Here is a 54668-nt window from a genome sequence, read left to right as displayed (position 1 = left end):
GCCGACAAGGGCTATGACGCCGACCATTTGCTTGAAAAGATCGCAGAAATAGGCGCCGACGTCGTCATCCCGCCCAAGCGCAATCGAAAACATCAGCGTCCCTACGACGCTGATCTCTACAAGGAGCGCAACATCATCGAGCGTTTCTTCAACAAACTNAAANAGTTCCGNCGCGTCGCAACACGATACGACAAGTTGCTNGCCAACTTCATNGGCTTTGTCAAACTTGCCGCTATCGCTATCTGGCTCAGGTAGTTAAATCGTCACTACGCCCTAGTGAACAGGACTTGCCTCGGAATGCGATGCATCACGCCCTCTCGTAGGTGCCGACAAGTTCGGCCTGTGCGATCACATGTGGCTTTGCCCGATCCAATATGTCGGCGACCTTGGCTTTCTCGCCACAATGCAGCGTTTCGACATCGAGGGCCGCGAGGCGGAAATGATAGTGATGGACACCGTGGCCCTCGGGTGGCTGCGGTCCATCGTAGCGCGGGTTGCCAAAATCATTGACGCCATGGCCAAAGCTTTCGGTCTTGGCGCCGGCCGTCGTACCCTCCGGCAAGCGGTCGCGTTCCGCAGGGATGTCGTAGATGCCCCAATGGCGGAAGATCCCGGTGGGAGCGTCGGGATCCTCCACGACCAAGAGGAAGCTTCGGGTGCCCTGAGGCGCTTCCTTCCAGGTCAGCGGGGGCGACAGGTTCTTCCCGTCACGCACATATTCATCCGGAATCCTGTCGCCGTCCCGGAAGGCCGGACTTTCAATCGAAAATGCCATGACGTTCACCTTAGTCGTGGTGATTTTTGAGCGTTCGCGTCGTCCTTGGATTTACTCGGAACGTCGGGGCCTGGAGCGAGTTCCAGTAGGTCGACAAAAGCTCCAGGCGGTGGCCTCTCGCGGCCAGCTTGGGATTGCCTCGAAGTCGGTCGAGGCGGAAACCACGCATTTTGGACTGAAGCTCATGACCGTTCGTCGAATTCACGAACATGATTGATCCTCCTGGTCAGAACCGCACATCCGCGTGGGAAGCTCCGCCAGTGCTCCCGCTGCCGACCCGTCCTCATTCCGGACATAAGAACTACCGCTCAGACAATTGTTTCATTGCTCCCGAAAATAGCGCGCCTAGAGACCAGTTTTGATGCTCCGCATAACCGCTTCTGCCGATCCGCGAGCACCTTTCCGCCGGCGAGACAGGCGCGCTCAGCGGCGGAACAATCTGGATTCTGCGGTGTTCGGTTCCCGCAAAAGCCGGAAGTGGGTGCACCGAATTGGGTGAACGATACAAATGGACTGGATCGATGAGGGTTGCCCAAGTCGCACCCTTAACAGAAAGCGTTCCCCCAAAACTCTATGGTGGTACCGAGCGGATCGTGTCGTACCTTGCCGAGGAGCTTGTCCGTCGTGGTCATGAGGTCACGCTTTTCGCAAGTGGGGATTCGCACACCTCGGCGCGGCTGGTAAAATGCTGCGACCGGGCCTTGAGGCTTGATCCGACCGTTTTGGATCCCATTCCTCATCACATTGTCATGCTCGATCGCGTTCGGCGGGTTGCCGACGAGTTTGATGTTATTCATTTTCACACTGATCTGTTGCAGTTCCCTCTGCTCAATACCCTCCAAACTCCTGCGCTCACGACCCTGCATGGACGTCTTGATCTTCCTGACCTGCATCCGTTCTATCAAAGCTTTCCCGACGTGCCGCTGGTATCGATATCTGAAGAACAACGTCGCCCGATGCCGCCCGTCAACTGGGCCGGAACAGTCTATAATGGACTACCGCGCGATCTACTGCCGATGACGATGCATCCCTCGGGCGATTATCTGGCGTTTCTCGGCCGTATTTCTCCGGAAAAAGGTCCAGAGACAGCGATCGAGATCGCCACGCGTGCTGGCATGACATTGAAGATCGCGGCCAAAATCGACAAGCAGGACAGGTTATTTTGGGAGAACGTAATCTCGCCCATGATCGCCACACATCCCAATGTGGAATTCCTCGGCGAAATAGATGAACACCACAAGGCTGATTTCCTTGGCAACGCCCAGGCACTGCTTTTTCCTATAAACTGGCCCGAGCCCTTTGGGTTGGTGATGATCGAAGCCATGGCATGCGGAACCCCCGTAATCGCGTTTGATCGAGGCGCGGTATCCGAGGTGATTGACCATGGGGTCTCGGGGTTTGTCGTAAGAACTGTCGACGAGGGAATTGAGGCGATAAGGTCGGCCGCCAATTTGGATCGGCGACGGATCCGCGCTGTTTTCGAAGAACGGTTCTCGGCCGAGCGTATGGCATTCGACTATGTGTCGATTTATGATCGCCTTGTCGCGCTATCATCAGGCGCTGCGATGGCTCGCGCCAGGGGCGCTCAAGTGTCAGCTGAAGTTAGAGGTCTCAGCGATGCAATCCGTGAGTGCTGAAGCGATCTCCCATGCACCTTTTCCCGGGGGATCTGGCGTTACGCATCTTGCCCAGCTTTTCGTTCCCTCACTGCAGGAGCGCCGGCCCCGAACACTCAAGCATGACGACATTTTCGGCGTCTTCGACCGTAACGGCGACGTCCTCTCAGGACCTGGTAGCCCGGACGGGATTTATTATCGCGACACACGCTATCTCTCGCATCTTGGTCTGACAATCAATGGCGCCAGGCCTATGCTGCTCAGTTCGACATTGCGCGACGACAATGCGACCTTGACTTGCGATTTAACCAATCCAGACATTTTCGATGCTGAAGGCGTTCGCGTGCTGAAGCACGACTTAATTCATCTCCGCCGGTCACGATTACTGTGGGGCGCCCGATGCTTCGAGCGGCTGGCTGTGCGCAATTTCGATGAAGTTCGGCATCGTCTCCAGCTTGAGCTGGTTTTCGCATCCGATTTCGCGGACCTGTTCGAAGTCCGGGGCACGCCGCGGCCCCAGCGCGGAGAGGATTGTCAACCGGACGTGGCCGGTAACCGGGTCGCACTTGCTTACGTGGGCTTGGATGGCGTGCGACGCGCTACCATTTTGTCCTTCGATCCCGTGCCGGCGACGCTCACCGGCGAACAGGCCACGTTTGTGATAGAACTCGCACCTCACGAGACACGTTCACTTTTCGTGGATGTCGGCTGTGACAAGGAGGAAATTGGCGACGAGTCGCCTCGCCGCACCTTTTTCATTGCGCTTCGCGATGCGCGGCGGGCGCTGCGTTATTCCACGTCGAAGGCCGCCGTCATAACGACCTCCAACGAAATCTTTGATGAGGCGGTGCACCGAAGTGTGTCGGACCTCTACATGCTGATCACACAAACACCCGAGGGACCCTATCCCTATGCTGGCATTCCATGGTTCAGCACCGTGTTCGGGCGTGACGCTCTCATCACTGCCATGGAGATGCTTTGGCTGGACCCCTCGATAGCACGCGGCGTGCTCCTCTATCTCGCAGCCAATCAGGCAACCGAGCTGGATCATGTGTCGGATGCGGAACCTGGCAAAATCCTCCACGAGTTGCGGCACGGCGAAATGGCGGTGCTTCGGGAGGTGCCGTTCCGTCGATACTATGGCAGCGTCGACTCGACGCCCCTCTTCATCATGTTGGCAGGTGCCTATTTGGAGAGGACAAGCGATCTCGACACATTGCAGCGTCTGATGCCCAATATCGAAGCTGCTCTCGCTTGGATCGACGATTACGGTGACCGCGACAAAGACGGCTTCGTTGAGTACCAGCGGTTGACGCCCGATGGTTTGGCAAACCAGGGTTGGAAGGACAGCAGCGATTCTGTTTTTCACGCGGACGGAATGCTTGCGAAGGGATCGATCGCACTCGCCGAGGTGCAGGCATACGTCTACGGAGCGTGGTGCGCGGCGGCCGCGATCTCTCGTCGGCTCGGCAATTTGGCGCGAGCCAACAAGCTCGAAGCCAAGGCATCGGACCTGCGCGATCGCTTCGACGTCTGCTTTTTCGACGAGCAACTCGGCACATATGTGCTTGCGCTCGACGGCGACAAGCGCCCCTGCAGGGTACGTTCGTCGAATGCCGGTCATACACTTTTCACCGGTCTCGCGCGTGCCGAGCGAGCAAAGGCTGTGGTGCAGAATCTCACGGAGCGCGCCTTTTTTACGGGCTGGGGTATCAGAACCATCGCAGCGACAGAGGCCCGCTACAATCCAATGAGCTATCACAATGGCTCAGTCTGGCCCCACGACAACGCGCTGATCGCCGCCGGTTTCGCTCGCTATGGCTTCCGACATGAAGCTGCAAAGATATTCGAAGGTCTGTTCGCCGCCTCGACATATCTCGATCTGCGCCGGTTGCCAGAACTATTCTGCGGCTTCCCGCGCCAAAGTGCCCAAGCACCGACCTTCTATCCGGTCGCATGCAATCCCCAGGCGTGGGCGGCAGCTGCGCCATTGCTTTTCGTGCAAGCCTGCCTCGGCCTCGAATTCGATCCGAAATCGCAGTTTGTCATTTTTGACGCCCCTGTCTTGCCGAACTTCCTGGACCAAATCGTCCTGAGGCGGCTTTCTCTGGGTACCGGATCGGTGGACGTGGCGCTCCGTCGTACCGGCTCTCAGGTAGTCGTTGACGTCCTTGGCCGCACTGGATCGACTAGAGTCGTGACGAAGAGCTGACCAACGGCCTCTCACCAGGCCCCTCTCGCTCAACTCACGATGTCGGAGGCTTCGGGAACTAGCCGTCTGGAGCGGCGGCGGTTTTGTTCATTTCTGAACGGGCCCGGCAAGAATTCCGGACCCGCCTTCATTACCGCCTCAGCTTGTCAGTTTCTCTGTCCAATCAGCTCTTGATTTCGATGCGCTTGACCTGCGATTGCGCCTTCTCCGTCTTGGGCAAGGCCACGGTCAGCACGCCGTTCTTGAAGCGGGCTTCGACCTGGTCTCCGCGGACTTCATACCCGAGCGGAATGCGGCGCTCGAAGCGGCCGTAGTAGCGCTCCGAGAACTGCCTGTCCTTGTCTTCGGTTTCGGATTGCTTTTCGCCCTTGAGCGTCAGCACACCGTCTTCGAGCAGTACCTCGATGTCCTTCTCCTCCAACCCAGGCACCTCGGCGGTGACCTTTATCTGTTTCTCGCTGTCTGAGATCTCGACGCTCGGCCAATTTCGGCCGAACGCGGTCCTGCCGAACGGCGGCATGCCTGTGCCGAAGCCGCGGAAAACATCGTCGAACAGCCTGTTCACTTCTCGATGCAGCGACAGGAACGGGTCGCGCTCACCGTCGCGGAAAAGGCTGGGGGCCCGGTCGCCATTGCCGCGGCCCCAAGGAATCAGATCACGGACACTCATGATTTTCTCCTTTCGGTCGTTCGGTGACAAAGTCATCCCGACGGTGCCGGGCATTGCCCGGCACCGTGCGGAGATTTCAGGCGACCTTCTTCTCGGCCTCGATCTGCTTCGTCGCGCCCTTGGGCAGCGTCGTGTCGGCTGCGATCTCGATCTTGCGCGGCTTCATCTCTTCAGGAATCTCGCGCTTGAGATCGATCGTCAGCAGACCATTGACCAGGGCAGCCCCGACGACCTTGACGTGGTCGGCCAGTTCGAAGCGACGCTGGAAGGCACGCCCGGCGATGCCGCGATGCAGGTACTGGCTGTTGTCGCCGCCCTTATCGTCGCCAGTCTTCTGACCAGACACCACGAGCATGTTCTGCTCCTGGGTGAGGGTCAGTTCGTCCTGCGAGAAGCCGGCCACCGCCATCGTAATGCGGTAATCGTCCTCGCTTGTCTTGGCGATGTCATAGGGAGGCCAGTTGTCGATCGTTTCGATGCGGCTGGCGGCATCCAGAGCGTTCAACATCCGGTCGAAGCCGATGCTCGATCGGAACAGGGGAGAAAAGTCGAAAGCGGTTCTCATAACTATATCCTCCATTGAGCAACATAGGAGGAGCGCCAAGGAAGCGGCGCCCCTTGACTTGCCGACCCGTTGGGCGTCGGCGAAATCGATTTGGTAATTCGCCTTTTTTCCGTCAAGAGCTGTTCGTTAAAATTTGTTCCCTCGGAACGGCAGATGGTTCGCGGGCGTTGATCCTGAATCACCCCGGAGGAAATCGTACATGCGCACGGCTTTGACAAAGGACGACGTGACTTCAGTGCTCGGTCCAATCGAGGAGGCTACCGTCGCGGAAATCATTGCAACCGGCGCCTCCGCCGAGGAGCTTCGCGAAGCCTGGGCGTGGCTCAATGAAGACGAGGCGTTGATGAGCGAAGGACGGCCGCTGCCCGGGACCCGCGTGGCCGCCTTGATCGGCCTGCTGGAGCCGGATGACGAGGAATAAGGGATCCGAAGCGTGCGATGAAGCCATCGATGGTGGATCAGGAGCGCCCGGTACAGGTTGTAGCGGGACGAAACGGCACAATGCGGGAGCATTCACGTTTCCGGCCTACGAAAAAATTCCGCCGGCCGAAATCGGAGATTGGCAATCGATCGGATCCGCGCATTGTCAGCGATCAATTTCGCCGAAGACGATATCGAGGGATCCGATGATTGCGGCGACATCGGCGATCATGTGACCCCTGGATAGGAAATCCATCGCCTGCAGGTGGGCAAAGGACGGCGCACGTATCTTGCATCGATAGGGAACATTGCTTCCGTTCGAAACCAGATAGACGCCAAATTCCCCTTTCGGCGCTTCGACGGCGGCGTATACTTCTCCTGCCGGCACACGAAGGCCTTCGGTATAAAGTTTGAAATGGTGGATGGTCGCTTCCATCGATCGCTTCATCTTGGCGCGCGGTGGCGGTGTGATCTTCTGGTTCGGAATCGCCACAGGCCCTTGGCCTTCGGGTGCGCGCAGCTTTTCCAGGCATTGCTTCATGATCCGGACCGACTGGCGCATTTCCTCCATGCGAACCAGGTAACGATCGTAACAGTCTCCGTTCTTGCCGACGGGAATATCGAAATCCATCTCGGGATAGCATTCGTATGGCTGTGCCTTGCGCAGGTCCCATGGCGCCCCGGATCCGCGTACCATCACGCCGGAGAAGCCCCAGGCCCAGGCGTCATCGAGGCCAATCGCGCCGACATCGACATTGCGTTGCTTGAAAATACGATTGTTGGTGAGCAGGCCGTCAAGATTGTCGCAGACCTTGAGGAACGGGTCGCAAAAATCCCAGATGTCGTCAAGAAGCGCGGCAGGCAGGTCCTGGTGCACGCCTCCAATCCTGAAATAATTCGCATGCATACGGGCGCCGGAGGCGCGCTCGTAGAAGACCATCAACTTCTCACGCTCCGCGAAACCCCAGAGCGGCGGCGTCAGGGCGCCTATGTCCATGGCCTGGGTCGTGACGTTGAGGAGATGCGACAGAAGCCGGCCGATTTCGCAAAACAGGACGCGGAGAAGTTGCCCACGCCTTGGCACCGATATTTGGAGCAATTTCTCGGCGGCGAGGCAGAAGGCATGCTCCTGATTCATCGGCGCGACGTAATCCAACCGGTCGAAATAAGGCAGGGCCTGCAGATAGTTCTTGTACTCTATGAGCTTTTCAGTGCCGCGATGGAGCAGGCCGATATGTGGATCGGCACGGTCGACGATCTCGCCGTCCAGTTCCAGCACCAACCGCAGAACCCCGTGGGCCGACGGATGCTGCGGTCCGAAATTGATGGTGAAGTTGCGAACAGCGGCTTCGGCCATGGCGGCCCTCGGCGATATCTGCGTTTCATTGCTTCACGGCGCGACCGCATCGTTCGGGGTGCCGATCAGGTTGTGGTCTGGATGATCAGGGTCAGCGTGCCATCGCCATCGATGTTGGCGGCCACGACCTGTGAAGAGTTGAGTCCGTTCGCCCTCAGCGCCGTTGTTGCCTGAGGCGATGCATCGATGGAGTTCTGCAGCCGCAGGAGATCTTCCGCAGTGGTCTGGGTAATCACGGCTTCCGCCTGCGCTTTGATTTCCGCAGGCAGATCCTCGACGGCGACAACGGCAATATTGGTGAAATTCTGGTCAGCAGCCCCTTGCCCGGGCTGCGGTATCTGGTCCGGCTGGGGCTCCAAGGGTGTCATCTGAGGAACAGGCGTTATCCGGGGAACCTGCGGGTTGATGGCTTGCCCGTAGAGGGACTGCGTGACGGCCGCTCCGGAAAGCGCGGCAACTATCATCAACATCCGCATCGTCGTTCCCTGGATTATTTCGAAACGTCGAAGACAACCCGTGTGCCGGGCGATGGTTCCGTACGCATGACGGCCGCTGGGCAATTTCAGTCGTTTCCAAGTGTTCAATCGTTTCCGCTTGCTGCCAATTTGGCCTTGCTCGGGCGCCAAGCCGCTCCAGTTAAATCCAGCGAACCGAGGCTGGAGACTGGGTGATGGACAACAAGACCGCCGCAACGACGCAGGTGATCAGCCTCGAACGGATCGACCTCATGAACCGCTACTGGCGCGCCGCGAATTACATCTCGGTTGGCCAGATCTATCTGCTCGACAATCCGCTGCTGCGCCAACCCTTGAAGGCCGAGCATGTGAAGCCGCGACTGCTTGGCCATTGGGGCACGACGCCGGGGCTCAATTTCGTCTACCTGCATCTCAACCGGATTATCCGCGAGCGTGATCTCGATGTGCTGTTTATCTGCGGCCCAGGGCATGGCGGTCCGGCAATGGTCGCCAACACCTGGCTCGAGGGCACCTATAGCGAGATCTACCCCGATATTGGCCAAGGCGAAGACGGCCTGAGAAAACTGTTCCGGCAGTTTTCCTTTCCAGGTGGAGTGCCAAGTCACGTGGCGCCAGAAACACCCGGCTCCATTCATGAGGGTGGAGAGCTCGGATATGCGCTGGTCCATGCTTTCGGCGCCGCATTCGACAATCCGGATCTGACAGTCGCCTGCATCGTCGGCGACGGCGAAGCCGAGACCGGTCCACTCGCCGCGGCGTGGCATTCAAACAAGTTCCTGAACCCGGCGTCGGACGGCGCCGTCCTGCCGATCCTGCACCTCAACGGCTACAAGATCGCCAGCCCGACGATCCTCGGCCGCATGGACGACGAGGAGCTGCGCGACCTCTTCACCGGCTACGGCTACGAACCGTTCTTTGTCGAAGGCCATGAGCCGGTTGCCATGCACCAGGCGATGGCCGGGACGCTCGACACGGTGCTCGATCGGATCCATTCCATTCAAGAGCAGGCCCGACGTTCAGGATGGCATGGCGAACGCCCACGATGGCCGATGATCGTCCTGCGCAGCCCCAAGGGCTGGACTGGGCCGAAAGAGGTCGATGGCGAAAAAGTCGAGGGTTTCTGGCGCTCGCACCAAGTTCCGGTATCGAACGCCCGCGGCAATGACGAGCACCGCAAGATCCTCGAAACCTGGATGCGAAGCTACGAACCGGAACAACTGTTCGATAAGGATGGATATCTGCTGCCGGAACTCGCGGCCCTTGCCCCAGCTGGAACAAGGCGCATGGGCGCAACTCCATACGCCAATGGCGGGCTGTTGAAGCGCGACCTTGTGCTACCGGACTGGAAAAGCCTGGCACTCGAAGTGCCTCGGCCCGGGGGCGTCATTGCCGAAGCGACACGGACTTGCGGTGGCTATCTTCGCGAGGTCTTTCGACTTAACGCCAAAGCGCGGAATTTCCGGCTGGTGGGACCGGACGAGACGTCTTCCAATCGCCTTGACGCAGTGTTCGAGGCCACGGATCGGATATGGATGGAGCGCATCGAACCTTACGACGTCCATCTTTCCCGCGACGGCCGCGTCATGGAAGTGCTGAGCGAGCATCTCTGCCAGGGATGGCTGGAAGGTTATCTGCTCACCGGCCGACACGGTCTGTTCTCATGCTATGAGGCGTTCATTCACATCGTCGATTCCATGGTCAACCAGCATGCCAAATGGTTGAAAACTTCTGGCGAGCTTGCCTGGCGCAAGCCGATCGCCTCGCTCAATTACCTGCTGACCTCTCATGTATGGCGGCAGGATCACAATGGCTTCAGCCATCAGGATCCGGGTTTTGCCGACTTTGTCGCCAACAAGAAGGCTGACACGGTCAGGCTCTATTTCCCGCCGGATGCCAACACGCTGCTGTGGATTACCGACCATTGCCTGAGAACCTACAACCGCATCAATGTCATCACCGCCGGCAAGCAGCGGGCGCCGCAATGGCTGTCCATCGAAGACGCTGAAGCGCACTGCAAGGCCGGCGCTGGCATCTGGGAATGGGCCGGCACGGTTTCGAAAGGCGAGGAGCCGGATGTGGTGCTGGCCTGTGCCGGCGATGTTCCGACGCTGGAAACGCTGGCTGCGACGGACCTTCTTCGCTCCGCAATTCCCGATCTGAAAATCCGCGTCGTCAATGTCGTCGACCTGATGACGTTGCAGTCGAACACCGAACATCCTCACGGCCTCACCGACCAGACTTTCGATGCGCTGTTCACGAAGACAAGGCCGGTCATCTTCGCTTATCATGGCTATCCCTATCTCATCCATCGCCTGACCTACCGTCGTGCCAACCATGACAACATGCATGTGCACGGCTTTCGCGAGGAGGGCACCACGACGACGCCGTTCGACATGGTGGTGCTCAACGAACTCGATCGCTACCACCTCGCACTTGCCGCGATCGCACGCGTGCCGGGCTTGGCGGAAAGGGCGGAAAGCCTTGCCGTGGACCTTGAGGGCAGGCTGGCAAGGCACAAGGCCTATGTCCGCGAGTACGGCGAAGACATGCCCGAGATCCAGAAATGGAGTTGGCCGGCTGCGAGCGGGGGAAAGGCTGGTCGATGAGCCAATCGATCCTGGCGCTGAATGCCGGCTCGTCCAGTGTCAAGTTCGCCCTATACGATCTTGCCTTGCCAGACGGCCAGCAGCTCGTTTCGCGCGGCACTCTGGATTTGGGCGACGCGCCCAGGCTCACGGCGAAAGCGGCCGATGGAACAGTGCAATGCGACAGGCAGTTCACCGCGGACGATCCGCATGGGGCGGGCATAGGCGAAATACTGAGTTTGGTGCAGGGGGAACTTGGTGGAAGAAAACTGATCTGCGCCGGCCACCGTATCGTGCATGGCGGAAAGGAGTTCAGCAAACCTGTCCGTCTGACGCCCGCCACCATCGACGCACTGGACAGGCTGACCGCACTCGCGCCTTTGCACCAGCCTCGCAGTATCGCGCCGGTTCGCGCGATAGCTGCATTGCAGCCGGATCTGCCACAGGTCGGATGTTTCGACACCGCGTTCCACCAGACGATCGATCCGCTGGTGCGGCGCTTTGCCATTCCGCAAGAATATGAACGGGAGGGACTGCGGCGCTACGGATTTCATGGCCTCTCCTACGAATATATTGCTGGGCGGCTGAGCAAGATATCGCCCGCGCTCGCGGCGAAGCGGACAATCGTCGCTCATCTCGGAAACGGGGCAAGCCTCTGCGCTCTGCGCGAGGGCAAAAGCGTCGATACGACAATGGGCTTTTCGGCACTGGATGGTCTTGTCATGGGCACTCGGTGCGGCGTCATCGACCCCGGCGTGCTGTTGTACCTCCTGCTGGAGAGAGGCATGGCAGCGGACGAGTTGCAGACAATGCTCTATGAGAAATCCGGACTGCTCGGGGTATCCGGCATTTCGGGCGACATGCGCACGCTGGAGGCAAGCAGCGATCCTCGCGCCCACGAGGCAATTGAGCTTTTCGCCTTCCGTGCCGCGAGGGAAGCAGCCGCGCTCGCAAACACCATGGGTGGTCTCGAATGTCTCGTATTCACCGCCGGCATCGGCGAACGCTCATCGTCCATCCGCAAGACGATATGCGAGAAATTGACTTGGCTCGGCATGGCGCTCAACGAGGCGGCCAATGACATCCACGCAGAGATCATAAGCCGTCCCGAGAGCAAGGTGGAAGTGCGCGTGGTTGCAACTGACGAGGAGAACGTCATCGCGCGCCACAGCCGCGCGGTGATGCAGGTCTAAGGACCCGCGACTCAGTTGCGCGAGCTGGAGTCCTGTTCAACCTTGGTTGCGCTCGAGTGAACGTCCGGCCGATCCATCCGAAAGGTCAGGTAAGAAGTCATTCTTTTGAAGCGTCGGGAAAGCGCACCACCAATTTTTGCTCCGCCGCCGCCCAGGAATGTAGATGGTAGCGCCGCAGCAAAAGGATGCTCGCGCCGAATATCAACAGACCCACGATCACGCTGAGCGGGATCGCCGGGCCAATCACCGATGTCACGACCACGCTGGAAAAAACCCCGGCGATGGCACTGCTGATCACGCTCACCATTCCTGCGGCAGTCACGAAGAACTGCCATGGCGAAGATCTAAGACCCTCGTCGACGCGCACGGCCGACTGATCGTCATGAGTGGAATGGATCAGATAGTACTCCATGACGGGCGCATGCTCGACGTAATAATGCCTTATCCGGGCCATCCCGCGCGCATGCACCATATCCTCGATGGCGACTTGCACCGCACGCACGAAAGTGACCAAACCCAGGAAATAAAGGCAAGGGAGCAAAATCAGGCTGAACAGCACGAACGGCCCTCCCATGCGGGTGACCTGGGCGACGAAGCCGAGGGCGATCGCGGCGCTCGAAACAGTGGTCAGGAACAGGTTCGCGCGCTGGCTCGCTTCCTGAATCGTGGCCGCCCGTGCGGTCTGCAGAACAAAATGCTCTGTGGTCATGATCTGCAGGATTTGGGGATCGCTTTCATCCACCTTCGCCACCGTAGCCTCCTAGATGCCGCGCGGCGACGTCCCTTCAGAAGGAGGTCCCTATCGCTCCGATCAGAAGAAGTGACGCCGACCCAGCAGCGCATGTTGTCGGCCGGCCATGCACCAAGACGATCGGCCGCCCAGCCGCGGGGCCGATCTCTTCATCGGTGATGTGGAGATCTCGGGTTCCGATCTTGCCAATCATGATTTGACCCAACGTCGCGCCGTTTGGATCGGTTCCAAATCCAAGATTGACCTGCCGCGCATATGGCAGGCGGAGAGGGGACTCCGGCTTGCTATCAGTTCGGCCTGGAAGCGGAGCCCGGGTGGTCGCTCCTCCAGGCGGCTTCGAGGACCTTGCCTGGCTTCCAAAAACAGCGATCGAGTTGAACCTTCCGCCATCTCAGCTGTTTGGTCACATGCCCCGGCTCTCCGCATGCCCATAGCTCGCGGTGGGGGGAAGAAAAAGCCGACACGGGAGTACGATGATGGCGACCATGAAAGCCGTTCGCATCCATGAATTTGGCGGACCGGACGTTCTCTCACTTGAGGACGCTCCGTTTCCGCAGCCGCACGATGATGAGGTCTTGCTGAAGGTCCATGCCAGCAGCGTCAATCCGGTTGATTACAAAATCAGATCCGGAGGCGGAAAGAAGGACCAACTGCCGATGACGCTTGGCCGTGACGTTTCCGGCACCGTCGAACTCTGCGGCACGCGGGCGCACACACTCAAAAAAGGCGATCCGTTCTATGCGATGCTGGGACCGGATCGCGGTGGCCAAGCTGAATATGTTGTGGTGAAGGCGATCGAAATGGCCGCCAAGCCACAGTCCGTGGACCACCTGCATGCGGCGGCGGTGCCGCTTGCAGCGCTCACCGCCTGGCAGGGGCTTTTCGACCATGGTGCACTGACGGCCGGGCAGCGCGTCCTGATCCATGGCGGGGCTGGCGGGGTCGGCCATTTTGCTGTCCAATTGGCAAAGGCAAAGGGCGCGTTCGTTGCGACCACCGTTTCCGGCGAGGATCTCGAATTCGCGCGCTCACTGGGGGCCGACCAGGCCATCGATTACAAAAACGAGCGGTTCGAGGATATTGTCGGCAAGGTCGATCTCGTCTTCGATCTGGTCGCTGGCGAGACGCAGGATCGCTCCTGGGCCGTCGTCAAACCTGGCGGGATAATCGTGTCGACGCTGGCGGAACCTTCTATTGAGAGCGCACGCAAAGCCGGCGCCCGCGGCATTCATTACATGGCGAAGCCGAATGCAGCCCAGCTTGGCGAAATCGGTCGCCTGATCGACGAAGGCAAAGTGCGGCCGCACGTCGACGCGACCTTTCCGCTGCAGGACGCCGCTGCCGCCGAAGCCTGGCTGGAAAACAAGCATGTGCGCGGAAAGATCGTGCTCGAAGTCGCACCTTGATTTCGAGGCCAGATGTAGCCTGGGCTGTCCTTCACAAGCGCCTCAGCCTACTGGGCTGTCCTGGCTGCCCTCCTTCTTCACGACGGCTACCTGTCGGAATCGACCGCTCTCGATCCTGTGCAAGGCCGTAACCGCAGCGCGATTATCGCCGTTGGCATCCCAGGAAATCTTTTGTTCGTATGCAATTCCCTTGCGATGTATCCCGCGCACCGCGTCCGCGACGCGATCCCGGGTCGGGTCGCCGTTGTTGGAGGCGACCCGGATGGCATCGATCAACGTCGCCGCGGCGTCAAAGGCATTGACGGCATAATTCCTGATCCGTCCGAAACGCCGCTCGTATCGATCGGCCATTTCCAGCGATCCGGCAATTTCACCCAGTTGCGGACATGCTGAAAGAACGAGGACGCCTTCGCCCTGCTCGGCGGCGGCTCCGGCCGGTTCAAGAAAATTTCCGACGTCCCAGCAACCATCGCCGGTGGCGAACAGGCGATCATCCTGCCGGGTACGCATTTCCTTCACCAGAGGGGCGCCCTCGAAGGTCCCGCCATAGAAGATGGCGCTCGCTTCCCGAGGCAAGGAGGCCACGAGATCCGCGAAGTTTCTTTCGCCTTCCTGAACTGTGTGCCGCCGCAGAACGGAGCCGCCGGCAGTTTCAAATGCGGCGGCGAACTCCTTGCTCATGCTCCTTCCATAGACGGTGTCGGTCTGGATGACGACAACAGTTTTCTTGCCTAACTGGCGGACCATGTACTGGGCGATGGCGAGCCCCGTCGCATCGTCACTGTTGGTGAAACGGTAAACGTTGCTCCATCCGGAGTGCGTTAGTGCCGGGTTGGAGACGATCGGACCGATCAACGGCAGACCGGCCGCGGCATAGAGAGGCGCGACCTGCAAGGTAACATTGCTGTTGTAATGCCCGATCGCTGCGACGGCGGCGGAATTGCGAACGAATTCCTTCACGACCCGCTCGCCGTCTTCCTCGCGACCTTTGTCGTCGAGGACGACCGCTTCGATCCGGTGGCCGTTGATGCCACCGGCCTCGTTCGCGCCATCGACGGCGAGCTGAATGGCGTTGGCCATTTCGCGACCGAGCGTCTCGCCCATCCCGCCGAGCGGCACGCCGACGCCAATCTTCAGGGGTGTGTTGGCCAAAGCGGTCAACTCTCGTCGGCCCGGCCTGCGTACCGAGCGACCGCCCCGGACAGGGGACGAGACGCCTTTGTATGGTCGGCAAGAATATGGTCAGGCAATGCCGCTCCCGGCGCTATGTCCTGTCTCATGGGCTGTCGCCTCTCTGGTGGCGCGTTTGTCGGTCTAACCGAAGTACGGCGTTTATGTTCCCATCCGACTTCATGGCAACATTCCCGCGGGGCATCGATCATGATGATGTCGAACGCCGGGGATTGCGCAGGGTTGCGATTCCCGGCGGTTTTCGGCTGCGCTCGAGAGTCACCATTTTGTGAGTATTCCCCGCCGACGGAACCTTTGTCGCATCGCCGCCGTTAGGCGCTCGATCCAAAGCCATGCAAATCGGCGCGGGGATGCCGCAGGTCTTTTCCAGCAATGCCAACGGGATTGCCCGCTTCATACTGTGGGGACTTTGTTTCTTCGCGATTTTCGCGGCCATCGGCGGCACGGCACTTTTGCGTTCGGGGTTCATCACCGGTGTTGGCCGTCCCGTGGCACAGGCAGTCCCGTTCAGTCACAAGCATCATGTTGGCGATATCGGGCTGGACTGCCGCTATTGCCACAATGGCGTCGAGACATCGGCGTCCGCGGGGTTGCCCGCGACCGAGGTGTGCATGACCTGCCACTCGCAGATATTCACCAATGCCGACATGCTGGCGCCGGTGCGTGCAAGCCTTGCCTCAGGACGGCCGCTGCAATGGCAGCGCGTCAATTCGGTGCCGGACTTCGTCTACTTCAACCACTCCATCCACATCGCCAAGGGTGTCGCCTGCGAGACCTGCCACGGCGATGTCGACGACATGCCGCTGATGCAGCGCGCGCATTCATTGTCGATGGAATGGTGCCTGGGCTGTCATCGCGATCCCGGCCCCAATCTCCGTCCGCCGCGGGACGTTTTCCTGCTGCACTGGAATCCGCCGCAGGACATCGAACAGGTCAGGCGTTCCCTGATCAGCATCCTTGATATCCACCCCGAGACGATGACGGATTGCTATGTCTGCCATCGCTGACATCAAGTCAGTCTCGGCCTCCGATCTAGCGGCATTGCGGCGGGCAGCGACGGGACGCGAGCCGTGGCGGAGCCTGGATGAACTGGCCGATACGGCCGAGTTCCGGCGCTTCGGCGAGGCGGAATTTCCGGCCATCGCCGAACGCCTGCCGTTCAGCCTCGACCGACGCACCTTGTTGAAGCTGATGGGCGCGTCACTCTCGCTGGCCGGTCTGACCGCCTGCAGCGAGGCCGAACGCATTGTGCCTTACGTGCGCCAGCCGGAAAACATTATTCCCGGCAAGCCGCTCTATTATGCGACGGCCCTTTCCAGCGATGGCTACGGCATCGGCGCGGTTGTCGAGAGCCATGAAGGGCGGCCGACCAAGGTCGAGGGCAATCCGGATCATCCGGCCTCGCGCGGCGCTACCGACGCCATCATGCAGGCGGCGGTGCTGTCGCTGTTCGATCCCGAACGGTCTCGCGCCCCGCTCAGGCAAGGCGAGCCTGCGAGTTACGGCGACTTTCTCAAAGACATGGCGAAGCTTGCCGGCGGATTGGCCGCTTCGGGCGGGCAAGGTTTGGCACTGCTGATCGAGGCGACAACATCGCCGACGACCAAGGCGCAGATCGGATCGCTCAAGCAGCGCTATCCCAAACTTCGCGTCTTCAGGCACGATCCGCTTGCGGCCAGCGCGAACGAGCAGGCAACGGCCAAACTGTTCGGCAGGCCGCTGACACCGATCTACCATTTCGACCGCGCCGATGTGATCGTCAGCCTTGATGCCGACTTCCTCGGCGAAGGGCCGGGACGTCTGGCCTATGCCCGCGATTTCGCGCAGCGGCGGCGCGTGCGCAAGTCGACGGACACGATGAACCGTCTCTACGTCGTCGAGTCGACGCCCACAATCACGGGTGCGGCGGCGGATCATCGCCGTGCCGTCAGACCTGGCCTGGTGGAAGGCATTGCGGCGGCGATCAAGGCAGCTCTCGAAGGCGGGCACGATGCGGCGAGTTTGCCGTCGCTCGGCATGGAATACGCGCTTGTCGACGATCTCCGCGAGGCCGGCCGCAACGCCCTGGTGGTGCCTGGCGCGCACCAGACGCCGTTCGTGCATGCCGTGGCCTTTGCCATGAATGCCAGGCTTGGAGCCGTCGGCAACACGCTGGATTTCATCGAGCCGCCGCACGCCATGCCGATCGACGGCGATCTTGCCGCGCTTTGCCAGGCCATCACGAGCGGATCGGTCGACAGCGCCATCGTGCTCGGCTCCAATCCCTTGTACACGGCGCCGTCGGACGTCGATGTGCGCAACGCCTTTTCGAAGCTGAAGCTTCTCGTCCACTGGGGACTCTATCGCGACGAGACCGCATTTCTGGCGCAGTGGCACATTCCCGCCGCGCACGAGTTGGAGAGCTGGAGCGACATCCGTGCCTATGACGGCACGGCCTCGATCGTGCAGCCGCTGATCCTGCCTCTGTTCGGCGGCAAGAGCCTGCACCAACTGCTGGCCGCGCTCGGCGGTGAGTTCGATGCCGATATGCAGGCCCTGGTGCGCCCGACATGGGCTGACATGGACGAGCCGGCTTGGCGAAAAGCATTGCGCGATGGTGTCGTACCGAACAGCGCCTCTGCTCCTGTCGTCGTCTCGATTCCGGCGGATGTCGGCGATCCCGCGCCGCATGCTCCTGTTACCAATCGGCTGGAGGTCCGCTTCGAGGCCGATCCCTGGCTTCGCGATGGCCGCAACGCCAATTCGCCGTGGCTGCAGGAGTTGCCCCGCCCGCTGAGCAAGCTCGTCTGGGGCAATGCGGCGCTGATCTCGCCAGCGACCGCACAGCGCCTGGGGCTCGAAAACGGGCAGATGGCCAATCTGGCGCGAGGCGGCAAGGATCTCGACGCGCCGGTGTGGATCATGCCCGGACAGCCTGACGACACGGTGACGCTGTCGCTCGGGTTCGGGCGCAAGATCGGTTCGGTCGCCGCGTTGTCCGGTGGCTACGATGCCTTTGTCCTGCGGACCGCTGACGCTCCCTGGTTTGCCGATGGCCTCGTGTTGACGGCGCGCGACGGGTCGGCGCGGGTGGTGACGACCCAGCACCACCAGGCGATGGAGGGCAGGGCGATCGTGCGGCACGCGACGCTCGACGCCTTCAGGCAAGATCCGCATTTCGTCCGTGACGGTGCGCCGCCAGCGCCGACGGAATCGCTGTACCCCGACTGGACCTACGACCAGGAAGCCTGGGGCATGTCGATCGACCTCTCGGCCTGCATCGGCTGCGTGGCTTGCGTATCGGCCTGCCAGGCCGAGAACAACATCGCGACCGTCGGACCGGATGAAGCCGCCCTCGGTCACGAAATGCACTGGCTGCGCATCGACCGTTACTACGCCGGCGCGGTCGACGACCCCGACACCTTCTTCCAACCCGTGCCTTGCATGCATTGCGAGAAGGCGCCCTGCGAGGCGGTCTGTCCGGTCAACGCGACGATCCACACCCATGACGGCCTGAACGCGCAGGTCTACAACCGCTGCATCGGCACGCGCTACTGTTCGCAGAACTGCCCTTACAAGGTGCGCCGCTTCAATTTCCTTAAGTACCAGGAATTCGACAAGGACAGTGCCGGGCCACAGCAGGCCGTGCATAATCCTGACGTCACCGTGCGCTCGCGCGGCGTCATGGAAAAATGCACTTATTGCGTCCAGCGCGTTGCCGAAAAGCGCATCCGCGCGCAGATCGAGAACCGCGAAATCGCCGATGGCGAAGTCGTCACCGCTTGCCAGCAGGCATGCCCGACACAGGCCATCACCTTTGGGGACCTCAACAGGAAGGGTTCTCAGGTATCGCGCGAGAAAGCCGCGCCGCATGACTATGCCCTGCTCGAAGAGCTGAACACGCGGCCGCGCACCACCTATCTCGGCAAGATCACCAATCCGAACGCCGGGATCGCCGGCAAGCCAGGCACAGAGACCGGCGATGGCTGAAGCGGTCGCGGTCACAGCCGGAAAAGCCCAGCCGCAAGCGCCGGTGCTGCGGGGGCGCCATGATTTTCCCGAGATCAGCGGCCGTATCAGCGCGATTGTCCTGCAAGGCAAGCTGCCGCGCTTCTTCTGGGCGGCGTTCTTCGTCTGCTTCGCCTTCGTGCTGCTGTTCCTCTATTCCATCACCTACCTGATCTCGGTCGGCGTGGGCGCTTACGGCGTCAACATTCCTGTCGTCTGGGGCACGATGATTTCCAGCTTCGTCTGGTGGATCGGCATCGGCCATGCCGGCACGCTGATCTCGGCGGTGCTGCTTTTGCTGCGCCAGCCCTGGCGTGCCTCGATCAACCGCTTCGCCGAGGCGATGACGCTGTTTGCCGTGGCAATGGCCGGGCTCTACCCGATCCTGCATCTCGGCCGGCCATGGTTCTTCTACTGGCTGCTGCCCCTGCCCAACACCCATATGCATTGGCCACAATGGCGCAGCCCGCTGGTCTGGGATTTTGCCGCGATTTCCACCTACGCCAGCGTGTCGCTGCTGTTCTGGTACATGGGACTGCTGCCGGATCTCGGCGTGCTGCGCGACCGCGCCAGATCGCGCGCCGGCCAACTCTTCTACGGCATCCTGGCGCTTGGCTGGCGCGGCTCGGCCTACCATTGGGCACGCTATCGGACCGTCTATTTCCTGATGGCGGCCCTTGCCACACCGCTCGTCGTGTCGGTGCATTCGATCGTCGCGCTCGATTTCACCTATGCCATCACGCCGGGCTATCACTCGACGATCTTCCCGCCTTACTTCGTCGCCGGCGCGCTGCTCTCCGGCTTTGCCATGGTGCTGACCATCGCCATTCCCTTGCGCTGGGCCTTCGCGGTCGAAGACCTGATCACGTTGCGCCACATGGAGAACGCCGCCAAGCTGATGATCGCGGCCGGCATGATCGTCATTTACGGCTATGCGTCGGAAGCATTCTTCGCCTGGTATTCCGGGCAGCCCTATGAGCGCGCGATGATGGCCCAGCGCGCCGTCGGTCCTTACGCGCCATTGTTCTGGATCATGCTGTTTTGCAATTGCATCGTGCTGCAGCTGCTCTGGCTGCGCCGCGTGCGGCTCAACATGCCGGTTTTGTTTTCAATCGCATTGGTCATCAACATCGGCATGTGGCTGGAGCGCTATGTCATCGTGGTAACCGGTCCGAGCCGTGACTACCTGCCGTCGTCCTGGGGCGAGCAGTCTCTGACCTGGCTCGATTTCGGCATCCTGTTCGGTTCGATCGGTACCTTCTTCGCGCTGGTCTTCCTCTTCATCCGCATCCTGCCGGCGATCACCATCTTCGAGGTCGAGGAATTGGTCGATGAGAAAAGCGGGGCCGCATGAGCCTCCATGGCGTCATCGCGGCATTCGCCGATCCCGATGCGCTGACGCAGGCGGCGCGGACGATGCGCGACAAGGGTTACCGGCGCATGGATGCGTTCTCGCCCTTCGAGGTGCGCGGCCTCGCCGAGATTTTGGGCATGTCAAGGACGCGGCTGCCATGGGCGGTGCTGGCGGGCGGCATTGCCGGCGGGCTGCTGGTTTATGCACTGATCCTCTATTCGGTCGAGATCGACTACCCCGTCAATGTCGGCGGCCGGCCGCTGCATTCCTGGCCGCCTTTCATGGTGATCGCCTTCGAGGCAGCCATACTGGGCGCGGCTCTGGCCGGCTTCGTCGGCATGCTCCGCGCGAACGGTTTGCCGCAATATTACCATCCGGTGTTCAACGCCAAAACTTTCACCTACGCGCAGGGCGGCAAGTTCTACCTTCTCGTCGAAGCCGCCGATTCGAAATACCGCAAGGGCATCACCAGGCGGCAGCTGACCCGGCTTGGCGCGGAGACAGTCGAGGACGTGGAGGCATGAGATGGCGGACGCCGCTCTTGCCATTCATCCTGCTGCTCGCTGGCTGCAAACAGGACATGGCCGACCAGCCACGCTACAATCCGCTCGAGGCCAGCAAGCAATTCGCCGACGGCATGTCGGCCCGGACGCCGGTCGATGGCAGCGTGGCGCGCGACGCCGATCTCGCGGCAACGCCGGACAGATTTCCGTACCCGGTCACCACAGCTCTTCTCCAGCGCGGGCAGCAACGCTTCGACATCTTCTGCTCGCCCTGCCATGGCCGCACCGGCGACGGTCATGGGATGGTGGTCCAGCGCGGTTTCCCGGCGCCGCCGAGCTATCATCAGGACGCGCTGCGCAAGGCATCCGATCGCCATTTCTACGACGTGATCACCAACGGCTATGGCGCGATGTATTCCTATGCCGCGCGGGTGCCATCGACGGATCGATGGGCGATCGTCGCCTATATCAGGGCCTTGCAATATTCACGCTACGCACCTGGCAAGGCGCTGCCGGATACGCTTCGCGCGAAACTAGATGCGGAGGCCGCGCGATGAGGCGTTTCGCATGGCCCGATGGTCTTTCAGTTCCGACGATTGCTGTGGCTGCGGCGGGATTTTTGCTTTGCGGCGTCGGCCTTTTCCTGAATCCGCGGGCAACGCTTGCCGGTTGGCTGACGACAGCGCTGTTCCTGCTCGGATTTCCGCTTGGCGCGATGATTGTCCTGATGGTCCATGGCCTGACCGGCGGCCGCTGGGGCGACGCGCTGCGTCCGCCCCTGCGCGCCATCGTCGCGACACTGCCTGTGGGGCTGTTGTTGTTTCTACCTGTCCTCACCCGGCTCGATCTGGTCTTTCCCTGGGTGGGAGCGGACCCTGCGATGCTGCCGGAAGCGGTGCGGCAAAAACTTGCCTATCTCAACGTGCCATTCTTCATCGGTCGCTTCCTGATATGTGCACTGGCGTGGCTGGTGCTCGCCTGGCTCGTCGTCGGCTGGACAGCGCCTGAGGGCGACAGATCCAGCCGCGGGACCGCTACCGGCTATGCGATCGGACTCGTCGTCCACGGCCTGGCAGCAACAGTGCTTGCCATCGACTGGATGCTGTCGATCGAGCCGGAGTTCACGTCGACCATCTACGCGCTGCTCGAAGCCGCTGCCGAAGTCGTCGGCGCGTGTGCATTGGCTCTGGTGGTGCTGGCAGCCAGCCGCGCGATCGAGACGATGCCCGGTGGCGAGGAGGACGTGGCGCTTGGCGAAGACGTCGCCAACATGCTGTTCGGCTTCATGCTGATGTGGACGTACCTGTCCTTCATGCAGTGGCTGATCGTCTGGGCCGGCGACCTGCCGGAAGAAATCCATTGGTACGTCCTTCGTGGCCGGAACGGCTGGCAATATCTGCTCTGGCTGCTGATCGCGCTGCAGTTCGTGGTGCCGTTCTTCGCCTTCCTCATACGTTCGGTCAAGCGCAGCCATCGCGGCCTGCTGGGGCTTGGCGCGGTCGTTCTTGCCGGACATTTCCTTGACGTCGTCTGGCGCGTTCGCCCGTCGCTGTCGGCAGCCGGTGCGCAGGTGTCCTGGCCGGACCTAGCGGCGTTTGCAGGGGCGGGTGGCGCGTGGTGTGCATGTTTCCTCTATCTCTGGGCGAGGCCGGATCGCATTGCTGTGCGGCGCAGGAGGCTGGTCCGTGGCTAAGGCCTCGCATCCTGAAACGCGTGATGTCCGGCCACGCGCCCTGCTGCTCTTCGGGGTCGCCCTGCTGATCTTCCTGGCGCTTGCGGCGCTGGCGCTGAAGCTGATTTTCGACACGGCGCCATACTGGCCCTTGGTGAATGCCGAGAAGACCAGCCAAGCAGGTCCCGCATTACAACGCTTGCCGGGAGCCGACCTCGCGGCGTTCCGCAAGCGGGAAGATGAGGAACTCGGCAGGCTTGCCTGGGTTGATCGCGGTGCCGGCATAGCGCGCATTCCAATCCAAGACGCGATGAAGCTGGTTGCAGCGCAAGGTCTGCCGGACTGGGCAGGCGCGGCCGCTTCGCCAGGTCAGAATTGCGGCTTGCTCGAAGAGCAGGTCCCACGCGCGCCACAGGCCAGCGATTGCCACGCCGGATCATTCACCGCGCAGCCAAACGACAAGGCGCCCCAGCCGAGCCAAGCCGCACCGGCTCCGGGGGCGAGCCCATGACGCGTTTGGGGCTGCTGGTATTTTTGTTGCTCCTTCCAGCTGCCGCCAGCGCTTCGGTGCGGCCGTCTTTCGATCCGCAAATCGGCGCCCAGCTCGATCTCGACCGGGTTTTCAGAGATAGCTCCGGCAAGCTGGCGCCGTTGTCTGCCATCCTCGACGGTCGGCCGGCGCTCGTCATCTTCGGCTATGACAAGTGTCCCAACCTGTGCGGTGTCACACAGCAGGCGGTGGCCTCGGATCTGAACAAGACCGGCCTGGATCCTTCGACCTATCACGCGCTTTTCGTCTCGATAGATCCTTCCGAGGCGGTTGCAGACGCGGCCTCCGTCCGGAGCGAGGTCGCGCGGTCCGCCGGTGAGGCCGGCCTGTCGGCCTGGCGTTTTCTGACCAGTGCCGATGGCGGCGGTGCCGACCTTGCATCGGAGGCCGGCATCACCTTCGACCGGCGTGACCGCATCGCCCAATACGTCCATCCGATCGCCGTCATCGCGCTGACGCCGCGAGGGCGGATCGCACAGGTGCTGCCGGCGCTGACTTTCGAGCCGCGCGATTTGAGGCTTGCTCTGGTCGAGGCGTCGGCGGGGCGGCTGGGATCGATCGCCGACCATGTCTTCCTGCTCTGCGCCGGCTTCGATAGCTCCAAAGGGCAGTACACCTCGACGATACAGGCGGTTCTGAAGATAGCGGGGCTGGCAACGCTGCTGGGGCTCTGTGCGAGCCTTTTCATGCTGACGCGGGGGAGGCGGGTTTGAGCTTCGGCATCCCCTTCACGCCACCCGAGGCCTCGTCGATCGCCGGCAGCGTCGACATGTTGTTTTACACCTTGCTGGCATTCACCGCGGCCCTGGGGATATTCCTGGCCAGTCTCGTCGTCTTCTATGCTATCAAGTATCGCGCCGGCTCCAAGGCGGAACGAACCGGCGAGCGCGCGCGCAGCCTGCCGCTGGAAGTGGCCTGGACAGTAGCGAGCCTGCTGATCGCTTTCGTCATCTTCGGGTGGGGCGCCGCGCTGTTCCTGCGCCGCGAGCATCCGCCGCTCGACGCGCTCGAAATCGCCGGCCTCGGCAAGCAATGGATGTGGGAGTTCCGCCATCCCGGCGGCCAGCGCGAGATCAATGAACTGCATGTGCCGGTCGGAAAGACGGTGATCGTCTCGCTGGCATCGCAGGATGTCATCCACTCGTTCTTCGTGCCGGCCTTCCGGGTCAAGCAGGACGCCGTGCCGGGGCGCACCACCCATGTCTGGTTCATAGCTGACGAGCCGGGGCGCTATCATCTGTTCTGCGCGCAATATTGCGGCACGCAGCATTCGGAAATGGGTGGCTGGGTAACGGCGATGCCGCCGGAAGACTATGCGGCGTGGCTGGGAAACCAGGGCAAGGGCGACACGCTCGCGGCCGATGGTGAAAAACTGTTTCGGGCGCTCGGCTGTTCCGGCTGCCATGAAAAGTCCAGCAAGGTGAGGGCTCCGGATCTTGCCGGCATCTTCGGACGGCCGGTGGCGTTGGAGAACCAGCAGACAGTCGTCGCCGACGAACGCTATCTGCGCGATTCCATCCTCGAGCCGAAGAAGGAAATCGCCGCCGGTTACGATCCGGTGATGCCGAGCTTCGATGGAATTGTCGACGAGGGCGAGATGCAGATGCTGCTCGCCTATCTCAAATCGCTTTCACCGCGGGCGGCAACCAGGAACGAGGCGACCCAATGAGCACCGAAGCGCTGAGGCCTTCGAGCTATCTTGGCGAGGGCGCCGGTCCCGCCGCATGGCTGTTGACCACCGACCACAAGCGCGTCGCCTGGCTCTATTTGATGTCGCTTACGGCTTTCTTCTTCCTCGGCGGCGCCTTTGCCGTGCTGATGCGCGTGGAACTTGCCACGCCTGCCGGCGACCTCGTCTCCGACGACACCTACAACCGGTTGTTCTCCCTGCACGGCATCATCATGGTGTGGTTTTTCCTGGTGCCGTCGATCCCGGCGACATTAGGCAATTTCCTTTTGCCACTGATGATCGGCGCGCGCGATCTCGCCTTCCCGCGCCTCAACCTCGCCAGCTGGTATGTGTTCATCCTCGGCAGTGCCTTTGCCCTGGCCTCGGTGCTCGCCGGCGGCGTCGACACGGGCTGGACGTTCTACACGCCGCTCTCGACGCTCTACGCCAACGGCTTCGTCTCCATGGCGGCCCTTGGCGTCTTTATCGTCGGTTTCTCGACGATCATGACCGGCATCAATTTCATCGTCACCATCCACACCTTGCGCGCGCCGGGACTGACCTGGTTCCGGCTGCCGATCTTCGTCTGGACGATGTACGCCACCGCGCTGGTGATGGTGCTGGCAACGCCGGTGCTGGCGGCCTCGCTGATCCTGATCGTGCTTGAGCGGGTGTTCGGCATCGGCATCTTCAACCCGGCGCTCGGCGGCGACCCGTTGCTGTTCCAGCATCTTTTCTGGTTCTATTCGCACCCGGCCGTCTACATCATGATTTTGCCAGGCATGGGCGTGGTCTCGGAGGTGCTGCCCTGCTTCAGCCGCCGGCCGCTGTTCGGCTACAAGGCCGTTGCCCTGTCCTCAATGGCAATCGCGGTGTTCGGCTTCCTCGTCTGGGGCCACCACATGTTCGTCTCCGGCCAATCGGCCTATGCCGGGGTGCTGTTCTCTTTCCTGTCGTTCTGCGTCGCCATCCCCTCGGCCATAAAAGTGTTCAACTGGAGCCTGACGCTGCGCAAGGGCGAGATCACCTTCGAGACGCCGATGCTTTACGCGCTGTTCTTCCTGGCGCTGTTCACCTTCGGCGGGCTGGCTGGGCTGTTCCTGGCGGCCCTCGCCATCGATGTCCACGTCCACGACACCTATTTCGTCGTGGCGCATTTCCACTACATCATGGTTGGCGGCATGGTGACGGCCTACATGGCCGGGCTGCATTTCTGGTGGCCGAAACTGACCGGCCGCATGTATTCCGAGACGTGGGGGCGGATCGCGGCGACCGTCACCTTCCTCGGCTTCAACCTGACCTTCTTCCCGCAATTCGTGCTCGGTTTTATCGGCATGCCGCGGCGCTATCATACCTATCCGCCCGAATTTCAATTCTGGCATGTCCTGTCGTCGGCCGGCGCGGTGGTGCTGGCATTTGGCTACCTGATGCCGTTGTTCTATCTCGGCTGGTCGATGTTTCGAGGTCCGCGAGCGCCCGCCAATCCGTGGGGCGCGACCGGGCTCGAATGGCAGACGGCTTCACCACCGCCACCGCATAATTTCGACACCATGCCGAGCGTCAGCCGGCCCGCTTATGACTATGCGATGAAGGGGTTGCAGCACGAGACGTTCAGTCCGCACAAGGACGAAGCCTGATGCGTTCATCCACCGAAAGTGTCGCCTTCGATACAAAGGCCCGCGAGAAGGCTGCCGACACGTTCGGCATGTGGGTGTTCATCGGGTCCGAGGCGATGCTGTTCGGCGCGATCCTGCTGGTGTTCCTGATCGCAAGGATCAGCTACGGCACGGCTTTTGCGGCTGCTTCACAACGCCTGTCGCTGCCGCTCGGCACGCTGAACACGGCCGTTCTCTTGACCAGCAGCTTTGCAATGGTGCTTGCTCACACGTTCACGGCCAGCCGACGTTGGCGCCCGGCTGTCTGGGCGTTGATCTGCACGAGCCTGCTTGGAATTGTTTTTCTATTCGTCAAGGCCGTCGAGTACGGCAGGGAATTCAAGGAGGGCCTGGCGCCGGTTCTTGGTGCGCCGTTCAGTTTCACAGGCCCCGATCCGACCCACGCCGAGTTCTTCTTCGCGCTTTATTTCGCCATGACATCGCTGCATGCGCTGCACCTGATATGTGGCGTCGCCGTGATCGCCGGCATGCTGCTGCTTTGGCCAGGAACCACGGAGGCCAGCCGCACCCATCGTGTCCAGGCAATCGGGCTTTACTGGCATTTCGTCGATATCGTCTGGGTCTTCCTGTTTCCCGTTCTCTATCTGATCAACCGATGAGCCACATCCGCAAACTCATAGTCGCTTATCTCGGGTTGCTGGCCTTGCTGGCATTGACGGTGGGCTCGTCGTTCCTCGACCTTGGCGGATTGAACTCCGCGCTCAACCTGGCGATCGCCGCGGCCAAGGCCGCGATCATCGCCACTCTGTTCATGCACCTGACCAGCGAGGGCATCTTGCCCCGGCTGGCGGTGGCGGCGACAGGCCTGTGGCTAGCCGTTCTGTTTGGGTTGACGTTGATCGGGCAATAGGGCCGAGCCTGCCAGATTTGGATTCAGCGACGCCGCAATCACAGCGCGACCAGGATATTCGCTACCGGACAGGACTCGGCGACCGGAGTCTTCCGGTTGACTGGCTTGTTAAGGAAAAGCTAATGGACTGGCGGTTTCGCCGCGAATTCGCCCCGATCTTTGACGAGAGCGGTACCGACGACCATGCCCGCATAATTTTTATCAACCCTTGCGGAGAAAACGAAGTCCCGATGATCTCGGACAAAGCCACAGTTGGCGTCGTGGTGCCGATGTTCAATGCCGAGCGAACCATTCGCTCTACCCTGACCAGCATCTGCCGGCAGAGCTACCAGACATTGGACATCGTCGTGGTCGACGATGGATCGACGGACGGGTCCGCATCGATCGTGGCCTCCTGCGCCGAGAGGGATCGGCGCATACGCCTCATAGGGCAGTCAAATGGCGGTGTCGCGCACGCTCGCAACAGCGGTGCCGCTTCCACTGACGCAGAGTTTCTGGCGTTTGTCGACGCGGATGATCTTTGGGCTCCACCCAAAATAGCACTTCAGTTGGACGCCTTGAGGGACGGGGGCTTGTCAGCAGGCCTGGCCTATTGTTGGTTTGCGCATATCGACGAGGACGATCGGGTATTCTCGCTGCACAATCAGCCCGATGCCCAAGGTCACGTTCTCCAGCGCATGTGCAGACAAAATTTTGTCGGTAACGGAAGTTCGATGCTTGTCCGCCGCTCCGCATTCGAGCGAGCCGGACAATTCGATCCGTCGCTGCGAGCCAGGAGCGCACAAGGCTGCGAGGACCTTCTGATGTGTCTGAGAATAGCGGAAAGTTACGAGTTCCGCGTGGTGCCCCAGTACCTCGTGGGTTACCGGACGACGAATTTCAACATGTCGAGCGATGTCATGCAGATGCTTCGTTCCTGTGAAATTGTCCTTGCCGAGTTTCGTCGAAAATATCCGCAATTCGAAAGCGATCTCGATGCCCATCTGGTCGACATGATCCAGTGGCTTGCAACGAGAGCTTTGATTGAGGGACGGTTTCGCGCGGCCGGCAGCCTGTTGAAAACGTCAGTCACCCTGGACCCGCGCATGACGATTTCGCGTTTGCCCGACATGGTAAACGCATATTGCCGGGCCAGGCTGGTTCCTCGCTGGATCAAGGTTGGCATGAAACGGATGCTACGCACAGACGCCGAGTTTCGGCCTGTTTATGGCGAAATTAGCTGGTGAAGATGTCATCCATCCCAGGCGGGCACGCGAATATACTGGAAGCGGAACTGCGCGAGATGTTTGGCGTGGACGGCTGCGCGGGTGTCCGCCATGTGGATTTGGACATCCAAGATGCTCCCGAAGGCTGCGATGCCGGCATGATCGTCTTGTGGCGCGGCGGACTGCCGGTCGGGCATTTGCTCAGGGCGAGCGACGGGGAGTGCCGCATTGCCCCAATGGCGACCGCTCGAGACTCAAGCCTGATTGCACCGGTTCTGGACCTGCCGAGCGCCAGCGTGGTCATCTGCACGCGCGACAGGCCGAACGAATTGCGGCGCTGCCTCGCCTCGCTTCCCCGGCAAACCTTCCCGCCTGAAGAGGTCATTGTGGTCGACAACGCATCGAGAGGCGGCGAAACGCGCGAGGTAGCGCTCGCTGCGGGCGCGGTCTATGTGCGCGAGGATCGACCTGGCCTGGATATAGCCCGCAACCGGGGAGCCTTGCGTGCAACCTCGCAGATCGTTGCATACACTGATGATGACGTTCTGCTTCATCCGCAATGGCTTGAGCGGCTGGTCACGGCATTCGACAGCCCCTCGATCGGCGCGGTGACGGGTCTCGTATTGCCCGCCGAGCTTGCCACCGAAGCGCAGCGCTATTTCGAGACATTCTGGAGTTTCGGGCAGGGCTATACACCTCGAATTTTCCGCGCGGCCGATTTTGCCGCCAGCAGGCACGAGGTGTTCCCAGCCTGGAAAATCGGGGCCGGCGCCAGCATGGCGTTCCGGCGCGACGTGTTCGACCATGCCGGGTTGTTCGACGAGCGCCTCGACGTCGGTCAGGCCGGATGTTCGGGGGATTCCGAATATTGGTACCGGCTGCTCGCCAATGGATATGACTGCCGATACCAGCCCACCTCCGTCGCGTTCCATTTCCACAGGCGGACCATGGAAGGCTTGGCCAAGCAAATCTACTCCTACATGCGCGGTCACTCAGCGGCGTTGCTCGTCCAGCACGAACGGACTGGCGTCAAGGCGAATTTGACTCAGGTTCTCAAATGGAAGCCACTTTGGTACCTTGGCAGGGTTCGCAGGAGGCTGCTTGGACGCAGGGTCCCTGAGGACCATTTCCTTTGGCAGGAAATCGCCGGCTATGCTTCGGGAATCCTGTTCTACCTCCGAACCAGGCGCGGGTAAGACGGCGTGGCGCATAATCCCTTGGTTTCAGTCGTGGTGCCTGCGCGGAACGCCGAGGTCACGCTCACACAAGCGCTCGATTGCCTCCTCGCTCAGGGCATCGCTGATTGGGAGGCGATCATCGTCGACGATGGCTCGACGGATAATACCGCGCAAATCATCGCCGGTTATGTTGAGCGCGATGCCCGGTTTCGGACAGCGAACTCTCGCGCCAATAGCGCCGCGGGCGCGCGCAATGAAGGGATTTCGATGGCGCGTGGCCGCTGGCTGATGTTCCTGGATGCGGACGATTGGGTGGACGCCGGCTTCCTCGCAAAGATGCTGGCCGCACTGGAGGCCGCGCCGGATGCCGTGGCTTGCTATTGCGGTTCCCGGCGTGTGATGCCCGATGGCGCACTGACCCCGTCGAGCATCGCGACCGAGGTTGCGATTGAACCCTTCGAGGCATTCGCGCGCCGATGTGCCATCCGCACGCACGCGCTGCTGATCGACCGGGAGACAATCGTCGAGTTGGGCGGCTTCGATGTGTCGCTGCACACCTGTGAGGACTGGGATTTGTGGCAGCGCGTCGCACGTCAAGGCAAACCTTGGGTGATGGTCGACGAGCCGCTCGCTTTTTATCGGGCAAGCCCCAACTCGCTCACCCGCAATTCGAGGCAGATGCTGGCAGACGCGGAAATCGTTATCGCCCGCGGCTTTTCCGCCGACTCCAGGGTCAAGCATCCAGCGTCGGCGCACGCCAATGGGGCGATCTCGGCGGACGGCCGCACCGCTTCCCAAGCACTGGCGTGGTTCGCGCTGTGGATCGCGGCAGCTGATTGCGGCCGCGGCGGTGGCTCGATCAACCGGCAGATCCTGCTTGCGCTCCCGGCCAGATATGAATGGGCGCGTGAGATCGCCAAGGTGATTTTCGACGGCCTGATGGTGGGAAGCCTATCGGTGCCGGAGCAATTGGCTTCCAGGTGGGACAGGTTCGGCGGCCCCTTGAGCGGGCTGATCATCGACCTCGGCCAAGTCTGGGGCGACCCCGTGGCGGGTCGCCGCGTACAATATCATCTTGAGCAAATGCTTCTGGACTTCGACGATCTTGCCGCGCCGCGCCCGCTGGCGCTAACGCTCGGCATTCGCATCGATGCTCGAAATCCGACCCCGACCGAATTGCCGGAAGGGATCGATCAAATCTACGCCTACCTGATGATCGACGGCAAGATCGAGGCTCTGGTGCAGTTCGGTGCGCTCGGGAGAGTGACGAGGCGTCATTGGATTGAACTGATTCTGGATTTCGTGCCTCCTCGGGAGGTCATACGCGGCCTGTCGGGCTACCAGCGCATGGCGTTTCGCCTCTGGCGGCTGGCGGGCCGATCGCCTGCACCGGATCCGCGACAGAACGCTGGAGCCGACAAGCAGGATAAGTTTGCAGCAGAGGCATTGCTGTCGGCGGCGGGACGCCGGTCTGATCCGGGCAGCCACTACGACAGACTGGCGCGGTTGACAGCGGAAGCCGAAGGGCTGGTGCGTTCGAGTGCCGAGGCGATAGAACCTCTTGCGCCGCCGCGCCGTGTCCGGGCCGAGGGTGGGCGCGACAGTGATCGCGCGTCGTTCTGGGATCGCCATTTCGCGACTGAGGATCCCTGGAACTACGGTTCGGCCTATGAGCAGGAAAAATACGAGCGGCAGCTCGAGATTCTGCCGGCCGGTCCCATAGAACGGGCGCTTGAGCTGGCCTGCGCGGAGGGCCACTTCACGCGGCAACTGGCGCCGCTGGTGGGCCATTTGACCGCAACCGACATTTCCGCCGTAGCCGTCGAACGCGCTCGCGCGCGCTGCTCGGACCAGCCGAATGTCGAGTTCGGCGTGCTGGATTTCGCCGCGGATATCCTGCCCGGTGGAATGGACCTGATCATTTGCTCGGAGGTGCTTTATTTCCTGGACGATCCCGCCGAATTGCGGCAACTCGCCTCAAAACTAGTCGCGGCGTTGGCGCCTGGCGGCAGTCTTGTCAGCGCACACGCATTCGTGCTTCGGGACAATCTGGAACGGACGGGCTTCGATTGGGATAACAAATTCGGCGCACAGGTGATCTCGGAGGCGTTGGCAGCGACGGAAGGCCTCATCCTCGAGCGATCGATCCAGACCGATCTCTACCGCATCGACCGCTTCCGCCGCGTGTTACCTGAGGATGTGGCAACGGAACCGACGATCGACCATGTCCCAATCCGCGCGCCCATCGAAATGGAGGTCGCGCGAAATATCGTCTGGGGCGGGGCGCGGGCGCTGCGCCGCGAGGTCGCGCGCAGCGAGCGGCGGCAACGCATCCCCGTTCTCATGTATCACAGCATCTGCGATGACGGTCCGGCCGCGCTCGCCCGTTATCGGTTGACGCCCGCCGCGTTTGCCGACCAGATGGCATGGCTGCGCGCCAATGGCTTTCACACGATCATTTCCGATCAGCTGGAATGGTTCGTCCCCAACCGCCATCCTTTCGTTGGCCGCCCGGTGCTCATCACCTTCGATGATGGTTTCCAGAACTTTGCCGACCAAACCTGGCCGATCTTGCGAGCGAACGACTTGACCGCGGAGGTGTTCCTGGTGACGGACCTGGTGGGGGGAAGCGCGCAGTGGGATGCCGACTTTGGTCCACCGGCGCCGCTCATGGACGCCGGGACGGTGCGTCGCCTCGCCACCGAGGGTGTATTCTTCGGAAGCCATCTGGCGACGCATCGCGCCATCGACGGTCTTTCTAGCTCCGACCTGGCCGGTGAGCTGTTACGCTCACGGATGTTCATCGAACGGTGGACCGGCCGGCCGACGATGGCGTTCGCGGCACCTTTCTCGGTCACCGACCGACGGCTTGGCCGGCTGGCCAAGGAGTGCGGCTATCGGATCGGCTTTGGCGGCCGACATGGGCCGGCGGACCTCGATTGCGATCCGATCGACCTTCCCCGCATCGAGATTCGCGGCGATCGTTCGCTCGACGACTTTGTTGCCATTATAGAGGCCGTCCTTGAATGAACGGCGAACCGGTCAGCGTCATCATCCCCGCGTACAACGCGCAAGATACGATCGACGAGACGCTCCGCAGCGTTCGCTCGCAGTCCTACAAGGCGCTTGAGATCATTGTCGTCGACGATGGCTCGCGCGACCAGACTGTTGCCATCGCCCGGCGTCACATGGAGATCGACCCGCGCGTGCGGCTGATCGAGCAGGCAAACGCCGGGGTAGCCGCTGCCCGCAACAGGGGATGGCAAGCGGCGCGATCTGATATGATCGCATTTGTCGATGCCGATGATCTCTGGGCGCCGACCAAGATCGAGCGGCAGATGGCTGTGTTCGATCGGACGGACGAGAAAGTAGGGCTCGTCTACTGCTGGTATCTGGTGGTCGATGCCCAGGGTGCGGTAACCGATGACCGGCATCGGCCAAACTGGCGGGGCGATGTGCTTGAACGCCTCTTCCACGGCAATTTCGTTGGTAACGGCAGCGCCGCCCTGGTACGCCGACAGGCACTGATAGACGCCGGCGGTTTTGAGAGCGGGCTGCGCGAGGCGGGTGCGCAGGGTTGTGAAGATATCCTTTTCTATTGTCGCGTCGCCGAAGGGTACCAGTTCGAAGTCGTCGAAGAGCCGCTGGTCGGGTATCGCTATTTGCCGGGAAATATGTCGAGCGACATGACCCGCATGCTGCGATCCTGGATGCTCGTGGTGGACGAGATGCTCGGCCGCCACCCTGATGCGGCACCGACGCTGCGTGAGGGCCTGCATTTCTATTCGGCCTGGCTCCTGGAGCGAACGTTGCGCCAGAGGCAACCGCGCTATGTGCTCCCGATCCTGTCACTGTTGCTGCGCCACCATCCGGTGATCGCCATGCGGATAATCGCCTTCGATTTGCCGTGGATCGGTACGCATCTGGCCAAGCGTGTCGTGACGAGGCTGGCGCGCGGTCGGGGGTCGATCCGCCCGCAGGTGACCACGCGCTTCCCGATCGGGGACCTGAAATGAGCGACGCCAAGGACGCCATACGCCGCGGTGCGGTCCGTGCTTCGTTGCGCGATCTTTCACACCTGCTTCGCATCGTTGGAAAGCCGCGCTGGGCGACCCCCGTGCTGCTGGCGCTTGGTTTTCTGTCGTCCTTGGCCGAGACGCTCGGCATCACCCTGATCCTGCTGTTCCTCTATCTGGTGTCCAACCGGATCACGGAGGCAGGAGGTGGCCTTCAAGGTCGAGCGCTGGGCCTGGCAGTCGCCTGGTTCGGTAGTCCTACCCGGCTCGCCTTGGCGATCCTGCTGCTCATCCTCGCGCGTGGTGCGCTGGCGCTGGTATATTCGTTGATCAGCTCCAGCATTGGCGAACGGATCAGCGAACGGTCGCGAAACCTCGTCCACCAACAATATCTCAGGGTCGCTTTCGGAACCATCCAGCAGCACGAGCAATCGCAACTCATGGAGGTGCTCGGGACGGAATCGTGGTTGGTCGCGCAGGCTTATGGCGCGGTCACCCGGCTCATCATAAATAGCTGCTCGATCGTCGTGTTCGCCGTCTTCCTGCTCACGATCTCCTGGAAGATCCTGCTGATCGCAGCCCTCGGTTCAATCGCGATCTCCGCGATCCTGCGCATCTTTTCGCGGCCCGCGCGTGACCTGGGCCATCAGGTGAAGAAGATCCACCAATTGCTCGGCGAGCACATGCTCATGACGCTCCAGGCGTTGCGCACCATTCGCGCCTACGGGCAGGAGGCGCTTCATCAGCGCCGCTTCGTGCAATCGTCGGCGGCCGCGCGCAACGCTTCGTTGTCCATGATCCGCCTGTCGTCATGGATCGGGCCAACCACCGAGATCGGCTACCTCGGAATGTTGGGCTCCATCGTTCTGGTCTCGGGGTGGTGGCACATCAGCTTCGAGGTGACGCTGGCCGCGGTCGCGCTGCTGTATCGATTGCAACCGCATACCCAGGAGTTCGAAAGCAACCTGCTGTTTCTGGCGCAGATGCAGCCGCAACTGCGCTCGGTCCTGGAGATGATCCAGTCCGAAGACAAGGAATATCCATCGCAGGGAACAATCGCGCTCAGGAATTTGGACGCGAGTATCGTCTTTGAGCGCGTCACCTTTGGATATGATCCAAACGCGCCGGTGCTCACGGACCTGTCGCTCGAGATTCCAGCCGGAGTAACCACGGCCCTGATCGGCGCAAGTGGCGCTGGCAAGACCACGATCGTCAATCTCCTCCTGCGGCTGTACGAACCGAGCTCCGGAGAGATCAAGATCGACGGTACCCGGCTCCAAGATATCAGGCGGGACGATTGGCTTTCCAAGATCGCGGTGACCGGGCAGGACGTCGACCTGGTCGAGGGCACGGTGACGGAGAACATCCGAATGGCCAAAGCCGATGCGACCGAAGAAGAGATCCTTGCCGCCGCCCGCAGTGCGGGTGTCGCGGCATTCGTCGAGGACCTTCCCGACGGTTACGACACCTGGATCGGACAGGAAGGACTGCGATTTTCCGGTGGCCAGCGGCAGCGCATCGGCCTCGCGCGAGCTGTACTGCGCGATCCGGACTTCTTGATCCTGGATGAGGCGATGAACGCACTCGACACCGCGCTCGAGGACCAGGTGCGGCGTGCGATTGATAGAAAGCTTGGCAACAGGACCATTTTGCTGATCACGCACCGCATCGAAACGGCGCGTGACGCCGCAAACGTCATTTGGATAGAGGACGGCAGAGTGAACAGCCAAGGGCCCGCTTCTCTCGTCGTTCCTCAATATCAACGTCGCCAGCACGAAATCGTATGTGCCTCCGAGGCCGAGGGTAAGTGATCCCTCCTCGAGGACGCCGCTTTCTGGATGGTGGCATAGGGCCACCCGGCCGTCTGGCGTAGCTATCGGCTGCGATACCAAGCCAATGCCGTCTCGACGATCCTGTCGATTCCAGATTGCTCGGGCACCCAGCCGAGTTCCCGGTGCGCCTTGCCGGCCGCGGCCACGAGCGCTGGCGGGTCACCAGCCCTGCGCGGACCGTAGACCACCGGAACGCGCGATCCCGAAGCCCGGTTCACCGCATCGACCAATTCCTTCACCGTCGTTCCGGTTCCGGTTCCGAGATTGTAGACGTCGACACCCTTGTCGCGGAGAAGCTTCTCCCCTGCCAGGACGTGGGCACGCGCGAGATCGGTGACATGGACATAGTCCCGCACCGCGGTTCCATCGCGGGTATCGAAGTCGGTGCCGTTGACGGTAAAGATCCGGCCCGGCCTGACCGCCGCCTCGATAGCGAGCGGTATGACGTGTGTTTCCGGTTCATGCCGTTCACCGATCTCGCCGTCGGGATCGCATCCGGCCGCGTTGAAATACCGGAGCACGACCGCGTTCAGACCATGGGCGAACGACAGACTGTCCACCATCCGTTCTATGATGAATTTCGACCATCCATAGGGATTGATGGGCGACTGCGGATGCATTTCGTCGATCGGCGAGCGAACCGGTACGCCATAGGACGCGCAAGTGCTGGAAAAGATCAGCTTGTCGGCGCCGGCCTTCAGCATTTCCTCGAATAAAACCAGCGAGCCGAAACTGTTGTTTCGGTAATAGAGTTCCGGGTGCTCGACAGACTCGCCGACATAGGCGTAGGCAGCGAAATGCGCCACCACATCAGGCTTGTATTGCCGCAACGCCGCCGACACGGCCGCGGCGTCGCAAATATCGCCCTCGACGAGCGGCCCCCATTTGACTGCGTCGCGCCAACCGCGCGAGAGATTGTCATATGCAATGACGGACCAACCGGCTTCGGCGAAAGCCTTGCAACAATGTGATCCGATATAGCCGGCCCCGCCGGTGACCAGGACTGTCTTCATTCGGCGGCCGCGGGCCGCAAATGCCCAGACGAAGCCAAGCCTTCGAAATAGGCAATGGTCTTGGCAAGACCATCTCGCAATGCGGTTTTCGGCCTCCAATTCAACTCGTGCAACGCTGTCCCGATATCGGGTTGTCGCTGTTTTGGATCGTCGATCGGCAGCGGCATGAATTCGATCGTCGACCGGCTTCCAGTGAGCTCGATCACAAGATTGGCGAGTTCGAGCATCGTAAATTCGACCGGATTGCCAAGGTTGATCGGACCGGTAACATCGTCAGCCGTCCGCATCATGCGAACCAGACCTGCGATGAGATCGTCGACATAACAAAATGAACGTGTCTGCTGGCCCGTGCCGTACACTGTTATCGGCTCGTTCTGCAGTGCTTGCACGATGAAGTTGGAAATGACGCGGCCGTCGTCCGGACGCATCCTCGGGCCGTATGTGTTGAAGATGCGCGCGACTTTGATCCGCAGCCTATGCTGTCGCCAATAGTCGAAAAACAGAGTTTCGGCACATCTTTTGCCTTCGTCGTAGCAGGAACGGGGTCCTATCGGGTTTACCCGGCCCCAATAGTCCTCGGTCTGCGGGTGAATTTCGGGGTCGCCGTAAACTTCCGACGTGGACGCCTGAAGAATTTTTGCGCGAACGTGCTTGGCCAGGCCCAGCATGTTGATTGCCCCGTGGACGCTGGTCTTGGTCGTCTGGACCGGATCGAACTGGTAGTGAACAGGGCTCGCAGGGCAGGCGAGATTGTATATCTCATCAACTTCTACGTAGAGTGGAAACGTCACATCGTGGCGGATGATCTCGAAGGACCGGTTGTCGAGCAAATGCGAGACGTTTCTTCGGCTTCCGGTGAAGAAATTGTCGACACATATAACCTCGTGACCTTCGCCAAGCAGTCGCTCGCACAAGAACGATCCCAGGAAACCCGCGCCTCCAGTGACCAGGATTCGTTTTGCCACCTGCATTTTGGGATCTCCAGGCCGATTTCGGATAGTTCAGGAACTAGCCTGACAGTTGGGCGACTTTCCAGCCTACCGCTTTCAATTTACATTACCGACAAGACATGTTCCTAAGTGCGCCCAGCGGTGTCTCGGCATTGCTCGGATCACGCGAAGCGTATGGGTTGGCCAGCCGCCTGCTAACCAATTGATTTTCCAGGAGCTTTCTGCCCTGCGGGTCCACCATCAGCCCTTGACTTAAACGGCCGCGCGGGCCGGTGCGGATGCGCTGCGTGCCCCCGGTCGTGGCCGCCAAAACGCCTTTTCAGCTTTCCTTGTTTGAGGTCGCCCGCGCCGGGAGTATTAGTCGCCACGGAATTCGTGAGGAGGAAGAGATGACGCTGAGCTTCGACCCGAGGGCGAAGGCCACGACGCTCTATCATGGCGAATTCAGGCCGATGTTCATCGGCGGCAAGTGGGTCGCGGCGCAGTCCGGCGAGGAGATGCAGGCGCTGAACCCGGCGACCGGCGAAGTGCTGGCGACGGTGCCGCGTGGCGGAGCCGCCGATGTGGATGCAGCGGTGAGCGCGGCGCGCGCGGCGTTCGAAGGTCCCTGGTCCAAGTTCTCGCCCTACGAGCGGCAATGCGTGCTGCTCAGGATCGCCGACCTTTTCGAGACACATTGGGAAGAGCTCAGCGTCTCCGACACGCTCGACATGGGGCTGCCGATCACGCGCACGCTGGCCAACCGGCGCCGCGTCATCGGCATGCTGCGCTTCTATGCCGGCATGGCGACCGCGCTGCATGGCGAGGCGATCGACAATTCCATTCCCGGCGAGATCGTCACCTTCACCCGGCGCGAACCGGTCGGCGTCGTCGGCGCGATCATTCCCTGGAATGCGCCGACCGCCGCCTCGATCTGGAAGATCGCGCCGGCGCTCGCCACGGGCTGCACCATCGTGCTGAAACCTTCGGAGGATGCATCGCTGACGCCGCTGCTGATCGCCCGGCTGATGCAGGAAGCGGGCGTACCCGACGGCGTCGTCAACATCGTCACCGGAACCGGCGCCGAAGCGGGTGCGCGGCTCGCCGAACACCCCGACGTCAACAAGATCGTCTTCACCGGCTCGACTATCACTGGCCAAGCGATCGCGCGGGCTGGCGTGACCAATCTCAAGCGCGTTTCGCTGGAGCTCGGCGGCAAGTCACCAATCATTGTCTGCCGCGACGCCGATATCGACAAGGCGGTTCCGATCGCGGCGATGGCGGTGTTCGTGCATTCGGGCCAGATCTGCATTGCCGGCTCGCGCCTGTTCGTGGCGCGCGAAATCCATGACGAATTCGTGCGCCGGCTGGCCGAGTTCGCCGGCAGGCTGCGCGTCGGCCACGGCATCGAGGCGGAAACCGAAATCGGACCTCTCATCAATGCCAGGCAAGCCGGCAAGGTGGAAGGCTACATCAAGGCCGGCAGCGACGAAGGCGCCGAACTGGTCGCCGGCGGCGCGCGGCTGACAGGCGAACTCTACGATGGCGGCAACTTCATCGCGCCGACCGTGTTCGGCGCGGTGTCGGACAAAATGACCATCGCGCGCGAAGAGATTTTTGGGCCGGTCATTTCGGCGATGCCGTTCGATACGCTCGACGAGGCCGTCGCCCGCGCCAACGCAACGCCCTACGGTCTGGCCGCCGGCATCTTCACCAGCCATCTCGGCACCGCGCACAAATTGGCGCGCCGCATCAAGGCCGGCTCGGTCTGGGTCAACATGTACCATGCTATCGACCCGGCGGTGCCGTTCGGTGGCATGAAGATGTCCGGCCATGGCCGCGAAGGCGGCATCGAGCACCTGCATGAATATCTGGAGACGAAGTCGGTCTGGATCCAGACCGACTAGGTGTCCCGACATTCAGGTGAGGCCGGGCCGCATTGCGTCCGGCCGCAAATCGGCTGGCAACGCCCTGGTCCAGGAACTTCTCGTCATCTGAGGATTTGAATATAATATGGAATCCAAACAGAAGGGTGTTTGCGATGACGACCAAACGGTTAGCGATCTGCGCTCTTGCCCTCGCAATGGGCTTCGGCATGTCCCCGTCGGCATTCGCCGGGGCCAAGCACCGTCACTACCAACAGGGCGAACAGGAACGCTACGTTCCCGCGAACGACGATCTCATCGACTTCCTGTTCGGCGGCCCGCGCTATTATGACCAGCAGTTGTTCACGACGGCCGCGGGGACCTGCTCCTACCACCGGACTGGTCCGGACGGGTTTGCGATAAACAAGATCAACGATCACCACTGCGGGAAATAATCGGCTGCCGGCCATCAGGCCAACACGTTGCGAAGGTGACACGATCCGCCGGTGCCGCTTCTCCTGCGGGTACAGCGCCTAGGAGGCTCGCATCAGCTTGCCGTAGCGCTTGATCAGCCGGTCGCGCTTGAGGCGCGTCAGCCTGTGCGTCCAGAACAGCCCGTCGAGCTGATCGATCTCATGCTGGTGGCAAACCGCCAGCAGGCCCTCGGCATCCTCGAACCGCTCATTGCCATCCAGATCCTGATAGCGGACGCGTATGCGGGCGTGCCGCTCGATGTCCTCGGTGACGCCGGGCATCGAAACGCTGCCTTCCGCGTGACGGATCATCTCGGTGGAGGCCTGGATGACAGATGGATTTACATAGATTCCCGGCTTTGCCGCGGAAGGAAGCTGGATCACGACCAGGCGTTTCAAGATGCCGATATGCGGGCCGGTGATGCCGATCCCGGGTGCCGCATGCATGGTGTCGATGAGGTCGCCGGCCAAACCGTGCAGGTCCCTGTCGAACAGCTCTACGGGTTCGGCCAGGGCACGGAGGAGGGGATTGGGGAACTTTATGATCGGTCGAACCGCCACGGACCTCGTCCTATCTGCCAGTCACTTCGTCGGGGGAGGCCGTAGACCACCGGCCAAGCTGGCATAGCCTAACACGGCGCCATCACGGTTCCGCCAGGCCCGCACGGATTTCGGCATCGTGCTCGCCGCGCGCTGGGCTCTTGGCCGATGTCTTTTGTTCCCGTCCGGAAAAGCGCGGCGCGGCAGCCGCCTGAAGCGCGCCGTCCACCGTCTGCCATGTGCCACGCGCGGTCATGTGCGGATGCTGGGCGGCTTCATGGGGGCTGAGGACTGGACCGACGCAGGCGTCGGACCCTTCGAACAGTTTGACCCATTCGTCGCGAGGTTTCGTGGCAAAGATCGCTGCAAGTCGGTGGCCGAGCGCCGGCCAGAGATCGCGATCGAACTGGTTGGCGAATTGCGGATCGGCGGCGAGGACAAGCCTGTCAAGGAAAAGCGCGTAGAATTTCGGCTCGATGCACTGGACGCTGATGAAGCCGCCATCCGATGTCCGGTAGACGCGGCACCAATGCGGTCCGTCGAGCAGGCTTTGACCGCGCTCGGCTGCGAGCGCGCCGGACTGGCCGAGCGACATCAGTAGGTTCATCATGTGGGCCGAGCCGTCGACGATCGCGGCATCGACGATGGTGCCTTTGCCGTCGGCGCGGGCATTCATGATCCCGGCGAGCATGCCGATCACCAGATAGAGCGCGCCGCCGCCTGTGTCGCCAACCAGCGTCGGCGGCGCCATGGGCGGTTCTCCCGGCAAGGAGGCGTACCAGAGCGCGCCCGACACGCCGATATAGTTCATGTCATGCCCCGCGGTGGAGGCCAGCGGTCCCTCCTGGCCCCAGCCGGTCATGCGGCCGTAGACAGGCGCGGGTTGACGGCGAGGCAGGCCTCCGGGCCGAGCCCGAGACGCTCCATCACGCCGGGCCGGAACCCCTCGATCAGCCCGTCGGCGGTGGCGATGAGGCGCATCAGCACGGCCACGTCGTCATCATTCTTCAGGTCAAGCGCGATGGAGCGCTTGCCACGATCGAGCAGCGAGCGCTCAGGCTGACCAGGTACAGCTGGGTGCTTGCGGTGGACGACGATGACATCGGCGCCGTGATCGGCGAGCAGCATGCCGGCGAAAGGCGCCGGCCCCAGCGCCTCGATCTCGACGATGCGGATTCCCCTGAGCATCCCATCCTCCACAGCGTTGGTGCTTGGTATTGCGAACTTTTGGCACCGAGAGGGCGACGGTGTGTAACCCCGCTCTTTTGCCATTGAAGCACGTGCCGCTCGCATATACTTCACGGCGATGAAGAAAATCGGTTTCCTGTCATTCGGGCACTGGACGCCCTCGTCGCAATCGCAGGTGCGTTCAGCTTCGGACGCGCTGCTGCAATCCGTCGATCTCGCGGTCGCGGCCGAGCAGCTCGGCGCGGACGGCGCCTATTTCCGCGTGCATCACTTCGCCCGCCAGCTCGCATCGCCATTCCCGCTGCTGGCGGCCGTCGGCGCCAAGACCAGCCGCATCGAGATCGGTACGGCGGTCATCGATATGCGCTACGAAAATCCGCTTTACATGGCCGAGGATGCGGGTGCCGCCGACATCATCGCCGGCGGACGCCTGCAGCTCGGCATCAGCCGCGGCTCGCCCGAGCAGGTGATCGATGGCTGGCGTTACTTCGGCTACGTGCCGCAGGAAGGCAAAAGCGACGCCGACATGGCCCGCCACCACGCCGAGGTTTTTCTCGATACGCTGCGTGGCGAAGGCTTCGCCCAACCTAATCCAAGGCCGATGTTTCCCAATCCGCCCGGCCTGCTCAGGCTCGAGCCGCATTCGGAGGGCTTGCGCGAGCGCATCTGGTGGGGCGCGGCCACCAACGCAACCTCGCAATGGGCGGCGAAGCTCGGCATGAATTTGCAGAGCTCGACGTTGAAATTCGACGAGAGCGGCAAGCCGTTCCATGTCCAACAGGCCGAGCAGATCCGCATCTATCGCGAGGCGTGGAAGGCGGCCGGACATGAACGCGAACCGCGCGTCTCGGTCAGCCGCAGCATCTTCGCGCTGGTCGACGATCGCGACCGCGCCTATTTCGGCCGCGGCAATGAGAGCCGCGACCAGATCGGCTTCATCGAGGAGAATACGCGGGCAATCTTCGGCCGCAGCTACGCCGCGGAGCCGGACGTGCTGATCAAGGAGCTTGCGCAGGACGAGGCGATCGCCGAGGCCGATACGCTGCTGCTCACGGTTCCCAACCAGCTCGGCGTCGACTACAACGCCCATGTCATCGAGGCGATCCTCACCCATGTCGCGCCGGCGCTCGGCTGGCGCTGACCCATGCGGCGAGCGGTCGTCGGTCTAATGGATCGAGGGAGGTTGCCGCATGCCGAAGAAAGCCCTGATTGCCTGGGGCGGCTGGGAAGGCCACACACCGGAGCGCAGCGCCAATGTCGTGCGCGATATGCTGGTGCGTAACGGGTTCGCGGTCACGCTCGGCCACGGCACGGCGATGTTCGCCGATCCGGACCTCGCTTCATTCGATCTCATCGTGCCCGTCATCACCATGTCGACGATCGAAAAGGCCGAACTGAAGAACCTGACGCAGGCGGTTCGCCAAGGGAGCGGGCTCGGCGGTTTTCACGGCACGATGGGCGACAGCTTTCGCAATGAGCCGGACTATCAGTTCATGACCGGCGGCCAGTGGGTCGCGCATCCCGGTGACATCATCGACTACCGTGTCGTCATCGCCCGGCCGGACGACCCGATCACCAGCGGCGTCAGTGGTTTCGCCTACCGGTCGGAGCAATATTACATGCATGTCGACCCGGGCAACGAGGTGCTGGCGACGACCACCTTCACCGACGCGCATTTCCCCGGGATTGGCGGTGTCGTCATGCCGGTCGTCTGGAAGCGCCGCTACGGCGCCGGCAAGGTCTTTTACAGTTCGCTTGGCCACACGGCGGACGAGTTCGCGGTGCCGGAAATGGCGCTGATTGCCGAGCGCGGTTTGCTGTGGGCCGCGCGCTAGCCGTAAGCGCGGTTTCATGAAATCCTGGGCTTAGGGTCGGAGGAGATGCGCGGAGACGGTGATGGACACCCGGGATAGCTGGTCAGCGTCCGAAAAGAAGATCGCGCGCCGGGCGTTCGATGCGGCGTTGGAGGTGGCGCTGGCAAAGACGATGGCCGAGTTCAAGAGCAAGGCCAGTGCAGCGACGCAACCTTCCGAGATGTGGGAGGTCGAGGATTTTTTGCGGGAACAGCGACGGGAGATCGACTGGATGTTCGACTACCGTTACTCCCAGCTTCTGGACGTGTTTACCCGTCTCATTCTCGCAGGGCATATGGACGAAGCTCTCATCTCCGGCTTGTCGCAAGACAAGCTGGAGACGATCCGCTCGTACCTTGCCTATGCCGCAAAGCGTTAAATCTTGATCAGGCTCTACCAGTCGGCGACCCGATCACCGCCGGTAAATTGCGCGCTTTTGCCGGTGTATTCGAACAGTTCGATCTTCACGCCGTTGGGGTCGCGCAGCCAGGCCTGGTAGGTGTCATCGCAGGCGAGTTTCTTGGCGGTGACGTCGACGTCCATGGACGTGATGTGGGCGATCGCGGCATCGATGTTCTCGACCTCCAGGCAGAAATGGTTGATCTGGTCCGTCTCGCTGAACCGTGCTCCGTCCTTCTGGAAAACCTCGACATGGCTGCGGCCGCCGCAATTGAGGTAGAACCCGAAAATCGCGCCGTCGCGCAGGAAGTTGAACTGGACGTCCATGCCAAGGACATCACTGTAGAAGCGCCGCGTCTCTTCGAGGTCATTGGCGAAGATGCAGAGATGGGCGAGTTGCTTGACCTTGATCATGGCTGAGCCCATCCTGGCTGCTCCTCACCCAATCCCGCCGGTAACCGCATAGGCGCCGGCGGTGCGCCCATCATGCAGTCGCAGCTCCGCCGTGACAATGGAGCCGTACGAGCCGCGCCAGACACTGTGGGACCGACGATGCTCGGCGGCAGGGACAAGCGCCCGCCCGGTGAAACACGCACCGCTTCGCTGCATCTCAACGGCTTCTCCATTGAGATGTACCTTGACGCTGGCCGTTTCGGCAACCTCGCCAACCATTTCGAGTGTGATGGCGATCTCGTCCAGATCACCTGAGGCCCGTGTCACGGCCATAAGCTTGAGCGCGCGCGCCTTGCCGTTGCCGGCCCGGACGGGTCGGCCTGAAAACAGGTCATCGGCCAGCTCGGGCGTGCGCGGCGGGCGGGTGCGGCGCTGGGTCGATTGTTCGAAATCGCCGGCCATGCGCAGCAGCCTTTCGTCGTCATAGGCCTTGCCGGCGAAGGTCAGGCCGACCGGCATGCCGGTGTCGGCCATCGTGCCCATCGGCACGGTGACGGTCGGGATGCCGAAATGGCGCCAGACCAGATTGCCGTTGGCGACCCAGGTGCCGTTGCGCCAGGCAAGATCGGCGGACGCTTCGTTGACGTCGGCGTCGGCCGGGCCGACATCGGCGGCAGCCGGCAGCACCACGGCGTCGAGGCGGTTGGCGTCGAGCCAGTCCTCGAAATCGATGCGCCTTGTCATCTCCAGCCCCTTGATGCCGTCCTCCAGCGTGGGAATGTCGGCTAACGGCGTGACGCCCGATCTCGCGCGGTCGACATACTGCGCCAAGTCGAAGCCGCCGTCATAACGGTCTGGCAGCGTGCCGGGCGGCTGCGGGAAAATCCTGGGGCCGTCGACCGAGGCGAGATCGGGTAAGGCGGGGTCGGCATTGGCGCGCAGGAAATCGTCCCAGCCCCAGATGCTGAGGTCCCAGAGTTCGCGCTCGGCGAAATCCCGCGGCACCAGTCCGCGCTCGACCATGGTTCGCGCGCCGGGGCGGTCACGCTCATAGTTGGAGACGACGGGAAAATCGACCTCGACCACCTCGGCGCCGAGCCGCCGCAAATCCGCAGCCGCCTGTTCCCATAGGGCGAGCACCGAGGCGCGGGTTTCGATCGGCCGGCCGGCCTCGCCGTCGCGGCCGATATACATTCTGGGCACGCCGAGCCGCATGCCTTTCAGCGATCCGACAAGCGCTAGATTCGTATAGCGGGGCGGGCGTAGCTCGGAACTCTTGGGCAGCGCGACCCAGGGCTGCGCGCGCCAGAAATCGCCTCGCGTTTCCGGATCGTCGGCGACGATGACATCGAGCAGTTCCAGCATGTCGGGTACGCTGCGCGTGTGCGGCACCACCACGTCCATGGTCGGCACCAAGGGCCAGTTGCCGCGCACCGAGATCACGCCACGCGACGGCGTGTAGGCGACGAGCGCATTGTTGGTGGCGGGAGCGCGGCCGGACGACCAGGTTTCCTCTCCGAGCCCGAAGGCGCAGAAGCTGGCCGCCGTCGCGGTGCCCGAGCCATTGGAGGAGCCCGACGCGAAGGCGGCGGTCAGGTAGTCGGCATTGTAGGGGCTTTCGGCGCGGCCATAGACGCCGCGCTGCATGCCGCCATTGGCCATCGGCGGCATGTTGGTGAGGCCGATCAGCACCGCGCCGCCGGCACGCAGCCTGGCGATGGTGAAGGCATCCTCGTTGGCGACGAGATGCTCGAAGGCCGGCGAGCCGGCGGCGACCGTCAGGCCCTTGACCTTGTAGCTGTCCTTGGCGGTGTAGGGGATGCCGTCGAGCGGGCCGAGCAGGGCGCCGGCGCGCCGCCGCTCGTCGGAAGCGGCGGCTTCCTCGAACATGGCTGGGTTGAGCACCGGCACGGCGTTCAGCGCGATGCCATGCCGGTCGAAATGCGCGATGCGCCTGAGATAGGCCGCGACCAGCTCGATGCTGGTGACGAGGCCGTCATCGAGCGCGCGCCGCAGTTGGTCGATCGTCGCTTCGACGAGGTGAAAGCTGGCGTCGGTCATCATTGTTCCCAGGCTGTTGTCTGTATGCCATGTGTCTGTACGCCATGGATGAGCGAGGCCGCCGGCTTCGGCAAGCGCCAATCGCAATTCGTTGCGGGCCAGGTGGGCTCAGGCGCGTGCCTCGGCGTCGCTTCGATGCCTGACATGGTCGATGAACGCGCGCAGCTTGGGCAAGACCTGACGCTTTCCCGGGTAGTACAGGAAAAGCCCAGGCAAGGTCACGGCAAAGGACCTCAGCACCTCCTGCAACCGGCCGTCAGCGACGGGCACGCTGGCGAGCGGCTGGGGCACCTGGGCAAGGCCGGCCCCTTGCATCGCCGCGCCCAGAAGCGTCGGATAATCATGGGCGATCAGCGGCCCGGAGACGATGGCCTCGACCGACTTGTTGCCGTCGACAAAGGGCCAGGGCGCGATCGATCCGTTTGACCGGCGCATGCGCAGGCAGGCATGGCTGCGCAGATCCTCGATGTGTTGCGGCACGTTCCGCTGGCGCAGATAATCAGGGCTGCCGACGACCACGAATGGCAGCGGCGGCGTCAAACGCACCGCGATCATGTCGGCGGCGACAAATTCGCCGGGCCGGATGCCGGCGTCGAAGCCCTCGGCGGCAAGATCGACGAGTTCTCCACTGGCGACGATCTCCAGCTCGATTTCCGGATAGGCCTGGCAGAAGGATGCGATGAGCGGCTCCAGCAGAATCGGCACCACCGACGGCGGTACCGAGAGGCGCAGCAGTCCGGTCGGCCGCTGGCCGAGATCGCGCGCCACCTCGCTCGCGGCGACCAGTTCCTCGAATGCAGGTCCGGCACGTGACAGAAAGCGCTCCCCGGCTTCGGTCAGGCCGACGCTGCGCGTCGTGCGGATGAAGAGCGCGGCGCCGATGCGCGCCTCGAGCGTGCGGATCGCCTGGCTCATCGCCGACGGCGTTACCTTGAGCTCGGCCGCCGCCTTGCGGAAATTACGATGCCGGGCGACGCTCAGGAAGGCCTCTACGCCGTCGAGCGCTCCCTGCCTGACTGTGAAGTTCTGCTTCATGGCGCATCGACATTATCGCGGATAGTCGCGGTTAGAAAGCGCCTCTATCTCTGCAGCAACGACGGAAATCCAGAGGAAACCGCAATGACGGATAATCTCGACGCAGTGCGCGCTCACTACCGCGCGAGCGGCCTGACCGAGCGTCTCAAGACGGCACTGGCCGCTTTGGGACCAGAGGATCAACGGCTCATGCCGGAGCAGCTGGCGGGGCTCGACCAATTCCACACCCGCGGGCTCGCGGCGACCGCCGAGCTTGCCGGGTTGGCCGGAATTGGCCCGGAAACGATCGTCCTTGATGTCGGATCGGGGCTCGGCGGGCCGGCCCGTTTCCTGGCGGCGACCCATGGCTGCCGGGTGACGGGCGTAGACCTCAGCGAGCCTTTCGTCGAGGCCGCGCACTATCTGACCGAACGAATGGGGCTGGGCGAACAGGTGACGTTCGAGGGCGCCAGCGCACTGGCGCTTCCCTTCGAGGGCAGCCATTTCGATGTCGTGTTGCTGCAGCACGTGGCGATGAACATCACCGAGCGCGGACGGCTCTATGACGAGATCAGGCGGGTGCTTAAGCCGGGCGGCAGGTTTGCCACCTACGACGTCGTGTTGAACGGCGGCGATCCGCACTATCCCGTTCCCTGGGCACGAAGCCCGGCGGAGAGTTTCTTGCTCACCGCGGCTGAAACGCAAGCGCGGATCGAGCAGGCAGGCTTTGAAACGCTGGTATGGCAAGACGACACCGAGGCAGCCAAGGCGTGGTTTTCGCAATTGCGGGCGTCCGGACCGCCCCCTTTGCTCAATCTCGGCCTCGTCATGGGGCCGGACTTCGCGGGAGTTGCCGCCAACCTCGGACGCAATCTCGGGGAAGGCCGGCTGGGCATTCTGACCGCCGTCTTCGAAGCCATTCCGCGCGAGGCCTGAGGGGAGGCAGGAATGTCACCGGCCATGATCTTCGACATCCATCTCGCTCTGGGCTACGTGCCATGGTTGCTGTGCTTCGGCGCCTATGCCTGGCCCAGGCTCAAAGCGATGGACCGCCTTGAGGCGCAACGCGCCATCGCCACGCTGCACAGCTTCCGCTTCTTCGGGCTTGTCTTCATGCTTCCAGGTGTCGTCGGGCCCAGTCTGCCGGCTGGTTTCGCCGTCCTTGCGGCCTATGGTGATTTCGCCACCGGCCTGCTGGCCATGCTGGCGCTTCTGACGGCACGCAGACATCAGCTATTCTGGCCGCTCGTCGTCGCCTTCAATCTCGTGGGAACCGTCGACATCGTCGTCGACTATTATCAAGGGGTCCAACTCGGCCTTCCCGATCTGGCAGGGGAACTGGGGGCGGCCTACGCGATCCCGATCCTCTATGTGCCGCTTCTGATGATCACGCACATCGCCGCCTTCTATCTGCTGATGCGTCGCCGGCCTGAGGCGGTTCAGGGCTCCCACCCCTGATGAGGAGGGACGGCATCGGCCTCGGTTGCCGCCTGCCTCCTTCATCTCCTCGATGATTTCGGCCTTCAGCGGCGGCCCTCGGGAAAAATCGATTCTTTATGCAACCTCTGATGGGCGCGTGCGTTACACGGCTTCCGGGGGAAGTGAGGTTTGCGATTTGGAGCGTTTCGAGATCCTGTACGAGCCGACAGGCACGTTTTCCATTTTCGACAGATACACCGAATTGCCGGTTGCGGTGGAAGGCAGGATCTTGATCGGGCTCTGTCGGCACGAAGTGCCGCTGGCCCTGCTTGCCGCCATGGAACCCGACGACAGCGGGGTGCCGTCGCTCTCGCTGTTGAGCGGCTGTCGATCATACGAATATCAACGAGACGACTTGCAAGCGTGAATCAATGCTCGCATAAGTTGCGACAAGGCATGCAGCGTGAAAGAAATGGTGCCGTTATCATAGCATGAAGGGGGCATCATGCCCGATCAGAATGCGCTTATCCGCGCAGCTATCGCACGGCTGCTCTCGGAGAAAACCGGGGTCGCCGTGATTTCGATGAAGGAGAGTATTGAGGAACTGCCGGCGACAGCCCGCAAGGCCCAGACCATTGAAACCCTGCAGGATCTGCTGCTGGAAATGGCAGAGGAGCGTGGAATGATGGTGGAGCTCGATCTTTAGCTCCGAACCCAATCGACATTCAAAACGCAATGTCGTCCGCGCTTCGGATCGGGCGGGAGATTCAATCGCGGTCGTCTCGACGCTTCCCATGCGATCCATCGTGCGCAGCGGACAGACAAGAAGTCCTGACAGCGGCGTGGGAGGCTTATGTGGCCGATATCATCTTGAAAGTATTTGCAAATGCCGACGATGTGCATCTCGTCTGGTCGCATCAGGAGGACATTGAGGGATGTCTGGGATTTGCCATCCAGTGCCGCCGCGGCGCCTCCGCCCCCAACTATCTGTCGAACCGCGTCGGGTTCGAAGACGATACGGAGGTCGACAAGGACGGCAACCGGATCGTCTCGCGTTCCTCGCAGATCTGGCCATTCCAACGCTATGACTGGACAGACCACGCCGCCGACCTTGGCGACGTCATTGCCTATCGTATCGTCGCGAGGGTCAAGGGTGCCGCCGGCGCGCTGGAAGACGGGCCGGCGAGCGAATGGTCCGAAATGCTGACACTTTCCGCCGATTGCGGCGACGGTGCCAGTGTCCACTTCAACCGGGGTTATGTGCTGTCGCAGTTCATGGCGCGTTACATGAAGCGCAAGGGGATCACGCTCAAGGAGTTGAAAGAAACCGCCGTCATCGTCAGCAAGAATGTCGACCGTGAGGCGAGGGCCTTTCTGGGCGGCACATTGCGCGAGACGATGCTGAAGATGATGGCCGAGGTCGCGGCCGATGAGGAGCTGGAGCTGCATGCCGCCCTCTATGAGCTCAGCGACGAGGAACTCATCGACGGGCTCAGCGCCATCGGCAAACGGGCGAAGATCGTCCTGGCGAATGGAAGCGTCGATGCCGAGGGCGAGGACGAAAACGCGGATGCGCGGGCGCGTCTGCGCGGCGCGGATGTTGTCGTGCACGACCGCTTCCTCGCGCCGAAAGCACTGGCCCACAACAAGTTCCTGGTCATCGGGCGCGCTGCGGATGACAAGTTCGAGCCGACCAAGGTGTGGACCGGGAGCACGAACTGGACACCGACCGGTCTCTGCACGCAGCTCAACAATGGCATCATGCTCGAGCATCCGGTGCTGGCAAAGCGGTATGAAGCGCAGTTCAACCTGCTGGTCGACGCAAAGAGCGCGGTTTCCGACGACCTGCTGCGATCCAACAATTCGCCCGAGCAAGGCATCGCGTTCGGTGCCGGCACCATCGACAGCTGGTTCTCGAGCCTGAGCGATGAAATCGACATCAAGGAACTCGTCAAACTGGTGGAAGGTGCGCAGCATGGGGTCTTCTTCGTGATGTTTCAGCCGGGCAACGAGCCGGTGCGAACATTGCTCAGGCTTCAGAAGGAAAAGAAGCTCTATGTGCGCGGCGTCGCGACCCGTTTCACCGGCAAGGGTCTCGAGGAGTTCAAGCTGCTGAAGGCGAAGCCCGAGGATTTTTTCCTCGATGCGGCGCGGGATACCGGGGTTGAGAAATCGGTTGGGCAATGGGCCGTGGAAGGCACGGCTGCCGACTTCTTCTCGGCCATAGGTCACGCCATCACCCATTCAAAAGTGCTGGTGATCGATCCATTCAGCGACGATCCCATCGTCGTCACGGGCTCACATAATTTTTCGCACTCGGCGAGTGCCGCCAACGACGAGAACTTCATCGTCATTCGGGGCCACAAGAAGATCGCCATGCACTACGCCATCAACGCCATGCAGACCTACAGCCACTATCGCTGGCGTGCCTATCTCGCGGAGGCGGCCAAGGAGAAGAAGGATCCCTTCCAATATCTGTCGCGTGACCCGGGCTGGCAAAAGCGCCGGACCACCGGCGAGACCAAGCGCATGCTGGCGTTCTGGATGGCAGGCACCTAGAGAAATTCCGGGAAAAGCGCGCGGCGCTTTCCCCAAGGGGAATTGCGTCAAGACAAAGCGTTAGAGCCTTTTGCCGTTACCCGGAGACGGCGAATGGCTCAGCGTGCCGTCGCCGTAGATCATGCGGCCGGCGCGGAAGGTTGCGCGCACACGTGGCACCGGCTGGCGGTCGGCGACGACGAGATCGGCCAGAAGCCCGGCTTCGATGGCGCCGCGATCGGTGAGTCCGAGCGCCGCGGCCGGATTGGCGCTCGCCAGCGCCGCGGCCTTCGCCAGGCCACTGTCGCGCAGTTCCGCCAGGCCGAGCACGGCCGGCAGGATCGAGGCCGGGTGATAGTCGCTGGCCAGCATGTCGAGCAGCCCGGCCTCATAGGCCTGGCGGGCGGAAAGATTGCCCGAATAGGATTCTCCACGCAGCGCGTTGGGCGCGCCCATGGCCGTATACATGCCCAGCCGGCGGGCTTCCCGCGCCGCCTCCAGGGTCACCGGGAATTCGCTGAGCACGGTTCCCAGGCCGTGGACAAACTCCACCTTTTCCAGAGTGTCGTCATCGTGCGAGGCGAGCACGATGCCGCGAGCGCGGGCAAACGCCGACAGGCTCTGCAGCGTGCCGAGCACACCGCCATGCCCGTTTCGATCCGCCATGCGCTTGCCGACGACCTCGGACACACCGGCTATCGACATGCCACGCTCCTTGGCCAAGCGGGCGATATACAATTCGACATCGCGGTACTGTCCCTGTCCGGGCGTATGATCCATCAGCGAAACCAGATGCAACTTGCCGGCATCCATCAGCCTTTCCAGCACGCCGACAGCCGCGGTGAACGTCACCTCGAAACGGGCATGGATGCGGTGATCGACCAGAAGGTCGTCTTTCAGCCCAGTGATGGTCTCGATGATGGAAGATGTGTGTTCTTCCGAGCGCAGCAAAGCCGCGGTGGCGCTGTTGCCGATGAAGGAGAGCGCGGCATAGGCGGTGGTCACGCCGCAGGAGGCCAGCCGCTTGTCGAGTTCGGCGATGCCGATTGCCATCGGCACGTGGACCCCGCTGCGCGGCTCCACTTCCCGCTCCACCATGTCGCCATGCATGTCGATGAAGCCAGGCAGCAGCAGGCGGCCGCCGCCGATGAGGTCGGCATTCTCGACAGGCTGGTCGCGGATCTCGGCGATCCGGCCGTCTTCGATCCTGACAGCGCCATTGGCAATGACACGGTCGCGCAGGACAATCTCGAATTCACTCAGCCACATGTCCCGTTTCTTCGGGTGATCCCGGTGGGGCGCGGCCCTCCGTTCAAGCATGGTCGTCTCCGAAAGCAGCATTCCACATTTCCCGATCGCCCTGCGGCCAGGCGGTTTCAAGGCGTGTCATGCGGATGTTTTAGTTCCGATGATCGGATAGGCTGGCTTCGTGACAGAGTTGTGTAAGGACGGACAGGTGCTGCCAGCGTGGATAAAAACCGCAAGATGTGAGGTGATACGAGACGCACGTTGGTTGCCCACGTCAGTAATGCGCTTACGGCAGGTCATTTATACGGTCCAGTCCATTCACCAAAAGCGGACATCGCTACTGCAGAGGCCGCAGCCGGCTTTGCGCCAAGAGTGCACGTGAGCGAGGAGGGCGGAGAGCCGACCTAGCTGCATCGCGCTAGAATTAGGCACTTAGGGCGGGAAAGCGGAGCTTCGCTGTACGTGCGAGTTGCGGTACAAGATGGGCGGTTCTAGCTGGAGGATTCCGCTAGGTTGCGCATGGCATGGATGCATCGGAAGTCACGGGGGCAGAAGTTCGCTATCCTGGAACAAATCAAAGGTGTTGCCATGAATTACACTCATCTAGGCCGGACCGGCATCAAGGTCAGCCGAATAGCCCTCGGCACGATGGAATTCGGCTGGCAGATCGATGAGTCGGACAGTGTCACGATCATGGACGAAGCTCTCGACGCCGGCATCAATCTCTTCGACACGGCGGATGTTTATGGCGGCCCGCAATCGCCCGAAATGGACAAGGGCTACGGCATCTCCGAAGAGATCATCGGCCGTTGGATAGCGCAGGGCGGCCGGCGCAACCGGATTGTGTTGGCGACGAAGGTCTACCAGCCTATGGATACTGGTCCCAACGATCGCCGCTTGTCTGCCTATCACATCCGACGCGCCTGCGAAGCCAGCTTGCGGCGGCTGAAGACTGATCACATCGATCTCTACCAGATGCATCACGTCGATCGGGCCACGCCATGGGAGGAGATCTGGCAGGCGATGGAGCAGCTGATCCATGAGGGCAAGATCACCTACGTGGGCAGCAGCAACTTCGCCGGCTGGGACATCGCCTCCGCCCAGTGCACGGCCGCGTCGCGCAATCTGATGGGACTGGCTTCCGAGCAGAGCCTCTACAACCTCGCGCAGCGTACCATCGAGCTAGAGGTGATCCCGGCGCTGCGTCACTACGGGGTGGGCCTCATCCCCTATGGACCGATCGGCGGTGGGTTGCTCGGCGGCGTGCTCCGCGGGGCAGCGCAGGGGCACGGCTCGTCAACGCCGCTTCAAACGCGGGTCGCCGAAAAGCGCTCGCAACTGGAAGCCTATGAAGCGTTCTGTGATGAACTGGGCGAAGCGCCTGCCCTCGTGGCCCTCGCGTGGTTGCTCCACAATCCGATTGTCAGCGCGGTGATCAGCGGCCCCCGGGCGGTGGTGCAACTCCGCGAGAACTTGAAGGCACCCTCGCTGAACCTCTCGAATGAAACTCTGAAGAGGCTGGACAAGATTTGGCCAGGCCCCGGCGGCGAAGCGCCGGGGGCCTATGCCTGGTAGGCCCCTCGCGTTCGCCGAAGGCTATATGTGCGGGTCCGGCTTGCTAGCGAGTTCCCAAACGGTCGTCCGCGCCAGTACACTGCTTGCGACCGGTCAGCATTTGTCAGCCGACCGGCCGCTGGTCGTCGGCAGGGATGCGGGCGACAACCTTGATCTCGAAATCAAAGCCGGCAAGCCAGTTGACGCCAACCGCTGTCCAGTTCGGATAGGGAGGTTGGCCGATCTCTTCGGCCCGGACGGCCAGCACCGTTTCGATCTGTTCGTCCGGTTTGGTGTGGAAGGTGGTGACGTCGACCACGTCATCGAAGCTACATCCGGCGGCGGCCAAGACCTCGCGCAGATTGGCAAAGGCCCGCCTAACCTGATCCTCGAACAAGGGCTCGGGCGAGCCGTCGTTGCGGCTCCCGACCTGACCCGATACGAAGAGAAGGTCGCCCGAGCGAATGGCGGC

51 protein-coding genes and 1 pseudogene are annotated in these 54668 nt (G+C 61.9%); 36 read left to right on the top strand and 16 right to left on the bottom strand.

What is annotated here, in order from left to right:
• A partial coding sequence (locus M653_RS0124230; protein ID WP_027145657.1) for a transposase occupies positions 1-255 on the top strand: 255 nt, incomplete at its 5' end.
• A 52-nt stretch (positions 256-307) separates the two neighbouring features.
• Here the strand turns inward: M653_RS0124230 and M653_RS0124225 are convergent.
• Positions 308-775: a YbhB/YbcL family Raf kinase inhibitor-like protein gene (locus M653_RS0124225; RefSeq protein WP_027145656.1), complete on the bottom strand. Its 468-nt coding sequence runs from the start codon at positions 773-775 to the stop codon at positions 308-310.
• Between M653_RS0124225 and M653_RS1000000136885 the strand changes: the two genes are divergently transcribed.
• From M653_RS1000000136885 to M653_RS0124215, 3 genes are all read left to right on the top strand, one after another.
• Positions 774-992, top strand: coding sequence for a hypothetical protein (locus M653_RS1000000136885; protein ID WP_156938256.1), 219 nt, complete (start codon positions 774-776; stop codon positions 990-992). The genes M653_RS0124225 and M653_RS1000000136885 overlap by 2 nt on opposite strands.
• A 304-nt stretch (positions 993-1296) precedes the next feature.
• The gene (locus M653_RS01000000133345; RefSeq protein WP_032935948.1) at positions 1297-2412 is read left to right on the top strand and encodes a glycosyltransferase family 4 protein; all 1116 of its coding nucleotides are present in this window, start codon (positions 1297-1299) and stop codon (positions 2410-2412) included.
• On the top strand, positions 2393-4603 hold the full coding sequence (locus tag M653_RS0124215; protein ID WP_084636830.1) for an amylo-alpha-1,6-glucosidase: 2211 nt from the start codon (positions 2393-2395) through the stop codon (positions 4601-4603). The genes M653_RS01000000133345 and M653_RS0124215 overlap by 20 nt, the downstream gene beginning before the upstream one ends.
• Before the next feature lie 163 nt (positions 4604-4766).
• Here M653_RS0124215 and M653_RS0124210 read toward each other — a convergent pair whose 3' ends face one another.
• On the bottom strand, positions 4767-5273 hold the full coding sequence (locus M653_RS0124210) for an Hsp20/alpha crystallin family protein (protein WP_027145654.1): 507 nt from the start codon (positions 5271-5273) through the stop codon (positions 4767-4769).
• A gap of 76 nt (positions 5274-5349) precedes the next feature.
• A complete protein-coding gene (locus M653_RS0124205; RefSeq protein WP_027145653.1) occupies positions 5350-5838 on the bottom strand; it encodes an Hsp20 family protein in 489 nt (162 codons plus the stop codon).
• Between the two features lie 199 nt (positions 5839-6037).
• Between M653_RS0124205 and M653_RS0124200 the strand changes: the two genes are divergently transcribed.
• Positions 6038-6259, top strand: coding sequence for a hypothetical protein (locus M653_RS0124200; RefSeq protein ID WP_027145652.1), 222 nt, complete (start codon positions 6038-6040; stop codon positions 6257-6259).
• 165 nt (positions 6260-6424) lie between these two features.
• On the opposite strand, the gene M653_RS0124195 is transcribed toward M653_RS0124200, so the two are convergent.
• Positions 6425-7615, bottom strand: coding sequence for an NADH-quinone oxidoreductase subunit D (locus tag M653_RS0124195; protein WP_027145651.1), 1191 nt, complete (start codon positions 7613-7615; stop codon positions 6425-6427).
• A gap of 65 nt (positions 7616-7680) precedes the next feature.
• The gene (locus M653_RS0124190) at positions 7681-8241 is read right to left on the bottom strand and encodes a hypothetical protein (protein ID WP_245262297.1); all 561 of its coding nucleotides are present in this window, start codon (positions 8239-8241) and stop codon (positions 7681-7683) included.
• 44 nt (positions 8242-8285) lie between these two features.
• Between M653_RS0124190 and M653_RS0124185 the strand changes: the two genes are divergently transcribed.
• Together M653_RS0124185 and M653_RS0124180 are read left to right on the top strand one after the other, a co-directional pair.
• Positions 8286-10697 (top strand): phosphoketolase family protein, encoded by a 2412-nt coding sequence (locus tag M653_RS0124185; protein ID WP_027145649.1) that lies wholly within the window; start codon positions 8286-8288, stop codon positions 10695-10697.
• Positions 10694-11869 carry an acetate/propionate family kinase gene (locus M653_RS0124180; RefSeq protein ID WP_027145648.1) on the top strand — a complete coding sequence of 392 codons (1176 nt, stop codon included), beginning with the start codon at positions 10694-10696 and terminating at the stop codon, positions 11867-11869. The genes M653_RS0124185 and M653_RS0124180 overlap by 4 nt, the downstream gene beginning before the upstream one ends.
• A 97-nt stretch (positions 11870-11966) precedes the next feature.
• Here the strand turns inward: M653_RS0124180 and M653_RS0124175 are convergent, their stop codons facing one another.
• Complete coding sequence (locus M653_RS0124175; RefSeq protein ID WP_027145647.1) at positions 11967-12620, bottom strand: hypothetical protein; 654 nt, start codon at positions 12618-12620, stop codon at positions 11967-11969.
• A 473-nt stretch (positions 12621-13093) separates the two neighbouring features.
• Between M653_RS0124175 and M653_RS0124170 the strand changes: the two genes are divergently transcribed.
• Entirely contained in the window at positions 13094-14026 is a 933-nt protein-coding gene (locus M653_RS0124170) for an NADP-dependent oxidoreductase (RefSeq protein ID WP_245262295.1), read from the top strand.
• Between the two features lie 42 nt (positions 14027-14068).
• Here M653_RS0124170 and M653_RS0124165 read toward each other — a convergent pair whose 3' ends face one another.
• A complete protein-coding gene (locus M653_RS0124165) occupies positions 14069-15178 on the bottom strand; it encodes a branched-chain amino acid ABC transporter substrate-binding protein (protein WP_032935946.1) in 1110 nt (369 codons plus the stop codon).
• Between the two features lie 371 nt (positions 15179-15549).
• On the opposite strand from M653_RS0124165, the gene M653_RS0124160 reads away from it, so the two are divergent.
• From M653_RS0124160 to M653_RS01000000133325, 17 genes are all read left to right on the top strand, one after another.
• On the top strand, positions 15550-16224 hold the full coding sequence (locus M653_RS0124160) for a cytochrome c3 family protein (RefSeq protein WP_032935944.1): 675 nt from the start codon (positions 15550-15552) through the stop codon (positions 16222-16224).
• A complete protein-coding gene (locus tag M653_RS0124155; protein WP_051442785.1) occupies positions 16208-19186 on the top strand; it encodes a TAT-variant-translocated molybdopterin oxidoreductase in 2979 nt (992 codons plus the stop codon). The genes M653_RS0124160 and M653_RS0124155 overlap by 17 nt, the downstream gene beginning before the upstream one ends.
• Positions 19179-20558, top strand: a complete 1380-nt coding sequence (gene nrfD, locus M653_RS01000000133340) for an NrfD/PsrC family molybdoenzyme membrane anchor subunit (RefSeq protein WP_032935942.1) — start codon at positions 19179-19181, stop codon at positions 20556-20558. Before M653_RS0124155 ends, nrfD begins: the two co-directional genes overlap by 8 nt.
• Complete coding sequence (locus M653_RS0124145; RefSeq protein ID WP_032935940.1) at positions 20555-21082, top strand: DUF3341 domain-containing protein; 528 nt, start codon at positions 20555-20557, stop codon at positions 21080-21082. Before nrfD ends, M653_RS0124145 begins: the two co-directional genes overlap by 4 nt.
• On the top strand, positions 21079-21618 hold the full coding sequence (locus M653_RS0124140; RefSeq protein ID WP_027145641.1) for a cytochrome c: 540 nt from the start codon (positions 21079-21081) through the stop codon (positions 21616-21618). Before M653_RS0124145 ends, M653_RS0124140 begins: the two co-directional genes overlap by 4 nt.
• Complete coding sequence (locus M653_RS0124135) at positions 21615-22754, top strand: hypothetical protein (protein ID WP_032935938.1); 1140 nt, start codon at positions 21615-21617, stop codon at positions 22752-22754. Before M653_RS0124140 ends, M653_RS0124135 begins: the two co-directional genes overlap by 4 nt.
• Complete coding sequence (locus M653_RS1000000135050; protein WP_051442784.1) at positions 22747-23244, top strand: hypothetical protein; 498 nt, start codon at positions 22747-22749, stop codon at positions 23242-23244. Before M653_RS0124135 ends, M653_RS1000000135050 begins: the two co-directional genes overlap by 8 nt.
• Positions 23241-23996, top strand: a complete 756-nt coding sequence (locus M653_RS0124125; RefSeq protein ID WP_027145639.1) for an SCO family protein — start codon at positions 23241-23243, stop codon at positions 23994-23996. Before M653_RS1000000135050 ends, M653_RS0124125 begins: the two co-directional genes overlap by 4 nt.
• Positions 23993-24952 (top strand): cytochrome c oxidase subunit II, encoded by a 960-nt coding sequence (coxB, locus tag M653_RS0124120; RefSeq protein ID WP_027145638.1) that lies wholly within the window; start codon positions 23993-23995, stop codon positions 24950-24952. Before M653_RS0124125 ends, coxB begins: the two co-directional genes overlap by 4 nt.
• The gene (gene ctaD, locus M653_RS01000000133330) at positions 24949-26589 is read left to right on the top strand and encodes a cytochrome c oxidase subunit I (RefSeq protein WP_032935937.1); all 1641 of its coding nucleotides are present in this window, start codon (positions 24949-24951) and stop codon (positions 26587-26589) included. Before coxB ends, ctaD begins: the two co-directional genes overlap by 4 nt.
• On the top strand, positions 26589-27227 hold the full coding sequence (locus M653_RS0124110) for a cytochrome c oxidase subunit 3 (protein WP_027145637.1): 639 nt from the start codon (positions 26589-26591) through the stop codon (positions 27225-27227). Before ctaD ends, M653_RS0124110 begins: the two co-directional genes overlap by 1 nt.
• Positions 27224-27478, top strand: coding sequence for a cytochrome C oxidase subunit IV family protein (locus tag M653_RS0124105; protein ID WP_051442783.1), 255 nt, complete (start codon positions 27224-27226; stop codon positions 27476-27478). The genes M653_RS0124110 and M653_RS0124105 overlap by 4 nt, the downstream gene beginning before the upstream one ends.
• A gap of 122 nt (positions 27479-27600) precedes the next feature.
• Positions 27601-28704 carry a glycosyltransferase family A protein gene (locus tag M653_RS0124100; protein ID WP_245262293.1) on the top strand — a complete coding sequence of 368 codons (1104 nt, stop codon included), beginning with the start codon at positions 27601-27603 and terminating at the stop codon, positions 28702-28704.
• A 2-nt stretch (positions 28705-28706) separates the two neighbouring features.
• On the top strand, positions 28707-29879 hold the full coding sequence (locus M653_RS0124095; RefSeq protein ID WP_032935935.1) for a glycosyltransferase: 1173 nt from the start codon (positions 28707-28709) through the stop codon (positions 29877-29879).
• Between the two features lie 6 nt (positions 29880-29885).
• Complete coding sequence (locus tag M653_RS0124090; protein WP_027145633.1) at positions 29886-32891, top strand: trifunctional glycosyltransferase/class I SAM-dependent methyltransferase/polysaccharide deacetylase; 3006 nt, start codon at positions 29886-29888, stop codon at positions 32889-32891.
• Complete coding sequence (locus M653_RS0124085; protein ID WP_027145632.1) at positions 32888-33877, top strand: glycosyltransferase family A protein; 990 nt, start codon at positions 32888-32890, stop codon at positions 33875-33877. The genes M653_RS0124090 and M653_RS0124085 overlap by 4 nt, the downstream gene beginning before the upstream one ends.
• Entirely contained in the window at positions 33874-35688 is a 1815-nt protein-coding gene (locus M653_RS01000000133325; RefSeq protein ID WP_084636829.1) for an ABC transporter ATP-binding protein, read from the top strand. Before M653_RS0124085 ends, M653_RS01000000133325 begins: the two co-directional genes overlap by 4 nt.
• Before the next feature lie 62 nt (positions 35689-35750).
• On the opposite strand, the gene galE is transcribed toward M653_RS01000000133325, so the two are convergent.
• A complete protein-coding gene (galE, locus tag M653_RS0124075; protein ID WP_027145631.1) occupies positions 35751-36722 on the bottom strand; it encodes a UDP-glucose 4-epimerase GalE in 972 nt (323 codons plus the stop codon).
• Positions 36719-37693 (bottom strand): UDP-glucuronic acid decarboxylase family protein, encoded by a 975-nt coding sequence (locus M653_RS0124070; protein WP_027145630.1) that lies wholly within the window; start codon positions 37691-37693, stop codon positions 36719-36721. Before M653_RS0124070 ends, galE begins: the two co-directional genes overlap by 4 nt.
• A gap of 368 nt (positions 37694-38061) precedes the next feature.
• On the opposite strand from M653_RS0124070, the gene M653_RS0124065 reads away from it, so the two are divergent.
• Positions 38062-39558: an aldehyde dehydrogenase family protein gene (locus M653_RS0124065; RefSeq protein WP_027145629.1), complete on the top strand. Its 1497-nt coding sequence runs from the start codon at positions 38062-38064 to the stop codon at positions 39556-39558.
• A gap of 134 nt (positions 39559-39692) precedes the next feature.
• Positions 39693-39971, top strand: coding sequence for a hypothetical protein (locus tag M653_RS0124060; protein WP_027145628.1), 279 nt, complete (start codon positions 39693-39695; stop codon positions 39969-39971).
• A gap of 78 nt (positions 39972-40049) precedes the next feature.
• On the opposite strand, the gene M653_RS0124055 is transcribed toward M653_RS0124060, so the two are convergent.
• Positions 40050-40550 (bottom strand): peptide deformylase, encoded by a 501-nt coding sequence (locus M653_RS0124055; protein WP_027145627.1) that lies wholly within the window; start codon positions 40548-40550, stop codon positions 40050-40052.
• 82 nt (positions 40551-40632) lie between these two features.
• Positions 40633-41657, bottom strand: a pseudogene (locus M653_RS1000000134665) (CaiB/BaiF CoA-transferase family protein).
• 178 nt (positions 41658-41835) lie between these two features.
• On the opposite strand from M653_RS1000000134665, the gene M653_RS0124045 reads away from it, so the two are divergent.
• From M653_RS0124045 to M653_RS0124035, 3 genes are all read left to right on the top strand, one after another.
• Positions 41836-42858, top strand: a complete 1023-nt coding sequence (locus tag M653_RS0124045; protein ID WP_027145626.1) for an LLM class flavin-dependent oxidoreductase — start codon at positions 41836-41838, stop codon at positions 42856-42858.
• Between the two features lie 49 nt (positions 42859-42907).
• On the top strand, positions 42908-43552 hold the full coding sequence (locus M653_RS0124040) for a ThuA domain-containing protein (protein ID WP_027145625.1): 645 nt from the start codon (positions 42908-42910) through the stop codon (positions 43550-43552).
• Between the two features lie 61 nt (positions 43553-43613).
• The gene (locus M653_RS0124035) at positions 43614-43949 is read left to right on the top strand and encodes a hypothetical protein (protein WP_027145624.1); all 336 of its coding nucleotides are present in this window, start codon (positions 43614-43616) and stop codon (positions 43947-43949) included.
• 14 nt (positions 43950-43963) lie between these two features.
• Here the strand turns inward: M653_RS0124035 and M653_RS0124030 are convergent, their stop codons facing one another.
• The 3 genes from M653_RS0124030 to M653_RS0124020 all read right to left on the bottom strand — a co-directional run bounded on the left by M653_RS0124030 (position 43964) and on the right by M653_RS0124020 (position 47458).
• A complete protein-coding gene (locus M653_RS0124030) occupies positions 43964-44383 on the bottom strand; it encodes a VOC family protein (RefSeq protein WP_027145623.1) in 420 nt (139 codons plus the stop codon).
• Between the two features lie 24 nt (positions 44384-44407).
• Entirely contained in the window at positions 44408-46423 is a 2016-nt protein-coding gene (locus M653_RS0124025; RefSeq protein WP_027145622.1) for an amidase, read from the bottom strand.
• Positions 46424-46531: 108 nt separating this feature from the next.
• Positions 46532-47458, bottom strand: coding sequence for a LysR substrate-binding domain-containing protein (locus tag M653_RS0124020; RefSeq protein WP_027145621.1), 927 nt, complete (start codon positions 47456-47458; stop codon positions 46532-46534).
• Positions 47459-47542: 84 nt separating this feature from the next.
• Between M653_RS0124020 and M653_RS0124015 the strand changes: the two genes are divergently transcribed.
• The 5 genes from M653_RS0124015 (at position 47543) to M653_RS01000000133310 (ending at position 51415) form a co-directional block, all read left to right on the top strand.
• Positions 47543-48373, top strand: coding sequence for a class I SAM-dependent methyltransferase (locus M653_RS0124015; protein ID WP_027145620.1), 831 nt, complete (start codon positions 47543-47545; stop codon positions 48371-48373).
• Positions 48374-48385: 12 nt separating this feature from the next.
• Positions 48386-48895 (top strand): hypothetical protein, encoded by a 510-nt coding sequence (locus tag M653_RS0124010; protein ID WP_027145619.1) that lies wholly within the window; start codon positions 48386-48388, stop codon positions 48893-48895.
• Between the two features lie 52 nt (positions 48896-48947).
• Positions 48948-49283, top strand: a complete 336-nt coding sequence (locus M653_RS1000000137390; RefSeq protein WP_027145618.1) for a hypothetical protein — start codon at positions 48948-48950, stop codon at positions 49281-49283.
• Between the two features lie 78 nt (positions 49284-49361).
• On the top strand, positions 49362-49562 hold the full coding sequence (locus M653_RS0124000) for a hypothetical protein (RefSeq protein ID WP_027145617.1): 201 nt from the start codon (positions 49362-49364) through the stop codon (positions 49560-49562).
• A 149-nt stretch (positions 49563-49711) separates the two neighbouring features.
• The gene (locus M653_RS01000000133310) at positions 49712-51415 is read left to right on the top strand and encodes a phospholipase D-like domain-containing protein (RefSeq protein WP_051442782.1); all 1704 of its coding nucleotides are present in this window, start codon (positions 49712-49714) and stop codon (positions 51413-51415) included.
• Positions 51416-51475: 60 nt separating this feature from the next.
• On the opposite strand, the gene M653_RS0123990 is transcribed toward M653_RS01000000133310, so the two are convergent.
• Complete coding sequence (locus tag M653_RS0123990; RefSeq protein ID WP_027145616.1) at positions 51476-52663, bottom strand: alpha-D-ribose 1-methylphosphonate 5-triphosphate diphosphatase; 1188 nt, start codon at positions 52661-52663, stop codon at positions 51476-51478.
• A 498-nt stretch (positions 52664-53161) separates the two neighbouring features.
• Here M653_RS0123990 and M653_RS0123985 point away from each other — a divergent pair, with 498 nt between their 5' ends.
• On the top strand, positions 53162-54217 hold the full coding sequence (locus M653_RS0123985; RefSeq protein WP_245262299.1) for an aldo/keto reductase: 1056 nt from the start codon (positions 53162-53164) through the stop codon (positions 54215-54217).
• A 103-nt stretch (positions 54218-54320) separates the two neighbouring features.
• On the opposite strand, the gene M653_RS0123980 is transcribed toward M653_RS0123985, so the two are convergent.
• Positions 54321-54668 (bottom strand): RidA family protein (locus M653_RS0123980; RefSeq protein ID WP_027145614.1); only part of this gene is annotated, 348 nt, incomplete at its 5' end.

The organism is Mesorhizobium sp. WSM3626, assembly GCF_000513935.1.
In the GTDB taxonomy this organism is placed as follows: Bacteria; Pseudomonadota; Alphaproteobacteria; order Rhizobiales; family Rhizobiaceae; genus Mesorhizobium; species Mesorhizobium salmacidum.
The sequence above is the reverse complement of the archived record's forward strand: the minus strand, read 5'-3'. Positions and strand labels throughout refer to the sequence as shown.

What these genes read in the sequence shown, in the direction of transcription:
- M653_RS1000000136885 (WP_156938256.1), top strand. Translation starts at nt 774, where the DNA reads ATGACGTTCACCTTAGTCGTGGTGATTTTTGAGCGTTCGCGTCGTCCT.
- M653_RS0124225 (WP_027145656.1), bottom strand. Translation starts at nt 775, where the DNA reads ATGGCATTTTCGATTGAAAGTCCGGCCTTCCGGGACGGCGACAGGATT.
- M653_RS01000000133345 (WP_032935948.1), top strand. Translation starts at nt 1,297, where the DNA reads ATGAGGGTTGCCCAAGTCGCACCCTTAACAGAAAGCGTTCCCCCAAAA.
- M653_RS0124215 (WP_084636830.1), top strand. Translation starts at nt 2,393, where the DNA reads ATGCAATCCGTGAGTGCTGAAGCGATCTCCCATGCACCTTTTCCCGGG.
- M653_RS0124210 (WP_027145654.1), bottom strand. Translation starts at nt 5,273, where the DNA reads ATGAGTGTCCGTGATCTGATTCCTTGGGGCCGCGGCAATGGCGACCGG.
- M653_RS0124205 (WP_027145653.1), bottom strand. Translation starts at nt 5,838, where the DNA reads ATGAGAACCGCTTTCGACTTTTCTCCCCTGTTCCGATCGAGCATCGGC.
- M653_RS0124200 (WP_027145652.1), top strand. Translation starts at nt 6,038, where the DNA reads ATGCGCACGGCTTTGACAAAGGACGACGTGACTTCAGTGCTCGGTCCA.
- M653_RS0124195 (WP_027145651.1), bottom strand. Translation starts at nt 7,615, where the DNA reads ATGGCCGAAGCCGCTGTTCGCAACTTCACCATCAATTTCGGACCGCAG.
- M653_RS0124185 (WP_027145649.1), top strand. Translation starts at nt 8,286, where the DNA reads ATGGACAACAAGACCGCCGCAACGACGCAGGTGATCAGCCTCGAACGG.
- M653_RS0124180 (WP_027145648.1), top strand. Translation starts at nt 10,694, where the DNA reads ATGAGCCAATCGATCCTGGCGCTGAATGCCGGCTCGTCCAGTGTCAAG.
- M653_RS0124170 (WP_245262295.1), top strand. Translation starts at nt 13,094, where the DNA reads ATGATGGCGACCATGAAAGCCGTTCGCATCCATGAATTTGGCGGACCG.
- M653_RS0124160 (WP_032935944.1), top strand. Translation starts at nt 15,550, where the DNA reads ATGCAAATCGGCGCGGGGATGCCGCAGGTCTTTTCCAGCAATGCCAAC.
- M653_RS0124155 (WP_051442785.1), top strand. Translation starts at nt 16,208, where the DNA reads ATGTCTGCCATCGCTGACATCAAGTCAGTCTCGGCCTCCGATCTAGCG.
- nrfD (WP_032935942.1), top strand. Translation starts at nt 19,179, where the DNA reads ATGGCTGAAGCGGTCGCGGTCACAGCCGGAAAAGCCCAGCCGCAAGCG.
- M653_RS0124145 (WP_032935940.1), top strand. Translation starts at nt 20,555, where the DNA reads ATGAGCCTCCATGGCGTCATCGCGGCATTCGCCGATCCCGATGCGCTG.
- M653_RS0124140 (WP_027145641.1), top strand. Translation starts at nt 21,079, where the DNA reads ATGAGATGGCGGACGCCGCTCTTGCCATTCATCCTGCTGCTCGCTGGC.
- M653_RS0124135 (WP_032935938.1), top strand. Translation starts at nt 21,615, where the DNA reads ATGAGGCGTTTCGCATGGCCCGATGGTCTTTCAGTTCCGACGATTGCT.
- M653_RS0124125 (WP_027145639.1), top strand. Translation starts at nt 23,241, where the DNA reads ATGACGCGTTTGGGGCTGCTGGTATTTTTGTTGCTCCTTCCAGCTGCC.
- ctaD (WP_032935937.1), top strand. Translation starts at nt 24,949, where the DNA reads ATGAGCACCGAAGCGCTGAGGCCTTCGAGCTATCTTGGCGAGGGCGCC.
- M653_RS0124110 (WP_027145637.1), top strand. Translation starts at nt 26,589, where the DNA reads ATGCGTTCATCCACCGAAAGTGTCGCCTTCGATACAAAGGCCCGCGAG.
- M653_RS0124105 (WP_051442783.1), top strand. Translation starts at nt 27,224, where the DNA reads ATGAGCCACATCCGCAAACTCATAGTCGCTTATCTCGGGTTGCTGGCC.
- M653_RS0124100 (WP_245262293.1), top strand. Translation starts at nt 27,601, where the DNA reads ATGGACTGGCGGTTTCGCCGCGAATTCGCCCCGATCTTTGACGAGAGC.
- M653_RS0124095 (WP_032935935.1), top strand. Translation starts at nt 28,707, where the DNA reads ATGTCATCCATCCCAGGCGGGCACGCGAATATACTGGAAGCGGAACTG.
- M653_RS0124085 (WP_027145632.1), top strand. Translation starts at nt 32,888, where the DNA reads ATGAACGGCGAACCGGTCAGCGTCATCATCCCCGCGTACAACGCGCAA.
- M653_RS01000000133325 (WP_084636829.1), top strand. Translation starts at nt 33,874, where the DNA reads ATGAGCGACGCCAAGGACGCCATACGCCGCGGTGCGGTCCGTGCTTCG.
- galE (WP_027145631.1), bottom strand. Translation starts at nt 36,722, where the DNA reads ATGAAGACAGTCCTGGTCACCGGCGGGGCCGGCTATATCGGATCACAT.
- M653_RS0124070 (WP_027145630.1), bottom strand. Translation starts at nt 37,693, where the DNA reads ATGCAGGTGGCAAAACGAATCCTGGTCACTGGAGGCGCGGGTTTCCTG.
- M653_RS0124065 (WP_027145629.1), top strand. Translation starts at nt 38,062, where the DNA reads ATGACGCTGAGCTTCGACCCGAGGGCGAAGGCCACGACGCTCTATCAT.
- M653_RS0124060 (WP_027145628.1), top strand. Translation starts at nt 39,693, where the DNA reads ATGACGACCAAACGGTTAGCGATCTGCGCTCTTGCCCTCGCAATGGGC.
- M653_RS0124045 (WP_027145626.1), top strand. Translation starts at nt 41,836, where the DNA reads ATGAAGAAAATCGGTTTCCTGTCATTCGGGCACTGGACGCCCTCGTCG.
- M653_RS0124040 (WP_027145625.1), top strand. Translation starts at nt 42,908, where the DNA reads ATGCCGAAGAAAGCCCTGATTGCCTGGGGCGGCTGGGAAGGCCACACA.
- M653_RS0124035 (WP_027145624.1), top strand. Translation starts at nt 43,614, where the DNA reads ATGGACACCCGGGATAGCTGGTCAGCGTCCGAAAAGAAGATCGCGCGC.
- M653_RS0124030 (WP_027145623.1), bottom strand. Translation starts at nt 44,383, where the DNA reads ATGATCAAGGTCAAGCAACTCGCCCATCTCTGCATCTTCGCCAATGAC.
- M653_RS0124025 (WP_027145622.1), bottom strand. Translation starts at nt 46,423, where the DNA reads ATGACCGACGCCAGCTTTCACCTCGTCGAAGCGACGATCGACCAACTG.
- M653_RS0124020 (WP_027145621.1), bottom strand. Translation starts at nt 47,458, where the DNA reads ATGAAGCAGAACTTCACAGTCAGGCAGGGAGCGCTCGACGGCGTAGAG.
- M653_RS0124015 (WP_027145620.1), top strand. Translation starts at nt 47,543, where the DNA reads ATGACGGATAATCTCGACGCAGTGCGCGCTCACTACCGCGCGAGCGGC.
- M653_RS0124010 (WP_027145619.1), top strand. Translation starts at nt 48,386, where the DNA reads ATGTCACCGGCCATGATCTTCGACATCCATCTCGCTCTGGGCTACGTG.
- M653_RS1000000137390 (WP_027145618.1), top strand. Translation starts at nt 48,948, where the DNA reads ATGATTTCGGCCTTCAGCGGCGGCCCTCGGGAAAAATCGATTCTTTAT.
- M653_RS0124000 (WP_027145617.1), top strand. Translation starts at nt 49,362, where the DNA reads ATGCCCGATCAGAATGCGCTTATCCGCGCAGCTATCGCACGGCTGCTC.
- M653_RS0123990 (WP_027145616.1), bottom strand. Translation starts at nt 52,663, where the DNA reads ATGTGGCTGAGTGAATTCGAGATTGTCCTGCGCGACCGTGTCATTGCC.
- M653_RS0123985 (WP_245262299.1), top strand. Translation starts at nt 53,162, where the DNA reads ATGGCATGGATGCATCGGAAGTCACGGGGGCAGAAGTTCGCTATCCTG.